This window comes from Flavobacterium sp. LK-23, from assembly GCF_058135255.1.
This window is the reverse complement of the sequence record NZ_JBYUVT010000025.1, coordinates 1-57,671: the sequence shown is the minus strand read 5'-3', so window position 1 is coordinate 57,671 and position 57,671 is coordinate 1. Positions and strand designations below refer to the sequence as shown.

Below are 57,671 nucleotides of genomic sequence, written 5' to 3'. Positions count from 1 at the left end.
GCAATCCTATTACTGTTTTAAAGGGAATTCAAAATAAATTGGAACCCAATGCAAAAGTTTTATATGCAAGAGGAACCGATTTAGCCAAAGGAGTTCCTGCTATGAAAATTATCCCATCCATTTATTTTCAAAATGAAAACGGAACACAAGGCTTAATTGGAGAATATTATGATAATCGTGAATGGAATGGAAAACCTCTTTTTACTCGCATAGATGACAATGTTGATTTTCATTGGGATGTTAATACGCCAGATCCTCGCTTAAAAATGGGAAATTATAGTGTAAAATGGACCGGTTATCTTACAGTATCTAAATCGGGAACTTATAACATTTCGGAATGGTCGAAACCATATATGACGGTTCAAATTGAAGGCGGAGAAACTTCAGGCGGCAAAAATACGCATCATCCACGTTTTCGTCCTCAGAAGATTGATTTAGAAGCAGGAAAGAAATATAAAATAGAAATTAAATACCAAAATTATTATGGTGATGCTATTGCGCAACTATTATGGGCAGAACCGCAAGAAAACTTAGTTCAAGAAGCGGTACAAACTGCCAATCAAGCCGATGCTGTAATTCTAGTTTTGGGGTTAAATGAACGCTTAGAAGGCGAAGAAATGAAAGTAGAAGCTGATGGTTTCAATGGCGGTGATCGAACAAGTCTGAATCTTCCTGCCAATCAAGAAGAACTTATGAAAGCGGTTCAAGCTACAGGAAAACCTGTAATATTGGTTTTAATTAACGGAAGTGCGCTTTCTATTAATTGGGCAAATGATAATCTGCCAGCAATTTTAACAGCAGGATATCCGGGACAGCAAGGTGGAAATGCTGTAGCAGATGTTTTGTTTGGAGATTATAATCCAGCAGGGAGACTTCCTGTTACGTATTATAAATCTGTAGATCAGCTTCCTGCATTTGAGAATTATGACATGGAAGGCAGAACCTACCGATATTTTCATAAAACACCTTTGTATCCTTTCGGATTTGGTTTGAGCTACACCCATTTCAAATATTCTAATCTACAGCTTCCAAAAGATTTAAATTCTGAATCCGATTTTAAAGTTTCTGTTGATATAACCAATACAGGAGATCGTGACGGAGATGAAGTAGCCGAATTGTACATCAAAGATGAAAAAGCTTCTACTCCTCGCCCAATCTTTCAACTAGAAGGTTTTGAGCGGCTTCATATTAAGAAAGGTGAAACAAAGACCGTTACTTTTACTATTACGCCAAGACAGCTTTCTATGATCGACAAGAAAAAACAACTCGTTGTAGAACCAGGCTGGTTTACTATTTTTGTTGGCGGAAAACAGCCTGACGGTTCTACTGACATTCAAACTGGAAGAATCAAATTTACAGGCAAGACTATTGTATTAGAAAAATAATCTTAGTCCAAATGATAGCATACTTCGCAAAAAAAACGAGCTTCAAAGAATTGAAGCTCGTTTTTTTTATCAAAATATAGTTTCGTTTGCATTAGGATCAAAACTTCCTTTATCTGGATATTTAATACTATCCTTTAATTCTTCGACCCGTTTTGGATCAAACTTAGGCAATTGTAGTTCGTTATTTTCTTTCCACTTTTTAACCGTTTCAGAGATTTCATCTGCTTCCCCTCCCTCGCGTAAGAAAATAGAATATTTAGAAAAATTTTTAAAAGGAAAATAATTTACTGAATATGCAAAATGAATAAAGACCTGAATAATCAGGGCTTTTTTTCTGTCTGAAAAATTGTATTTTTGTTAAGTCAGACAAAAAGGTGATTTGGTATTTTACAGCACCAAAATGTAGGATACATTTTCTATTTTTTTATTCTTAATTATTATCTTTGAGCTATGAGTACATTACTAAAACCAAATCATATCGGGCGAAAAATAAGCCGTATTCGTGAATTAAAAGACATGAAACAAGAAGCCCTTGCACAAGCTTTGGGAACAAATCAACAGGCAATCTCAGCTATGGAGAATAGTGAAAATGTTGATGAAGAAAAATTAATTCAAGTTGCAAAAGCACTTGGTGTAAGTGTGGAAGCTATTAAGAATTTTTCGGAAGAAGCAATTCTAAATATTATTGGAAATACAATCAATAATCATGATAATGCATCTTCATTTAATTACGGATGTACTTTTAATCCGCTTGATAAAGTTGTTGAGTTATATGAAAGGTTAGTACAAGCTGAAAAAGATAAAGTAGAATATTTGGAAAAATTATTGAAAGGAAAATAATTTATTGATATGTAAAAATAACAAAGCCCTGATTATACAGGGCTTTTTTTATGATTATGATAAATATAGTTAATACGACGATCATTTGAAAGTGTTGTTTTCCTCATTATTATAATTCTTAAATTCCTTTTAAATAATATTTATTTCCCTTATTGCTTTCTTCTTTTGCAAAAACCGAATAACTGTAATTTTTTACATTTAAATTTTTCTTTTTTCTTTCTTTAAGATAAGCTTCATAATAAGTTGTACTGTTTATATACATTATTAAATTGTCCAGTTGATTATTTAGCACAATTAAATTAACTTCATCAGTTTTTATATTTTGTATTATAGCATTATAACCAATATTAAAAACATAAATTTCATTTTCGTCCTCCCAAACAACATGACGATCAATTTTATCTTTATCATCATAATTAGGTAACCCCAATTTTTTATTAAGAGAATTGAATAATTTTTCACTTTCTTGTTTTGTATAGGTATGAAATTGATATCCTTCTATTTTTTTTGTCTTTTCATTGACTAATAGATTGAGGTAGTTTTTTCCGCTGTAAGTTGCTGAAACATCTTCGTCTATTGAGTTTGATAAATCATTATTATCGTAAGTTAACATTTCAGAATCTTTATACTCATAAGCAGTAAGATTAGGGTCATAGATAAATGGCTGTTTTTTTTGATCTATTTCATTATTGATTAAAGTACTTTTACTTGTTGGTAATTTAATTTGAGCTAAATCTTTTTTCTGTGAATTGCAACTTTGTATTAAAACACAGATAATCGTTAATTTGATTAAATTTTTCATTAGTAATTTTATTAACTAGTTTAAGTTTCCCATACTAAAACCTAAATAGCCAATAAATTTAGTCCATTCATTATGGTTCTTTTTATAAACAAATAAAACAGAGAAAAACGTGTCATCATCTTTTGTAAAATAATAATAACAAATGTCATTATTTACCCAGAGATAAGTATTTATTGACCCTAATTTGTAAGACTTATTTGGATTTCCAAATAAAACTTGAAGATTGTTGAATAATTTAATAGCTTCAGGTTTAGTATGTAAATTTATCTGATACATTCTTATGATATTATTTTGTTCATTTTCAAGTGCTCCAATTTCTGGATCGATTTTTCCATAATGAAACATTACATTGTTTATGTCAATATTGCGGCGATTACCTAGCTTTTCTTTATTAAAAATAAGTATGTTTTCAGAATCAAAGACAAGTCTTTCATTGCCTATTAATGTTAGCTCTTTATCTTTTATTGTATCTTTCTTTGAAAGATTAACTGATGATAAAACATCTGTTATATCTTCATTTAGAGTTAAATTTGCCAAATCAAATGGTTTTGTTATTGACGGCTTTTTCATTTCTTTCTCGGGTTTATTTTTAGTTTGAGAATTACATGATTGTAGTAGAATTAAAGCTAAAAAGATTGGTACTAGTTTTAAATTTTTCATTTTTTCAAATTCTATTTTCTGAAAATTTTTATTCATATCTATAATAGAATAGCTTAAAAAATCTCAAATTCATCTTTTCCAGGAAAACCACAAAAACGTATATCCAAAACAATTTCTTCATTTGTTTTTGAATTTTCCAGATACAAGGCAGGCATTCGATTTAATCTTTTTAATGTTGCTAATTTGTTATAGGCAGAGTATTCAACATACACATCATTTTTAACAGGTATAGCTTTAAAGCCATCTTCAATTTCATCTGTTATTTGTGAAATTCTTCTTTTAGATTCTGATGTATTTAAATACATCGCAATTGCTGCGTTTTTTTCTTTTTTTGATAGTTTGTCAATAAAGAGTTTGTAGTCTTTATTGTTCAGCATAGCAACGAGTTTGTTGCTTTCTGCGATTAAGGCTTCTTTTAAATCAAAATTAACATCTTTTAGATTTACACCGTTTTGCCACGCATCTAGTTTATAAGATATATTTGCTATAAAGGTGCTTTTATGCATGATAAAGGGAATATTTTCCTGGACAGGAGCTGTCTGAAAATTTTCAAATTGCTGTACAAATTGAAAATCGCCTGATCTTACATCATATTCTATAACTTTATATCTCACATAAGACTCTTTGTGAAGTTTTGTTCCTCCTGAAAGAGGTGATACTCTAATTTCTATATCTTGCTCCCCTTTTTCTAGAATCCCGCTGTTTATTGGGATATCCATTGATGCCTGTCCGTCTACATTTAAAGAAAAGACACAAACATCATTTATGCGTATTTCAAAATAACACATGAAAGCGCTACAATCTAATTCGTAATATATTTGGCTCATTTTTTATAGAATTTATTTACCATTGTTTTTTTTATTATGTGCTGAATTAAAGCTTTCTAAAATTGTAAACCATTTTGTGTTTGTTGTGTTTTCCACTCGGATTCCTTGTTTTACAATTGTAACATCAGTTTGTAAATACTTTTTATGATCTCTTGTGTTACCATTGTTTTGTACTAATAGAATCCATTGTTTAGGTTCTTTTACTTCCCAAACCAAAGCAATTCCATTTTCCAGACCTGTAGTTCTTTCTTCAGGCTTACCAAATTTCTTTTTTAGATAATTCAGCAAATCTTGACCTTCTTTATCATTTGTTATGCTAATGCTAAAACCTAAATAATTATTTTGCTCAAAATTGTCTACATGTATATAAATCTCACTGTATGCGTCATCGTAACCGTTAGGCACAGCGTATTTAGAGAAATTAACCTCGCCAAACTTAAAATTTTGCAATTCATTGGTTCTATAGGATAATAGTCCATATAATGCATCACTGTCTTCATTCACATTTTTTATTTTTTTAATGTCACTGGAAATTGGTTTGTCAAATTCTAATAATTCTAAATCTGTCTGCGAATTGCAAGAAACAAATGTTGTGCACATAAATAATAGGATAAATATTTTTTTCATTTTTTTAGTTGTTTTTAATTAATGGAATATTTGCACTCATATCGAATAATTCTTCTAATTCTTTTATAACATCAAACGGAGGAATAAATCCTACAAATTCTCCCTCTGCAAATGTGTGTTCCCCTTCTTTTTTTTCGTCAATTTTAACTCCTTCTTTTGCTATTTTTATTGCTAAACTAGCACTTACTTTAACAACATATGTGATGTCTAAACCATCAAAACCAAGTTTTGGTTGGTAATACAATCCTTTATCATCGTAAATTATTCCATGTCCAAAAGTAACAGAAGCAGTTCCTGCTCCTGAAGCTTCGAAATAGGCATTTACCTTAACAACTGCGATGACCGCTTCGCCTTTTATTTTTATTCCTACTTTTAGTTCTGCTTTTAATTTGGCTTCTGAAGCTAATTTAAAATCGGAATCTTTGGCTTTACCCGCAGTGTTAAATTCAAATTTTGAAGTTGTACTTATAGTGCCAGAAATTATTAAATCCATATAGATATCGACTGTGGTTTTTACTCCTACTTGGTCATTACCGAAATTGATACCTTTTTTTAATTGTGTTTGAATTTTTTTATATAATTCTAAGGCTTCGGCTGATGCTGTTCCTGCGCTTAAAATTCCTGCGGCCGTAAAAACTGCGGCACCGAGCAAGTCTATAGTAATTTCTAAACCAATTAAAGGAGATGCCTGGAGAGTTAGTTCAACATCAGTCCCTATAGTTAATTTGTTATCCTTTGGATGGCTCAAAAACCAATTTCCAGTAAAATTTAAATTAGGCGGTTTAACAACAAAACTTACAGGAAGTCCAGTAGGAGAAATAGATCGAACAGCTCCCTTCGTTTTATTTGTAATTCCATCAGATAAAGCTCCTAGAGAATTAAAGACATCGTATAATTTTTTGAATTTGGTTTCGTATTGTTGTTTTAACTCTTTTTTTTCTTTGTCATTATCCCATTTTGCTTGTAAACTAAAACCAATTGAAGCATCTTTTTGTTTCCACCTTCTTTCCGCTCCAATTTTCCCTGCCTTACTTTGCAATTCTTTTAATTTGTAATCAGATTGATTTGCCCATTTAACACTTAAATCATTAGTAAGATTTAAGAAAAACTCAAATGCCCATTTTATATCTGGGTAGGCTTTTATCTGAATAGTATGATTAGCATCATTTGAATAGTATCTACAAGAATGAACATCAATAAAATAGTTGTTAGCTGAATCCATACTTTTTTCAGCATTTAAAACATGCGTTATGTTATACCTTGGCCATATATATTGTAATGGAGCAGGATTCATCCATGATAAATTTGATTTTACAGAAAAATCTAATTTATCTGCAACCTGATCTATTGCTTTGCTATATTCGGGCGAGCTAATCTTGATGTTTTTTTTATGTTTTCCTTTTTCTCTAAAACAGGCTTTGTTTTGGTATCCGGTAACATCAATCGTAATGTTTTTTTCGTGACTTGGCGCAATGGTTTCGTAGATTATGGTTTGAGCATCATGACCAAAATAATCAAACGAAATATCTACACGTCGGTTTTCTTTGTATTCTTTTTCGTCCCTGTATCTTACATTATCTCGTCCCTGCTTATCGTCTGTTGGGTTTACTTCGCCACGACCAATTGAGATAATACGTTTAGAATCTAAGCCGCCATCGACAAATATTTTTTTAACAGCATCACTTCGTTGCTGTGATAATTTTTGGTTATAATTTTCTTTACCAATTACACAGGCATGACCATCAATTTTTATACTCGAAAACTGGTGTTCAAGTAAAAATTGTAAAGTATTATTAAGTGCCGTTTTGGCTTCGGCTGTTAAGTCATATTTATCAAACTCAAAAAGAATGGTTTTATTAAGGGGTTCTTTGTTTAGGGTTTGCCCTTTTAGATTATTTCCATTATTAAAAAGTAAGGTTTTTACTTTTGTCGTTTTGTCATCTTCAATAATAGTAATGGTTTCAAATTTGCAAGGTTCAAATCTTTCTGAATTTTTGGCTGGTTCACCAGTTTTTAAAGGCGATAAGTTTGTTGGCGGTTTTATCTGTTGTGAAACAACGTCCCTCTTCATGCGTAAAAAACGGGCATGTGCTGTGTCATTTTTGTCATCAACAATATATGTTTTTGAAACAGGATCATATACTTTTACATAAAATAGCTCTTTTGCTATTGGATTTTTTACATCAAAATACCATGAGTAAGTATTGCTAATTTCCAAATTGATTTCACCATCAATAACCTCTACACCAGCAATACTTCGCAACAACTTATCTGTTTTTAAATCAAGATGCCTGAAAATATCTATCCTAAGATTTTTGTGTCCGTTAAGTCCTTCAGTAACAAGGTTAAGATAAGTGATTTCTCCATAAGAAAAAATATGACTCTGTCTTATGTCATCACCGTCATTAGTTGTACACCATTTGCTGCTTTCTATTCTTGGAGGACAATAACCACTTATTTTTAGCCCAGTCTGATTTATTAAGTCACGTTTTCCGGAAAGGCTTGCTTCAAGATAATATTCATATTGCCCGCATAAGTTTTTAGGGAGCTTTATTCCATATGCCCTATTAATAGGCAATGTCTTTTGTAAAATGATGGTTCTAGCCTTATAATCCTGAAAAATCCAAGTTATGTTCTTCTTTTTATCTGTTTCAGGAGTTCCATCGTACCATTGATCTACTTCAAAAAATACATACTCACTTGGACTGATAGCTGCTTTTTTGTTAGGAACAGACAAATTACTGATCACTTTTCCCTGACCTGTCCATTTTATTCTTTTTATACCCTTTGCCATTTATAAAAATATTTTTTAATCAATTATGCATCGCTTATTCCCTCATGCTTCGCTTCCTTTGTATACATATCTCTCACATCCACCATTGGGTTTATAAGATTGTGTACCATAGGATCTGTATTTTTAAAATTCTGTTCGCTGGGTTCTGCGGTTTGTCCGTGATCTGTAATTTCGATACAATCGGGCGCTCCCATCGGGCAGGTTGCTTTGCTGTCTTCCAATAATATTTTGCCTTCATTGCTAAGGGTCACTTTTTCATAAAAACCACTCCATTTGGTGATTGTGGCTTGGCAGACCATAAAACTGTTTCCTACAGGTTGTTTTTTGCATTTGCCAAATGTGTTTTTTTCTAAAGTCTGACCAATTTCTTTCGAGGTAGCCAAAAGCTTTTCTGAACCTTCTTTATCATTTCCAAAATGTTTATTTTGCGATTTGACTTTAATTTTATCTGTTTTAGAAGGATCTTCGCTAAACTTGCATTTGCAAGTGGCGCCTTGTACTACAAAATGTTTTTCGCTCATAGTTTGATTTTTAAAATTGCCACCACTTCTTTTTAGGTTCGACTTCTTCAACAAATAATTGTGGTTCAGGTTTTGCGCTCATTTCTTTTTGATCGTCTTTGTTGGATATGGTGACCGAAAATTTTTGAGGTGTTTCGAATGCTAGATCACAGCTTATAAAAATCACTTCGGGCATATGCTTTTGTGGATTTAGAAAATATTTTGCTCTGTAATTTCCTGTAGCTTTTTCTTCGGAATATTCTTTTACGGGCAGGCCTAATTCTTTTTCAAGATCAGTCTTAGTACGCTGATCATTTAATTGTCCGTTAATGTCAATCACTAAAAAATTATCTATGTCTAAGTATTCATCTACTTTTTGCTCAACCTTAAAATTAAGATTGTCACTTTTAGCCATGAATGGAAATTCTTGCTCTTTTTGAATGCTCAAAGAGGCAGGATATTCAATATGAACTTCGTTGAAAAAGGCATTAAGAAACCAGTCTTTTGAAAGTGAAATATACAAGGAATCGCTGTCTTCTAAATTTCGGTCATAAATAGAGATATATTTTTCGACCAGCTCGCCTTTGTAATATTTTTTGATCTGTTTTTTGGCTTCGATCCAGCGTTCTTCAATTTGATTAAAGTTATTAATGTAAACCCATTTTCCAGATTGATCAACGACCACTAATAGGGGATATAAGGCCGCAGAAGCTTTTTCTGCAATTTCATCGGCCATTGTTGATGTTTGTGTGTCATTTATATAAAGATGTCCAATTCGGTCTACTTCAAAAAAAGAATAGCCATCTTCATTTCTAGCTCTCCATCTTACATTGAATTCTTGTTTTATATGATATACATTTTGTCCCTTTTCAATAGAGTAAAGAACGGAGTATGAATTGTTGATATGCGAATTGTCAAGAGAAAGTTTAAAGGAACCTGAAGTATTGATTTTTGTTCGGTTTTGTTCTTTTTCTTCATTACTAAGTACAACCTTTTGAGGTTCCAGAATAAGATATTCTAGATGATGAGGAAAATCTGCTTCGATTAAGTCTTTTGTAGATGGAACATATCGGTTATGATAACTTCTGAGAAGATAAGGTTCAACGCCCAAATCTTGAGCGACACTAAGTAGAGTATCTCCTTTTTTAATCTTGTAGGTTAAATAATCTTCATACGAAGATTCTGGAATATAAAGCATTAGGCTGGTAAAATAATTGAATCCAAATATATGTTTTTTCCTGCAAAATAAATATACTAATAAGAAAAAGTATGAAAATTCCCAATGCCTTGGCATAGAATGTATTATAGGAAAAAACCGATTTATTTTTTAATTTAAATATATTTTGAAGACAGAAAAGAGGCAGAAGAATAGTCTTTTTAATATCAATATTAGAAAAAAAAGCTGTCAATTTTGACAGCCCTTTCATTTTAAAACATAGTATTATCCCGATTAGGATCAAAACTTCCTTTATCTGGATATTTAATACTATCCTTTAATTCTTCTACTCGTTTTGGATCAAACTTAGGCAATTGCAATTCGTTATTTTCTTTCCACTTTTTAACGGTTTCGGAGATTTCATCTGCCTTTTCTTTTGAAAAAGGAGTATCACGCGCCATGTATAATGTTTGTGACGGATAAGCTAAAGAAGTACCGCTTTTTTCTATAATATCCATCATTCGCAATAAAAGATCTTCCTGAACCTCTTGTGATGTCTCCACATTTATAGCTTCAATATAAGCCGTAATTTCGACTTTTAAAGCATCGGCTGTAATTCCGGTAAAACGAACTATTGGCGGCGTATTTAAAACCGCTGGATGTGCGTAAAGCAAAGATCTTAATTCAACCAGCAGATAGCGCATCTGGTCTGGAGTAGTTTCCATTCTAAAACCAAAAATCGGATTAAATATAAAACGGTCGCGATGTGCATAATTTTCGATTTTACTAGCCGACAGTTGCCCATTTGGGATTGTTACAATAGTACGAGCTGCAGTACGAAGTGTAGTAGAACGCATTCCGATTGCTTCTACCGTTCCTTTTATATCGTCAACTCGGCAATAATCACCAACTCGCAATGGCTGATCGGCAATAAGGCTAACACTACCTACAAAATTTTCTATTGTTTTTTGCGCTCCTAAAGCTAATGCGATCCCCCCAATACCCAGTGCAGCAAGTCCGGCTGTAACATCGACTCCAATAATTCCTAAGATTGCAATAATTCCGATTACCACAATTGCAGCTTTCATGGTACGGCTTAAAAACAATACCGCAGATACCGCAGAAGCTCTACCACTACTGTTCATTCTGCTTCTGGTATACATACTCACGAAGTCGGTCATTCTCCAAAGCAGAATTAGAAAAGCTAAAATCCCGATTGTGATTATGATAATGCTAAACCGCTGGCGAACTATTATCGAAATTCCCATTCGTTGTGTTGATGCAATGAATAAAATCACCGTAAGATACATTTGAACTGGAAGCGTAAAGGCATCTATAATCGCAGTTCCTTTTTCACTATCTGCTTTTTTCCATATCTTTTGAATCAGAAAAATGAGTACGAAAATAAGAAGTCTCGACAATAAATAAGTAACCACTGCCATCACCACCACTACTCCCCAGTGACCAATTGGAACATTTCCTAATTTTCTTTCTTTCAGAAACTTGGGTAAAACCCTATCTAAAAAAGTTTTTTCTCCGCTAATATCTGCTGCAAGAATTGCTTCTATGGTCTCAGCAGAAAAAAGCCATAAAGCGGGCTCGCTATCATCTGCCTGATTTTCTAAGTAAAGCGGTATATTTATTTTATCTGTAGATATGTTTCCAACCAAATCTATACCCGTTGTCAAATTATCGTCTAGACGTCCTAATTCTTTATTGCTTAGAATTGATGACGGAGAGAAATTACCTCCCTGATCCAGCAGCTGCTGAAAAGTTTTGGCTATTCGTATTCTTTCGGCCGTTTTACGATAAGAACGTTTACTTAACACAAGATACTGGCTCGCACGCAGATAATTCTGATCGCCGATTGCTTTTATGAATCCGTTGACCGTTCCTTGAGGGGTTCTTCTTCCTAAAGAATCGTCAGGAGTTTTTACAGGTTCTTCAGTCGTAGTTTTTGCTCCGTCTAAAAGCTGTGCTTCTAGTTTACAAGGTGTTATTGTTAAGACTGAAATCAACAGTAAAAAATGAAATAAACGTTTAGCACCTAAAATCATATATTTTTGCTTTAGTAACTTAGACTATTAAAAATAAGAAATATAGTAGAAAAACAACTTGTTTATGTTGCTTTTTTTAAACTTCCACACAAAAACCTTCACTAGATTTCAAAAGGGCTATTCTAGAACTTATTACAAATTCAATTAATCCAAATCCTTTTAATTTTTCAGTCAATTGCTTCATTTCTTCATCTCTTCCCACAGTTTGAAGTATAACATACTCTCTTTCAATCTCAGAAACTTTGAGATCGCTTTCACGAAGCAAACTTTCCATATTCGCATTCGTCATCAATACTTCTGTTGCCATTTTAAACAATACCATCTGTTTAGAAACAATTTCATCATTTGAAGAATAATGACATTTAAAAACTTCAATAATCTTCTCTATCTGTGCCACTAAATTTATAACTGTATCTAAACTTTCATTTACTACAATGGTGTGTCTGTACATATGCTCTATTTCGCTAATAGAGATATTAAGACTCAAAATCTGTATTTGTTTTCTTAAAAATAGGCTAGATAATTTAGTGATTAATCGTATCTGATCTTCAGAGTAGATCGTTAGAGTAAATTCGTTTTTCATTTTAAATTTTTATTTGTACTTCTTTTTTTGAATGGGTTACTGAGAAATAAAAAAGCCTTTCACATTTGACTGAGAAAGGCTTTATGAATAGACAATAGAATCCTAACTCGTCATGGAATACGAATAATGATAATTGAAATAATAATGCTATTCTGAATTGAATTTTTCATAATTGCTGTAAACAAAAAAACCTCCCGTTGCGGGGAGGTTTTCTAAATTGTATCTTTTACTTATTTATATAACATCCCTGCACCACTATCTAATGATAATCGCGATAATTGTAGTAATGTTAATTGTGTTTTTCATTTGTTTGATTTGATGAGCAAATATATCGATATTTTTTAATCTGCAAACATTATTATCACAAACAAAAAATCCGTCTCTATTGTGACGGATTTTTGTTTTTAATTTAAGGTATTAAAACGGCTCTACCTTTTATTTTTCCTTGTCGCATTCTTTCGTATACCTCGTTGGCATCGTCTAGTTTATGCTTTTCAATTTCTATATGAATTTTCTTTTGCCTTGCCAAACCTACAACTTCCATCAGTTCTGTTCTTGATCCCCAATACGGATTAGTCATACTTACTCCAAATGGCAATCCGTTCATGCTGTACTGATAATGTCCGCCTCCAAGCCCCACAATGGTAAGATCTCCATCAAGGCTCACTATTTTTGTTCCTAAATCTATTGTAGAAGTTGCTCCAACAAAATCAAGCACTACTTTTGCTTTCTTGATTCCTGTAATTTTCTGAATCTGTTCTGCGGCATCAGCATCTTTAGAATTAATTGTAAAAGCTGCACCCAATTCTTTTGCGAAAGCCAATTTATCTTCGGTAACATCGCAAGCAATAATTTCTGCTCCGCTTATTTCTCTTAATATCTGTAACGCAACGTGGCCCAGTCCCCCAACTCCGATTACCACAACAAATTCGTCGGCCATTAATTTAGGAAGCGAACGTTTTATAGCAGAATAAGGCGTAAGTGCCGCATCTGTCAATGGAGCAGCAATAACAGGATCTAAGTCAAATATTGGTACTAAAAGTCTAGAAGAAGGCACCAGCATGTATTCTGACATTCCGCCGTCTAATCCTAATCCGCCGCCATATGCTTGCTCAGATTGATGATCACAATAATTTTCTTTTGATTGCTGACAAGGTTTGCAATGACCGCAACCCCACGGACCATAAACTAAAACGGCATCACCTTTTTTATATCCTTCTACATTTTCGCCAATTTCTTCGATCCATCCAGCATTTTCGTGTCCTAGAGTAAAAACTGTTCCCACAACAGTTCCCTCGTCTATAATATGCAGGTCTGAGTGACAAACACCAGCACCGCCAATTTTTAATAAAACTTCATCACCTTTAGGAACCGGTTTTTCAAGATCATTAACAACGCGGACATCTTTGTGTCCAAAAAAACGTACTGCTTTCATAAAATAAACTTTTGATTACTATTCTACTAATTTACAACTTGTATTTCCTATCTACTTTATTAAACGAGTTAAGTTTATCCTAATTTATTACTAATAATGGGAGTTTGAGAGAAAATGTCCCAGTTTTGGAACAAGGGAATAATTGATTAAATTTTAGATTAATGGCATAAAAAAAGAGAGCCAACGCTCTCTTTTTTATTTATATTATAATGTCTTTTATTTAGTAATAAACAGACAATAAGATTTTAGAATTTGTACTTTCTATATATTTTGAAAGTCTAGTTAAGAATTCTTGACTAACCATTGGGCAGCCGTGGCTATTGATGATATAGTATTCTTTTTCATCAGATGGAACTTCTTTGTAAGAATGCAATACAATAGCACGTTTCATGGCATTATTATTGGTTTCGTCTAATCCAGCAAGTCTGAAAGCTTTTCCGAATATTCCTTTATATGGTTTTTCTACTGAATATCTTCCTAGTGAAGTGCAGTTAGATTCTGGAGAATTGCTAAATTGTAAAATATCTCCTTTTATTCCAGTTTCAGAACCTTTTCCATGGGCTACTAAGCCTTGATCCAAAATTTGATTGTTTTCTAGATCGTAAACAAAGAAACGATTTCTTCCTGATTTGATTTTCATATCAACAAGGAAAGCAATTTTATTGCTATACTTATGATTTGACGCTGTAAAAGACTTAATCTCATTTACATGCTCATTGAGCCTTGCAAATTCGACTTCGTTTAAAATTTCATCTTCGTCCCACATACTTAATGAGGTAAACGAGCTTAAGGAAAATAGCAGTGCCAATAAAAATACTCTCATATCCGGCAAATGTTAAGTTAATAGTTATGACTTGGGGTCAATTGTTAATTTTCAGTTGCAAAATTATACACAAATCTTATACAATTCCCATATCATAAGTTAAAGATATTATAAATATCTGAAAACAACAACATTATATGTTAATTTTCGATTAAAATACCTGATTTAATGTTGAAACGCCACATCTAGTGTTAATATTATTTCTTTTCTGACTTTTATTTTTTTCTTTATTAATAATTGTCCAATAAAATAATTACTCCCAAGTAAAAAAACTCACTTGATAAAAATTATCAGAATCCTAAAAGCAATAATAACTTAAACTTATTTGCCCGCTTTATAATAGCTTTAGGATATAATTCAGTCAGCCTTTGTTGCAGATTTGTTGATGTTTCTTGAAGTTCTTGTGCAGTTGCTGCAAAATAATTCAAACCAAAAATAATAAAGGTTTTGAATTCATTTTAATCTTGTTATTTTGAGTTTTTAAAAGTAAGTGTACGAAGTATAAACTGATACTAGATTACCTCGAAAATATAATTTTTAACTAGTTTGCATCAACATAGGACTAAATCAAAATAATACTTTTAATTTTATTGAAAAATTGAACTTTGCTAGAGTTTAACCCATTTAAATAATAACTAAAAAATAAAAAAAATGACAATTGGAGTTGGCGGATCAACTATAGATATCGAATTAGGGAAAATACAAAATATGACACTAGATGTCGTGCCAATCGCTTTATCGGAGTACCAACAGCGTGTAAAAAAAGCAGCTGTTTTAATGAAAGAGCATAATTGTAAAGCATTATATGTGAATGCTGGAACTAATCTGTATTATTTTACAGGAACAAAATGGAATGCTTCTGAACGTATGGTTGGCGCAATCATTTTTGAAGACGAAAGTATTGAATATATTGTTCCGAAATTTGAAGAAGGCACTTTCAAGACTTTTATGAAAGTTGAAGGAAATCTAAATTTCTGGGAAGAACATGAAAGTCCGTACGAATTATTTGGAAATATCCTAAAAAGTAAAAACATCATTGAGGGCAATATTGCGCTAGACGAATCGGCTTCTTTTTTTCTTATTGATGGCGTTTCAAAAGCAAATTCAAACTTTAGTTTTGTAAATGCACAACCTATAACGGCAGGTTGCAGAATGCATAAATCGGCTAATGAAATTGCTATTATTCAAAAAGCAAAAAACATTACAATGACGGTTCAAAAAGCAGCAGCGAGTATTTTATATCCCGGAATTGAAGTAAGCACTGTTGTTGATTTTATACACAAAGCGCACATTAAGGCTGGTATTGCATCTGGCTCTTATTTTTGTATTGTTCTATTTGGAGAAGATTCGCAATATCCTCATGGTGTTACGGCTCCTCAGAATTTAGTGGACAATGATGTTGTGTTGATTGATACTGGATGCCGTTTAGAAGGTTATTTGTCTGACATTACTAGAACCTATGTTTACGGAACTCCAAATGAGGAACACAGAAAAATCTGGAACCTTGAAAAAGCAACTCAAAAAGCAGCTTTTGATGCGGCACAAATTGGAGCTACATGTGGTTCTGTTGATGATGCCGCGCGAAAAGTTTTAGCGCAAGCGGGATTAAGCGGTGATTATGAAATTCCAGGCTTGCCACATCGCGTTGGACACGGCACAGGATTAGACATTCATGAATATCCTTATTTAGTTAGAGGCAATCAAACCGTTTTAAAAGAAGGAATGGTAGTGAGTAACGAACCTATGATTTGTGTGCCTGGACAATTTGGTATTCGTCATGAAGATCATTTTTATATGACTGCTGATGGCCCAAAATGGTTTACTGAACCAATGCAGAGTATTGATAATCCTTTTGGATTATAGGTTTAAAATATTATCATATTTTAACTAAAAAAAATCAAATTTTAAGTTTCCAAATTCCAATATTTTCTACCTCACAAAAAAGGAGAATTTCAAATGAATGAAATTCTCCTTTTTCTATAAATGTATTCTTTTCTATTTTGCTCCTGGCGGACAATTTTTTTCTATGTATCGAATAAAAGTATCTGTTAAATGTTTCACTGTTCCTTCTCCTTCAGAAATATCATGAGAACGATTTGGATAAATCATTAAATCGAACATTTTATCATATTTCACTAATTCATTTATTAAAACCTCAGCATTTTTATAATGCACATTATCATCGCCTGTTCCATGAATATACAATAAATTCCCTTTTAGATTTTTTGCATGAGTAACTGGCGAAGCTTTACTGTAAGTGGCTTCATTTCCTTCTGGCAATCCCATGTAACGTTCTGTGTAGATGTTATCATAAAAATGTTGGTCTGTTACCGCTGCAATCGCGATTCCGGTTTTGTATATGTCTGGATATTGAAACATTAAATTTAAAGTTACAGCACCACCGCCACTCCATCCGTGAATGGCTACACGATTAGAATCAATAAAATTCCATTTTAAAACTTCTTTGGCAGCCATTGCCTGATCGCGAGTATTGATAATTCCAATATTTTTATAAATAGATTTTCTCCATTCTGTTCCCTTCATTACAGGAGTTCCTCTATTATCCATCGCAATTCCGATGTATCCTTTTGGAATTAATTTCGCAATAAAATAATTAAAATAAGGCTCATCGTTTGCTACTGAAGCCATCGGCTCACCATATACATAAAAGAACACAGGGTATTTTTTTGAAGGATCAAAATCTAATGGTTTTGCCATAATTCCATCAATATCAATACCGTCGCTAGTTTTTACTTTAAATTTTTCTAACGAATAATTAAGTTTCGGATTAGCAAAAACATCTGCTTCTTTTGGCAATATTTTTTTATGTCCTGAAAGCGCCACTAATCTTGTATTGTAATCTCTCTTAATGTTTGAATTAGTATGTTTGGCATATGATGCATCTGTTGAAAAAACGTAAGCATTTGTACCTTCAAAAGCTTCTGGAGTTACTCTTTTTGTTTTCTTTGAACTTAAATTCGTTTCATATAAATAGCGCTGTGTAGCATCTGTTGGACTTGCAATAAAATATATTGTTTTTGTCTTTTCATTGTAAGCTTTAAAATAAGCATCAAAATTAGTTTTGGTTATCAATTCTTTTGATTTTCCGTCAAGGCTTATTTTATAAATATGCATCCATCCGTCTGCATCAGAACTCCATAAAAAGGCTTTTCCATTATCTACAAACTGGCAAGGAAAAGTATCGTATTCTCCCGCAGAAATATCAAAAACATCGATCCACGAAGTCGATTCTTCTTTGTAAATAACTCTAGCAGATCCCGATTTTGTATTACAATCATACATGGTAACTTGGTTCTGATTTCGGTTTAACTGAATCACCATAACAGATTCGTTGTTAAGCCATTTCATACGAACTAAATAATTATTATCAGGTTCTCCTGGAATGTTTAGCCAATTGGTTTGCGCCGAATCAATATTTACAATTCCGATTTTTACCGAAGAAGGTTTTTCTCCTGCCTTTGGATATTCAACTGGAACAATAACTGGATAAAGCGAATCGGTATTATTGATCATGAAATGGAATTTAGTAGAAGTCGCATCTACTCTCCAAAAAGCAATACTTTTTCCGTCTGGGCTCCATCTGAATCCGTCACGGGCAGCCAACTCTTCTTCATAAACCCAATCAAAAGTTCCGTTGATGATTTTATCTGTACCGTCTGTTGTTAAAGGAGTTATTTTCCCAGTATTTAGATTTTCCACATAAATATTATGTTTGGAAACATAGGCAACATTCTCATTATCGCTCGAAAATTTAGCAAACATTAAGGAAGATGCATCAAGGTTTTTACCTAATTGTTTTCCTTTTCCTGTAGTCAAATCAAAAAACCAATAATCGCCTTTGGTATTTTCTCTCCATACTTTTTTTGAATTAGTATAGACCAAAACTTTTGTTTTTGAGTCATTCCAAACCAACTTCTCGATCTCTCCTGTAAATCCTGCCGCTGTCAATTGCGATTTAGACAAAATCGTACTTTGCTTATCTAATTTATCAACATTATAAACCACCACGCTATTATCTTTGTTTACCCAAAACGAATGAGAATTTGGCAGCCAATTTAGATCGTTAATATCAATATCCTGCTGTGCAAAAACAGATGTACATACAAACAGAAAAAACAACAAACACTTTTTCATCTTACTTTTTATTTTTAATTAAATTTTCAATTTCTGCAATTTCAATCGGCATGGCTTCACTCAAATTAATGTTTCCGTTTTCTGTTATCAGATAATCATTTTCTAAACGACAGCCTATTCCCTCCTCTCTAATGTAAATTCCAGGTTCACAAGTCAGCACCATTCCTTTTTCAAAAGGTCTAGAATACAATCCCACATCGTGAACATCCAAACCTAAATGATGTGCCGTTCCATGCATAAAATATTTCTTGTAAGCTGGTTTCTCTGGATCTTGATTTTTTATTTCGTCTTCTGTAATCAAACCTAATTTCACCAATTCGGTTTCAATTAATTTTGCCATTTGAAGTTCGTAATCTTTCGATAAAACTCCAGGTTTCAATAATTTCGAACCTTCTTTCAAACAATGTAAAACTGATTCGTAAACCTCTTTTTGTCTTGCACTAAAAGTTCCGTTAACCGGAATGCATCTTGTTGTATCTGAATTATAGTTGGCATAACAGCTTCCAAAATCAAGTAGTACCATGTGGTTTTCTTTACAAACATCATCATTGGAATTATAATGAAGTGAGCACGCATTTGCGCCAGATGCTATAATTGATTTGAATGCTTGTCTCGTTCCGCCATTTTTAACGGTAGCGTACAGCAATTCGGCTTCCAATTCGTATTCTTTTATATTTGGACGGATTGCATTTAAAACTCTATGAAAACCTTCAACACTTAGTGCCGTTGCTTTTTTGATTAAATCAATTTCTTCGTCTGATTTAATTGGACGCAATTCACGCGTTATTTTTGCCACACGTTCGTATTGATGTAATGGATATTTTTCTTTGCACCATTTTATCATACGATCTTGTCTGGTTTCCATTTCAGCAGTGACCCTTTTGATATGCTCGTTGTGCCCTAAATAAAAAGTATCGGCCTCAAAAGCAAAAAGCTGTAAAGTCTTTTCAAACTCATGAATCCATTTGATATTCTGTATTCCAGAAATTGCCGTAGCTTGTTCTTTGGTTAAAAAATTACCATCCCAAATCAGCGTATGTTCATTTGCTTCTTTTACAAAAAGTATGGCTTTGTTTTCTTCTTTAAAAGCATCTGGATAAAGCACCAAAATGGTTTCGTCCTGATCAATTCCAGACAGATAAAACAAATCATTGTTTTGTGAAAAGCCCATAACATCATCTGCGTTATTTGGCATTACGTCGTTTGAAGTTAAAATAGCCAAACTATTCGGCTTCATTTTTTCGGTAAATCTTTTTCGGTTTTCTACAAACAAAGAAACCGGAATTGCATTGTATCTCATATTTTATATTTGGAATCTGTCAATAGCTACAGAAGCAGGTTTACCAGAAATAATCTCTATCACGATTTTTCCTGTCGCTGGTGCCAGACTAAATCCCATCATGGCATGCCCTGTTGCTAAGGTCAAATTTACGATTTTTTTATCTCTGGCAATAATTGGCATACCTGTTGGCGTACACTTTTACCCAGCCTTGTATACTTGGAACAAAAGTTTAAAGAACTAAAACAGATTTGTCCTTTACAATAGAGAACGCTGAATTTGCAAAATTTATTCTCGTTGTTCCTACAGTTGTTTTTAGACCTTTTTTAATAAAATATCGAGAATATATATAGTTTTTTGGTAAAGAATTAAGCATCCCAATTCTAAAAGCATTTAACTTGTTATTATAAACCGGACTACTCAAAATATAAAAAGTGGTACATTTTGATGATACAGCAAAACAATACTTTTGGGTAAAAATCATAAAGCATCAAAAGAAAAAATGAACGGACAAATAAGAAACGACTGGAGCAAAGAAGAAATTCAAGCTATATACGATAAGCCTTTATTAGAATTAGTTTATGAGGCTGCAACTGTACACCGCAATTGGCATAAACCTTCAGAAATACAGGTTTGCACCTTACTTTCTGTAAAAACAGGTGGCTGTCCTGAAGATTGTTCTTATTGCGGACAAGCAGCACGTTACCATACCGATATTAAAGTTCAAGCTTTATTGCCAACCGAAAAAGTATTGGAGCACGCACAAAAAGCAAAAGATGGTGGTTCCTCTCGTTTTTGTATGGCTGCCGCTTGGCGTGAAGTTCGTGATAACAAAGATTTTGATCGTGTTATTGAAATGGTAAAAGGCGTTAACGATCTCGGACTCGAAGTTTGCTGTACGCTAGGAATGCTTACCGAAGAACAAGCTATACGTCTGCAAGAAGCGGGTTTGTATGCTTATAATCATAATTTGGACACTTCTGAAAGTTATTATGACGAAATCATCAGTACACGTAAGTTTGATCAGCGTCTTGATACTATTAATAATGTCAGAAAAGCAGGAATCACAGTTTGTTCTGGTGGAATAATCGGTTTAGGAGAAACTCCTGCAGATCGTGTTTCTATGCTGGCAACTTTGGCTACTATGCCCGTTCATCCAGAATCTGTTCCTGTAAATGCTTTGGCAAGAGTAAAAGGTACACCTTTAGAAAATAACCCAAAAGTGCCTCTTTGGGATATGGTTCGAATGATCGCCACTGCTCGTATCATTATGCCTGCTGCTGTTGTACGCTTAAGTGCCGGACGCATCGAAATGACCGAAGAAGAACAAGCTTGGTGTTTTATGGCTGGAGCCAATTCTATTTTTACAGGAGAACGCGAAACTTTATTGGTAACACCAAATCCAGGACTTTCTGAAGACATGCAAATGTTTCAAAATCTTGGACTTAAACCTTTGGTGAAAGAGAATAAAAGTGCTTGTTCTGTGGTTTAAAAAGCTGATATCTTTCTAATATAAAAAAATTGCGCAAAAGTCTTAAAAGAGACATTTGCGCATTTTTTAGGTGAACACTTGGGGAAGCAGGGTATATTTTACACCCATGTGAAATTTATTAATGCAATCACTTATCTCTGAAAAGCTATCAGAAAGATCATCAATGCTAATGTTTAAAACTCTTGCTTTCATTGCTGCTCTTTAATTACAATGTGAAACACGAATCAACATATTGTTAGCATAATAATAGCGATCTTGTTCTTTTACATATATGCAATATTTTGTCTGTTTCTCAGGATTGTCATTTTTCACAATTTCTTCCAATTCTTTTCTAGTGGTATTAATTTAAATTTTTTGGCTTTCTGGTATTGAAAAAGTATAAAAATCTACTTTTTTATTGTTTAATAATATCTCAAAATAATGAAGCATTGGTTTACCTTGAATTTCTTTATATATAATGTTATCTGTTTTTTTATTGAACTCGAATACATTTACAGCAAATCTGTTTGAGTTTTTTAACTTATTAGTATTTTCTTGAGCGTGGAGGTTTAAACCTTCTAAAGCGATAATTGTTAAAAGTATTGTTTTCATTGTTTTGCTTTAATTACAATATATTGCCCTAAAAACTATGTGATCCACTGGATAAAAGATACCTTTTCTCTTTGTATAGATGTAATAACTAGGCTGCTTGTTAATGTTATCATTCTTTACAATCTCTTCCAATTCTTTCCTAGTTGTATTAACTTTTAGTTTGACATTTTTATTAATTCGAAAAGAAATAAAAGTCACTTTTTCTTTGTTTAATAATATTTCAAAACCCACAATTGTATCTTTACCAGCGTATTTTTTATATAAGATCTCATCAATCTTTTTATCATACTTAAAAACATAAACAGGATTTTTAGTGTTTTTCAATTGACTAGAAGTTTGCTGTCCAAGCACTTTTAAACTTGTCAACATAATGATTGTTAAAACTATTGCTTTCATTTATAACATTTTTAATTGCAGTTATTTGGAGCACTTTTTCTCCATGCTTCATATGTATTTTCAATATCAGCTTTTTCATTCGGAGTCATTTTCTCCCACATACTTGTTTCTTCTAAACCAATCCAAACAATTGATTGATATTGCTTTTCTGTTAAGTTTTTATCAACTTCTTTTAAAAACGATACAAGAACATCTCTATATTTTAAAGCCATAAATTCATGTTGAGCTCCTCCTTTATATTTTAAATAATATTCTAGTAATTCATTTCTATTTGAAGAGTTCGCTATATTCGTCAATTCTTTCTTGTCTATAGCCCCATCAGTTCTGGCTAGATCAAAAAGCTGTCTAAGCATCTCAGCATGGATTATTTCATGCATAAAAGTTCTAGCAATATCTAACATAGGTCTATTCAGCTCTTTATCGTTAAATGCAATTACTATTTCAGAATTTACTGGGGGAAATCTTTTAGCATTGAAGCCTTCTAGTCCAACATTTCCAGCCGTTAATTTTAAATTGGCTACAGAAAATTGGCTATCAAATTTTTTTAAATAGGTTTGGAATGTAGGGGAACCTCCTAATTTTTCAAACACAGAAAACAAACAAGGATTATTTAAAAAAGAAGAATCAGTAATGATTGTTTCCAATAAATTACTTGTACCTGAATAGCTTTTGCCATCACTCGTATAATAATGAGCCGTGCGCTGTAATATTATAGCATCTCTATCTCCTGATCCATCGCAAGGATAAGGCAAGATTGTAGTCGTTCTTGTTACCTTAACCCCCATATACTCAACAGATAGAATTTTTGGACCTAGACTAACTATTCGCCAACGGTCTTGAGTTTGTTCTACGACTTGAGTATACGTACCGTCGCATAAAGGTATTTTACTTGTAATATCGGATGGAACATAAAACAAATTTATTGCTTCTGTCAAAATATCCAACTCTTCCTTTCCAGAAATATTTTTCGCCTTACCGTTTATAACTCCAATTGAACCCAAATTTTCCCCTTCAAACGAATACACATTCAATCCCCCAAAAAAGTCATTTAGCTTTGTAATAGTTTCAGGATATTGGGCACTTTTCTTAAAAGTCTATACCTCTAAAAAATACGAGTTCATTTTACCTTCATTTTCAATTGTAACACCATGATATTTCAATTGATTTTGCAGAAGATCAGACTCAAAATAATTTACAACTTTTTCTTTGGCTGAAAATTCAGAAATTTTAAAATTATCTTTTTCAATTTCGTTGGCATTTTCAAAATCGGCTTCAACATTTTGGGCAATACTGGGATTTGAAAATTTTGCTAATTCTAATTTGTACTTAACATCTTTTACTGTTTCTTGATTTGTTTCTAATTCATCATTGCTACACGACAATAAAAAAAGTGCAACAAAAAAACAGACGGAATACTTACTAATTTTTCTCATAATCATTTACATTGGTTGGTTAATAATTCATTTAAATATGGTAAAAATCCTACAATTAGGATTTACGAATATAAAAGAATTATTTACAATATTGAAATATAAATACTACAAAATATGTTAAATAAATATTTTACTACAAATAGAAAGTTTGAAAAAGCTCAGAAATAATTGAATTTTAAAGGATTTTTATCTTGTTTATACTTTATTAAATAATCGGTAATTTTGCAAAAAAAACAAACAAATGCTAAAAAAAGCCCTTCCTCCCTTAATTGACCATTCTACTGTTATTCTAATTATGGGAACTATGGCGGGCGAGCAATCTATTGCCAAGCAAGAATATTATGCAAATCGAGGAAATCTTTTCTGGAAAATTTTGTTTGCTATTTTTGAAGAAGAATTTAGCGCCTCTTATGAAGATCGAAAAGCGCTAGTAAAAAAGTATAACATTGGCCTTTGGAATGTTTTACAAAGCTGTAAAAGAGAAGGAAGTAGCGATGCCTCTATTACCGAAGAAACAATTAATGATTTTGAAGGTTTGCATAAACAGTATCCTAATATAAAATATGTCTTTTTTGAAAGCAAAGCCGCTGCAAAATATTTTTTAAAACATACAGCTCCGCAAGAAGGAATCACTTATATAACCCTGCCTTCAACTAGCGGATTAAATGCAGGTTTAACCAAAGAGGAAAAAATAGCACAATGGAAAACAGTATCCGAAATAGCACTTTCAAAATAGACTAAAAAATAGTTATCTGTTTCTCATGATATAGAACAGTATTTCTTCTTCCAATTCCCTAGAAAGATTTTCAAACTTCATCTTGCGACGATAGTTTTTCTCACTTCTATCCTTATAAAGCTCCGTTTTAGCGGTACTTGCACAGTAAGCATCACATATTACTTTAAATTTTTGATCGAGAATATACAATTCTTTCATCGAATCAAAATACGCTGCAAATTTAACATTGTACAATTCGTCAGGAATAGCGGCCATAGGTCTAGTTGTATTTAAATTAATACTTTATTTTACCTTATAAGTTCATTACATACTCAATTAAAATCAGCTCTATTTCTATCAGTTAGAAAATTGATTTGAAAGAATACTTAAAGTTAAAATGAAAAACTTTAATCTTTCTGTTTGAACCTCTTGAAATGGTTTCAGATTATAATCTGAAACCAGAAATAGTAAAATGAACCTTGAACCGTTAAAATGCAACAATGGTAAAATCAGGTGTTTTTTACATCATGCACCTCTATCCACACCTCATCAACATGGTTAGAAATTCTGCAGTTAGCGACGTATTGCTGCCAATATCAAAAAGGTGCTTGTCACCTTATCACAAATCAATATCATAATTCAGGTAGATCAAGAATGCTTCAGAGACTATTGAAAGACCTTTTTGTAGATTTTTTGAAGCTTAAAGTCATAAAATTGTTAATTAACACAAATAAATACAAAAACACGTAATAGTACTTATAGTAATATTCCTATATATTAAATAAATTTACATCCCTTTAATTTACAAGCCACAAATCATCAAAACATCTATTCTATTTTATTAAATCAAGTTATTAATGTTGGTGGGAGATTGGAGTTTATGTATTGTTTAAACTCGATCTGATGGTTAGAGCCGTTTATAACGACTAAAATGTTATTATCTATTTTTCATTTCATATACAGTATTAGAAATTAGTACTGCATAAAAAAGCAATAAACTACCCCAAAAATGCTCGAAAAAAAATCTATAGTAATTGGATGTGACGATGTCACGATACTGACTATGATATTAAATGCTATATCAATAGTATCTGCTTATACGTTTTCTACCGTTTCTGTATCGACAGGATTAGATTTGAAAAATGCCATAAACTCTTTAAATCCTGATTTAGTGATTTTAGGATTCAAACAAAACCAGCTCGTTTTAAATGATACCAATTTCAATTCTGATAAAAGAAATATTCCCATTTTATACTTGACCCAAAATTATGAATGCGAATCATTATGCTGGACAAAACAAAATATTGTTTTTACTTATCCATACAATCAGATTAAGAATACCGATTTTTTAATTTATCGAATTCAATCTATCTTTCTTCTTAAAAAAACAGAACCGCAAATTAAACCGGCAGCGACGTTTGCAGAAGCCGCTTTTCAGAAAAATAACTCCGATAAATTAAGCCATTATGTAATGGAATTGGATCAAAAGGTTGAAGTGCTTTTAAAAGTAAAAGAACGTATCTCTTATCTCTATCCAAACGTAGACGATGCCACCAGAATTGAACTAATGTCTATTGTAAATTCGATAAAGACAGTCGCGAACGACAATAAACTCTGGGACGATTTTAAAATCTATTTTGAACAATCAAATCCAAATTTTCTTCTGGCTCTTGCCAAAAAACATCCGTCTTTAAGTTCTCGAGATTTAAAATACTGCTGCTATATTAAAATGAATATGAGCAACAATGACATTACCAATCTTCTGGGCATTAATCAAGAAAGTGTTCGAACTCATAAATATCGTCTTAAAAAGAAACTAACGCTTAAAAAAGAAGATGATATTATTTCGTACTTAAGAACAGTTTCGTAAGTTATTTTTTCTCCTTATTTATATCTCTTACAATTGTAATGCTTATTCTATTCTAGCAGTACAAAAAATAGTTTTATGCTATCCATTTTATGATTTTCTTCTTTTGTATTACACTCTTTTAAATTTTCCATAAAACATTTTAATCCGTACTTTTTTTAAAGGTGCTTTCTCCATTTTGCTAAAACTTTTCTCTACATTTCAGCCGTTTATACCTCTATTTGAGACAAAGCGTAGACAAAGTTTTTTCTGTCTATATTTTGTCTACAAAAATGCTAAACATCTTTTGTCCCTGTCTATGAAAAGTATATTGCAAAATTCTCGTAGGAATCTAATTGTCAGTTACTTTTACAAATACAAATAGCCAATCGATGCGCTATTGCACTGAATTAATTTAAGAGTTAAATACGATGATACATCAATCGCTTCAATTTACGAATAAATTATTGGGACAGTTTTTAAAAAATCGTTTTGCTTTAACCGAAGACAAAACCGTTGTGAACTATCTTATTGAACCAAGTGGAACTTTACCTAAAGCAAACCAGAACAAAGTCGTTTTATCGCTAATAAATATTGAAAAAGAAACCAATCAGCCTTTTTATATTAGAAACCAGAAATTAGAAAGCGGAAACTATTCTAATTTCAATCCCACAGAAAGATACAACATAGACTTGTTGATTAGCAGCAACTTTGATGATTATTCCGAATCTTTAAAGTTTTTAGACGCCATAATCGCCTTCTTTCAGATTAATAATTATATCGATGCGTCGTCCTCTTCTTCTATTCCAGATGGCTTAAGCCGATTAGAATTTGAGTACGAAAAGATCTCTTACCATCAAATGCACAGTTTGTGGACAGCAATGGCAGCAAAATATCAGCCTTCTATTATTTATAAAATGAAACTGATAAAAGTTCAGAGTCATGAAATTATGGAGATCATACCTTCTGTAAAAAACACAAACAACACCATTTCCAAATGATACAGAGCAATTACATAAAAACCTTTGGTATTGCGGCCTATCATACTTTTTTTGATAGCGGAAAATGTAATTGTCTTCACTTTATTCCCAATCATAATACGGATAAGATTTTCAAAAAATTTAGTTTTAAAATAAATCACATTTCAAACGGATTCGATTTATATTCAAATACAAAATCATCATTATCAGACTTATTCAATTATATAGCACAAACCACACAGCAAAACTATTTTAAGTTTGATATAAAATGCACTAATCCTAATTTTATTCTCTTTACTACATTACCCATTAATTGGATTGGAGCAGTTACTTACTCCAGTCAAGATCCTAAAAATCTCAGCAACGAGGGTAAAATAGTCCTTAACCAAACTTTAGAAAATAAACCTGTATCGACTCATTTTGGTCATTTAAAAATTTATTTTGAAGATATAATAACAGCCAATACTCCTCTTTTCGAAATAAACTTTACTGCAAGAGCTACGCAATGGCAATATTATTTTATCAATAAGAATGCGGTGCAGTTAAACAATCCTTCGATTACAGAAAAAGAAAACATACAATTTGACGGACCGCAAAATGTAACGATCCAAACGGGAGAATCGGCATTACTGTTTACTTCAAACAAAACCTATATCACACTCAGCGAAAAGCCTAAATATAAATTTGATTTAATAAGCAATTTATCATCTGCAAATCAAAACAATACCAAGCCCAAAGTAATTATAAAAGGACTGCCTAATCCAGATGTCTCTAGAATAGGAATAATCGAGAATAGCGACCCAAATCATGTCGCATCGCCAATGTATATCTATTTATAAAAAACTATTAAAAATGAACATTAAAAACTAAAATCAATGAATTTATCTACCATTCAAACTCCTGGTGTTTACATTCAAGAACTAAATGCTTTTCCCAATTCTGTTGTTGGAGTAGCTACAGCTATACCAGCATTTATAGGGTACACACCACAGGCCTCTTACGAAGGAAAATCGTATACGAATGTGCCAGTAAAAATCACATCTTTTGCTGATTTTCAGGCTTTTTTCTGTTTGCCAGATCCACCTGCTCCAGCAAGTCCGTCTAAACAGTACAAACCTGAATACTACTTAGTAGCAGAAAAAAGTCAACCTTTAAAAGGAGACTACATGCTAATTGCAGGAACGTATTACTCGATAGTTCCAGATCCGAACACAGTTTATTATTTATACAATAGCGTAAGGCTTTTTTATGAGAATGGCGGTGGAGACGCTTATATTGTTTCTGTTGGCTCTTATGGACCTGCGTCGCAAAAACCAGGGACTCCGGGAATTCCAGTTGTAAACCCGAATGTGCAATTGAATGATTTGACTAAGGGTCTTTCTCTATTGCTAAACGAGCAGGAACCAACTATGTATATTTGTCCAGAAGCCACTTTATTGAGCGTAGAAAATAACGGGACACTAATGCAGGCTATGCTTCTTCAGGCTACACAAATGCAAACGGCAATGTGCTTATTTGACATTATTGGTGGTGATGCTCCAGATCCTATTTTGTATACGGAAGACATTACAAACTTCAGAATGAACACCGGTTCTGTTGGATTAAACTACGGAATGGCATATTATCCGTTTATAGGAACTACGATAATGCAAAATTCTGATATTGATTACACTAATTTATTTGGTGGAGATGTAAAACAACTAGAAGCCGTTCTTAATCCGCCTAGTGCTCCTAACCAAGCCGTTGCCACTATTATTGCCAACATTCAGAATCCATCGAGCACTTTGACTGTAACGCAAAATCACAATGCGCTGCTTATTGCAAGTCAGACGTATTCCTTAATGATAAAACACATTGTGGCAGATGCTAATATTCTTCCTCCAAGCGGTGCTATGGCAGGCGTTATTACAACGGTAGACAATGCTGTTGGTCCGTGGGAAGCTCCTGCTAATACTTCTATAGTAGGTGCGGCATCATTGCCAATTTCCATTTCTGAAAGTCAGCAAGCCAATTTAAACGTTGATGCTGTTTCGGGTAAATCGATCAATGCCATTAGAACATTTAATGGATTAGGAATTTTAATCTGGGGATCCAGAACATTGGACGGAAACAGTCAAGATTGGAGATATATTCCAGTACGCAGAACTATGATATTCTTGGAGCAATCTTGTAAACTGGCTGCTCAAGCTTATGTTTTCCAGCCTAACGACAAAAATACTTGGGAAGCTGTTATTTCTATGATCAGCAGTTTTCTTAGTTCGATCTGGAAACAAGGAGGTTTACAGGGAGCCAGTGCTTCTGATGCCTTTTCTGTAGCCTGCGGATTGGGTTCTACAATGACGGCAGATGATCTTTTAAATGGTTTCATGAATGTAACGGTAAAAGTTGCAGTTGTTCATCCTGCTGAATTCATTGTCTTGACATTTCAACAGCAAATGGCAACTTCTAGTTAATCAAATAAAAACTCACTTAAGTAAATTTTTAATTTAAATATAAAATAATATGGCAACAGATGACGGAAGCGCACAAGGCGCAACATGGCCCATGCCAAAGTTTAGATTCGAAGTAGATCTTGGAACAGAATTAACCAAAGTAGCTTTTCAGGAAGTTACCGGAATGGATGTCGAAAATCAAATTATAGAATATCGCAAAAGTAACAGTCCGCTTTTTTCTGTGGAGAAAATGCCTGGAATTACCAAATACGGAAACGTAACGATGAAGCGTGGCATTTTTGTAAATGATAATACATTTTGGGATTGGCATCAGCAAGTCGTAATGAACACGATTAAAAGAAGAACCGTTCTGATCAAATTATTGGATGAAAAAGGCGGCGTAACCATGCAATGGACGCTAAACAACGCATGGCCAACCAAAATTACCAGCACCGATTTGAAGTCTGACGGTAACGAAGTTGCCGTAGACACTATAGAAATTGCACACGAACAACTGATCATTAAAAATGGCGGTAAGTAGCGATTATCCCGTTAGCTTTTATTTTACACTTTCTTTTGCAGGTGTAGATGCGGCTTTCAAAGAGGTATCTGGAATTTCTAAAGAATTAAGCGTAGAAGAAATTGTTTGCGGAGGCGAAAATAGATTTAAATATCGCCTCCCAACCATTTCTAACAGTCAAAACTTAGTGCTTAAAAGAGCCATGGTGCCTGCAGGATCTCAGTTGGTCAATTGGTGTGCCAACTGCATCGATCAAGGATTATCAAACCCAATACAGCCCAAAAATGTGATCTTAAAACTGCTTAATGCTTCGGGCGTAGTCTGCATGCAATGGACGTTTAACAATGCCTATCCAGTAAAATATGCCGTTTCTGACTTAAACTCTCAGGAAAGCAATATTGCGATAGAATCTATTGAGCTGGCCTACACCTATTTTGACATTTCTAAGGATACCAAATTTGATAAACTTTTTACCTAAATCATTATGCCAATCGAAATAAGAGAACTTGTCATTAAAACAGAAATCGTAACAAACAATACTAAAAATTCGGCGATAACTAAAGAACGAGAAATGTCCATCTTGAGAAAACAGCTGCTGGAAGAATGTAAAAGATTAATTGCAGAAAAAAATCAGGAGAATAGCTATAAACGTTAAGCCACAGATTAGAGCATTAAAAAGATTAAACACAAGAAATCCGCAAAATCTGCTTAAATCCATTTTAAAATCTGCGTGAAATAATTCGAATCACAAATAAAAATGACTAAAAAAATCCGCACGATCTGCAAAATCTGCGAGAGAAAATATTTCAAAGACCAAACAGGATTTAAAAAAAATTAAACTTAAAATAATAAACAAATGGCAAGTTTAGAATTAATGAAAATTACGGGATATACAGACGAGGAATTTCAGAATAAATTCTCCGGAAATCCATATGCTTTCATGATTAATCCTGACAATATCAAAATACAGAAAAGCATCGAATACAACGAACAGCAGGCTCCGGCAACAAGTTCGGCTTCTCAAAAGTACAAAAGCACTCCAAGCGATAAACTGAGTTTTGAAATGGTAATAGACTGTACGGGAATCATAGATGCCAAACGTACCGATATGTCTAAAGAAATAACCGCTTTAGAAACGATTATTTATACTTATAACGGTAAAATACATCGTCCTAATTTTGTAAAAGTGCAATGGGGACAGAATATCACATTCAACGGAGTTCTCGATTCTATTGACATCTCTTACACTCTTTTTAAACCAGACGGAAGTCCGCTTAGAGCCAAGATATCATTATCGTTCAGCCGCTATATTTCTCCTAAAACGGTAACCAGAACAGATGCTCCAGAATCTCCAGACCTTACTCATATTGTAAGCGTTTCTGAAGGCATGTCTTTACCGCAATTGTGCCAGAAAATCTGGAATGACGATTCCTTTTATATACAAGTTGCAGAACATAATAAACTTAACAAATTCAGAAACCTCAACGGTGTCGACAAATTAATTTTTCCACCCATAATCCCTTCAAACTAATGAGTGCTTCAACCGAAATAAAAAGTGGCGGAATCGCAACATTCGCAGTTAAAGTTAACGGATCGGCAATAGCCGATGAACTTAGCATGCTTTCTATTCACATCGAAAAAAAAGTAAACCGAATTGCATCTGCAAAAATCATAATCCTAGACGGAGAACCTAATACGGGTAAATTTGATGCCAGTTCCTCTTCTACTTTTGTGCCTGGCGCAACAATTAGCATAGAAGCAGGATATGACAATAATAATGCTGTTGTTTTTTCTGGTTTAATCATGAGCCAAACCATTCGCATTGATAATTTGGTAGGATCTGCTTTAGAAATTGAATGTCGCGATAATGCCATAAAAATGATTGTAGGCAGAAAAAGTCTCACCTTTTCTAAACAGAAAGACAGCGATATTATATCTTCTATAATTGGAAGCTATTCCGGTTTAAGCTCAGATGTTACTGCCACAACTACCGTTTGGCCAGAACAAGTGCAATTTTATACTACCGATTGGGATTATATTTTGGCTCTTGCAGAAGCAAATGGTTTAATCGTAACCACTTTAAACGGAAAAGTTTCTGTTTTTCCTCCTGATAAAAGCACCAGCTCTGTGCTTACGGTAACTTATGGTGATAATCTGCTTGAGTTTAATGCCAAATTAAATGCTGTGACACAATTAGGAAACGTAGCTGCCAATAGCTGGGATTTTAAAACTCAAGCGGTTGTAAACGGTAATGCAGCGCCCAATGTTAGCGGAGCTGGAAATTTGACCACAAAAAAATTATCTGAAGCTATCGGACTCTCGACGTATCAATTACAGACTTCTGCCCCGCTAGAAAGTGCTGATTTAACCAATTGGTCTAAAGCGCAAATTATTAAAAGCGAATATGCTAAAATAATGGGCGAAGCAAAATTTCAAGGAACCAATTTAATTGATCCTGGAAAGTACATGACTTTTGCCGGTATTGGAGATCGTTTTAATGGCGACTACCTCATTGGCGGAGTTGTACATGATTTGTCTCAAGGAAATTGGGTTTCAGAAGTTACACTCGGACTTTCTCCATTTTGGTTTACCGAAGAACCAGATGTTATGGCACCACCTGCTTCCGGGCTTGTTCCTGGTGCAAAGGGTCTTTTTAACGCCACAGTAAAAAAGATGGATGAAGATCCCGATTCTCAATACCGAGTTTTAATCGATGTCCCTTTATTAGACCCAAAAGGCGAAGGAATCTGGGCAAGGCTAACCAATTTCTATTCTACAAGCGGAGCTGGAGCTTTCTTTATGCCCGAAGTTGGAGATGAAGTCATTTTGGGTTTTATAAACGAAGATCCGCGTTATCCCATAATTCTCGGAAGCGTGTATAGCAGTACAAGCATAAAACCTTTTAATGGTTTAGATCCCAATCAGAAAAATTCGGTAAAAGCCATTGTTTCCAAATCAGGAATTTCGGTACAGTTTGATGATGAAAACAAAGTCTGGACTGTTGCAACACCCAACAAAAACACCATCATTATTAGCGATAAAGACAAGAAAATTACGATTCAGGACGAAAACAATAATAGCATAGTAATGTCAAGCAGCGGTATTGATTTATCAAGTCAGAAAAACATCAATATCTCAGCCAATCAAAATGTGACCATCAAAGGAAATCAAGGCGTGAACATACAGTCAAGTGGCGGAGATGTCTCAATAAAAGGCCTCAACATCAAAGAAAATGCAGATATGCAATACAGCGCTCAAGGCGGTCAAATGGCACAAGTCTCCGGAGGAATGCAATTGACACTGAAAGGTGCAATGGTAATGATTAATTGATTTGTGAGATAATAGAGAATAGAAAATAGAGAATAGAGAATAGAAACAAGAAGCGCTAATCACGATTAAACGAATCAAGAATAAAACGATTAAACAAATAAACAATTAACCGATTAAACAAAAAGATATGCCACCAGCAGCAAGACTTACAGATTTTCATCAATGTCCGATGGTTACTCCGGGAGTACCGCCAATTCCGCATGTAGGAGGACCAATAGTTGGGCCGGGCGCGCCAACAGTTTTAATAGCAGGATTACCAGCTGCCAGAGTTGGCGACATGCTGGTTTGTGTAGGACCTCCAGATTCTATTGTAAAAGGATCTTCAACGGTTATGATATGCGGAATGCCAGCCGCGAGAATGGGAGATTCAACCGCTCATGGCGGATCAATTGTTCTTGGAGCATTTAATGTAATGATCGGTGGATAATTCAGCACATAATAATACCGCTTTTTTAGGTTCAGGATGGGCGTTTCCTGTTTCATTCTCTGCAGACAATCACCAGCTGAATTTATCTGCAAATGAAACCAACATTAATGAATCTATCAATGTCATTCTAAACACACGCAAAGGCGAGCGTACGCTTGAAGCCGAATTTGGTTCTGGAATACAGCAATTTATGTTTAAAAAAATTGATAGTACGCTTAAAGGCGAAATTATAGAAACGATCAAGTTTGCTTTATTAAGATATGAACCCAGAATATTGGTTCAAGACGTTAGAGTCGCATCAACAGATATCGTAAACGGAACAATCGAAATACTGATTACATATATCTATTCTAAAACCAATACAAGACACAATTATGTGTTCCCATTTTATTTAAAAGAAGGAACCAACTTAGATCGAAAAAAATGATTTTAATTGATCAAAATAGCGCTATAAATTCTCTCAACGAAGCACTCGTTCCGAATCCGTATTTAATAGACGGAAGAACCGAGCAGGATTGGCTGTACTTTTTGACAGAATTTAGCAAATTGATCAATTTCTATAATGACAGTAACACTATTGAAGGAAACTGGAGTCCATTTTTACTGAAAGATCCCGTTTTTCTAATGGCGTACATTTCGAAAACAAATTACAAGAAACTGTTCGCAGATTATAAAAATGGCTGTTCAGAAATTCAACGATTGCTTGAAAACAAAAACAGCATAATATCTAACACGCGAGCTTTAAATAACTTGTTTGATCGCATTACGGCTATTTATCAAATTATAGAACGCTGGACGCATCATACGCTAAACAACAGCGAGATATACGATCTCAAAACGTACATGCTGCAAGAAGTAAAAAACAGATTAAGCATTGATTTTTGGGCTATTCAATCTTATAGACAATATCTGTTAAAACTATCTGTGGAGAATATAATTCTCACTTCTGTTCCTTGGGACGAGTTTAAATCTTTTGATAAGAATATCTGGTTTATCAATAAAGATAAAATCCCATTTTGGCAGGTTTTTGGTTTTGAAAAAGAACATCCTATTTTGGATGAAATAAGAGCTGTGCTAAAGGTAAGCTTGGATATACTAAGCAAAATTGGCGATAAACTATTTCAGTTTTTAGAAACCATCATTCATCACGCTGCAAAAGAATACCACAAATTAAACCTCAAAAAAGGACATTTTCCTGATACTGTTTTGTTGCGCTCGTTTGTAAATATTCTAAAAATTCAGCAAGATCAATTAAACGGACTTTCTGAGAAACATCTTGATTTTTATTATAAAAATATCCTGAAACAAACCAAACTGCCAGCAGTTGCAGATCAGGCGTTTTTGTGTGCAACACTAACAAAACCAACCTCTGTTTATACTTTGCCTGCGGGGACTTTATTTAATGCGGGAGTCGATGCCCAGAAGAATCCTATTTTATTTGCTTCTAAAAAAAATGTAAATCTCAATCCAGCCACAATTGCAAGTGTTCACAAGCTTTCGTATCAGGACAAAAACAATGCGTCTTACAATTTGCAAACCATTGTAAAACCAACCGAAATTCAATTAGATCCAGAAAATAAAGCCATCAGTTGGGAGACTTTTGGCTCAGACGACGATTCTCTAAATCCGTCATTAATTGGAATTGCATTTGCTTCACCCATGTTACTATTGCGTGAAGGAACAAGAACCCTAACAGTAACATTAGAATTTGATTCTCAGATCGATTTAAAAATCCTTCAAGAAGCGAGTTATTTTTTGAGCACGCAAAATGATTGGCTACAACTGAATTTAGTTCCTTCCAATTTTACAATCGATGCTACGAAACAAAACGCAATTATAATTGCTATAATCCTTGATCCAAGTGTAGCTGCAATCGAGCCGTTTCTGATTAATCCAGACGGATTAAAAAGCGATTGGCCTATGATGAAAATTTTGTTTCGAAATGTTACTAATCCGCAGAATCCTCCTAAAGTTACTACGATCACTATTGACTTAAAAGTAGAAGGAGTAAAAACGTTTCAATTGTATAATGATTATGGGGAATTAAGCACCAAAAATCCTTTTCCTCCTTTTGGACCAATTCCGTTGGTTAATGCCAATTTTATCATCGGAAATAATGAAATCTTGAGCAAACCTTTGGACAGTTTCACGATACAAATAGATTGGGATAAAAGACCAGCCAATTTTGAAATTTATTACAAAGAATATAGTGATTATCTGCATCCACCAAAAAAGGGGGACAATTCGGTTGTAAAAGCATATCGAATCGCTTTTCCTCGCAAAAAGCAAAATATTGCGGTTGCTAGAGAATTCTCCAATGCCAATTTTATGGTATGCTTCAACATTATGCAAGACAAATCATGGCAAGGCATTAAAATGACTAAAATTGCGAGAACCAAAGATGATCAAGTTTTCATTCCAACTGATGAAGTTCCGCAACCAGTTAATTTATTCGACACTTTGTCTGTAGTTCCTGCTAATAATGTTCTTAGTACCTCTAACAGTGATTATATATATGCTAAATCTAGTTCAACTAAAACTGATGACAAAGCATGGAAGCCTAATCCAAACATTCAAAAAGAGCCTTTAAAATATTCTGAAGAAAGCACATCAGGATTTATAAAAATGACTTTAAACAGTCCGCAATATGGTTTTGGTTCCGAATTGTATGCCAATGTTGTAGCTAGCATTGCCTTGCAAAACGGGTATAAAGTTGCACACAAACAAGATGATTTTATTCCTGCAGCCAATGTTCCGTTTGCTCCAAAAATACAGACTTTTTCTGCTCAATATGATGCAAGCGTAACCTACAATCTTGATGGCACAGCGGGAGATTATCCGTTTCAATATTTTATTTATGCTCCATTTTCAAACTATACCGTTTTTGATAGTGAAACGGCAGACAAAACCGAAACAAATGTATTCAATACCGAAATCATTGGCAGTTCTGAAAGCGATGCCGTAAAAGGTTTCCCACTTTATCCGTCTTTTGATCATAACGGAGCCTTATTTATAGAACTCGATAATTTGATTTGCAACAGCACTTTAAACCTCTATTTTGAATTGGCTAGAAATTCAACCGCCCTTACCGATCAAAATGAGATTATGTATTACTATTTAAGCGATTCGGGCTGGAAAAATATTAAACCATTATCGGATCAAACCAGTCAATTTAGATGTTCTGGAATTGTAGAAATTCCGATTCCTGCAGATTGCACTAATAATAGCAGTATCATGCCTGGAAACAAAAACTGGATTTCTATTGCGGCTGTTGGTAACCTTAAATCATTTTCTAAAACCATTTTTATGCAGACCAACGGTTTTAGTGTGCAAAGAACTGGAACAACGTTTCTAACCGACACGCAAAGTCCGAAAATTGATGCCAATGTAATTACTAAACCAGAAATTAAGATTCCAGAAATAGGCACTATCATACAGCCTTTTGCTTCTTTTGGAGGAAAAGCTGCCGAAGACAAAATAGATCGAAATAAAAGAGTAAGCAATAGTATAAAAACCAAAAATAGAGCCAGCACAGCATCCGATTATTATACGCTCATTGCCGAAAAGTTTGATACCGTCTATTATTCAAAAATAGTGACTGACGAAAGCAATAACATCACCAATGTCTATTTGGTAAAAAAAATAGGATCAGATAGCGATTCAAATGCCTTTACACCTTTGGTAACAAATGCACTCGAAATTGAGGTGCAAAAGTTTTTAAGCGCCAATTCATCGCCATTTACCCAACTAAACGTTTCCAATTTTAATCTAGAATACGTTAGCATTAACATCAAAATTCAAGTCGATCCAAACTACCAGATCACCTTGGTAACAAAGAATGTAAATCTTGCTTTAAAAAAATATTTATCGCCTTGGATTATGAACTGTCCTTCTGAAATAGAAATTGGGAAACCGCTTATAGATGCCAAAGTGAAAACATTTGTGCAAAATATAAAAGGAGTTCTTACGGTAGAGAAAGTAACTTTTTCGAGCTACAACATCGATCCGGTTACGGGCTTGCAAACTGTCTTAAAAAGCGAACAGGAAAACTTAATGCCTAACGATTCAATGACACTTTTTGTTTCGGCACCCCATCATAATATTTCATAACCAAATAGAAATGGATACCAATAATCAAATAACAAAAATTCAGCTTCCGCCGCATCAGGACTTTAATTTCCTGAAAGACGAGGCTATTGATTATATCCAAAATCATATTGGTAATGAATGGACCAACTTTAACCCGAGCGATCCCGGAATGACAATTCTAGATCAGGTTTGTTATGCCATGACCGAATTAGGCTATTGCACCGATTTTTCGATTCCAGATATTTTAACCGATTCTACCGGAAAAATGGAAATCGAAAATCAGTTTTATATGCCTTATAAAATTCTGACTACGGCGCCATACACGATTAACGATTACAAAAAATACATTATAGATGGCATCGAAGAGGTTTACAATGTTGTAATCGCACCTTACAATCAGAATCTTTTGGCATTTAGCAGAGTCTATCAAATTTATCTTTATATCAATCCAGATATTACCGATGCTATTAAATGCAACAACATTTGCAAATCGGTTTATTATTACCTCAATCAGAGTCGAAACATTGGCGAACTTTTTAATATGCCCATTGCATTGCAACAGCAAAATTGCAGGATTGGCGGAAATATAGAACTCGAGAAAAGTGCAGATGAACATGCTGTTTTATTAGAACTTCAAAATAAAATTCGCAATTATATTTTTCCGAAAATAGATCAGGTGAATTATGATACGATGAAAGAAGACGGATATAATGCTGCGAAAATATATGATGGCCCATATCTTAAAAACGGTTGGATTTCTGATGATTCTTTAGCAGATAAAAAAGATGCCATAGAAGCTATTGATTTAATTCCCGTAATGGAGTCTGTAACTGGCGTTATTTCGGTTTCGGGAATCCAGCTTTATCAGGAAAAAGATAATGTTCAAACTTTACAAGCAACAGAAAATCAATTATTGTTTGTTGATATTATTAATTCTTATAAAGAGAAAAAACTAACACTCAACGCTAACGGAAAACAAATAATAGCAGATGCTTTTGGTCCGTTGCAAATTAATATTGGCCAATATCAGGAGAATGTTACAAGCTTAAACAATAAACCGACTATAAAGTTGCCCAAAAGCAGTTTTAGAGACATCAATAGTTATTACTCCATTCAAAATACATTTCCGCAGCAATACGGCATTGGCGACGATAAAATCGAAGACGATTCTTTACCCGTTCAAGTAGCACAATCGCGTCAGTTAAAAGGCTATTTGACTTTATTTGATCAGGTTTTGGCCAATCAGTTTTCGCAATTAGCCAATGTTCCCAAACTATTTTCTTTTACTAATTCGGTATGCGGAGCGCCGTCAGACAGCGAAACTTTTTATGCACTAAAAGATACATACGAGAAAAAGCATTTGGAATATCCTGTTCCGTACAAAATGTTTTCTCCTAGCTATTTCTATCAATCTTTGTATACGATTCCTCACATCAAACCTTTATTGAAAAATAATGCCATTTTTGAATACAGCAGTGGCGAGGAAACCAAAAAGGAACTGAAAGAAAAAAGCTGGCGAGAATATCAGCAAGATCCTTATAATGCTTACATCTTTGGAATGATGAAAATCATGGAAGAAGAAGATGTTAACTTCGAAAGACGAAATAAAATACTAGATCATTTACTTGCCAGACACGGTGAATCGCCAAAAATAATTGATGCCATCATTCATGATACCATCTATACCGGAAACAAGAAAAAAGATCAGATTATTATAAAGAGTTTGTATTTGCAAAATCTCGATTTATTGTCGTACAACCGCTTTAAAGGTTATAATATTCTAACGGCTTCAAAAATTAATCAAACCGCAGATGCCAATTTGCTAAACATTAAAAAGGAGCATTTTGAGCATATAAGTGAAAACACGTCTGATTTTGTTTTTCAATCTAATAAAATCAATAAAAAAGAAAAACTAAGCAAAACAGATTTCAATAATTTTTCTGGTTTAGAATTAAAACTGAATTTACTTTTCGGATTAAAAAACATATATACCAATTTTATTACAACGCAATTTGAGGCTTCGCAAAATTCTATTGAAGATCAATTGAACAGCCATAAAACCATACAAAAAATATTTTGGCTTAAAGAAAATAGAAAAGGTAGTTTTTTTATTGAAACCTCTATTCTCTTAAGTCAATTAAAATATAATCTTGAAATTGTAAAACAAAGTGATAATTCTTTTTACGAAATACAAAATACAGATTTTCAAACCATTGCTAACATAAATTATCTATTAAATACGGAAAGCCAAACCGTTTTGGATTCTCAGTTTTTAAAAGGTCAGTTGGAATTTTCTAATGAGAAATATGCTTTTATTACTGATAATTCTCAAACTGGAACATCTATAGATTACACCAAAAGTAAATTCTCTGATTATTCATTTCGTATCACCGTTTCTTCTGGAAACGGAACCATAACAATCAACGATGCACTTTTTAAGAAAAATGCGATTCTGTTATTTCCAGATTTTATTTCTGAATTGCAAACTCCTCAATTCGAAAGACGTTTAGAACAGTTTCTTGCGGTTAGTCTTCCGACGAATATACAATATGAATATCTGTTTGCTAAGCTTGAGGAACTTGAAAATTTTGCTTCGAATTACTATAGCTGGCATGAGAGTTTGCGCTTCAAAAATACGCTGGATTCAAATCATATCGAAACAGAAGCAAGTTCAACCTCAGAGCAGTACGCTGTCAATTTAATCCATAGTCTAACCTCAATTTTAGAAACAAAAAATGGAAGAAATAAATAGCCATATTGTATCGAGTCTAAAATGGGACACCACTTTTGACCAAAAGAAAGAAGGTTACAGACTTCAGGAGCGTTTAAGTGCTTGGAGCAAAATTTCGTTGCCTAGAGAAGTTACCTCTATTTTTGACGAATTATGCCCACAGGAACAAAGTTGGCGAATTGAATCGCTGGAACTTGATCTTGGCTCCTGCGATTATAACGATCTTGAGTTTGATCTTAGCCGAAAAATACGAAATCTATTAAGAGAGAAAATAGCCGAATTAATTTTGTATCAAAACAATCAGAAGCAAAACGGAATAGCGGTTTACAATAAAGAAAAATCAATTCTAGAAAATCTTTCGGTCTTTTTGCTAGAAGGCTATTTACCATGGAATTATCAAAATAAAGAAGGTTCTGTCAACCAGATTATGGCAGAATTGCTTCAGAATAATCTCGCTGAGGTTATTGCGATTATTAAAGAAACAGGAATGTCTCACGAGGAAGTGAGAAAACGAATTGCATGGCAGTTTGACGAAAAAAACATCACTAAAATAATCGCCGCGCTGGAACCTAACAATAGTAGTTCTATTATTGAATTTAGCGCAACAATGGTTAATATTCAGGTTAAAGAAACGATTATCCAGACAAGTACGGCAAGTTTCAAAAAGAATCTATGGTTCTTTATTCTGAACTTTTTGCTGCTCGAACGCGGAACGCTTTTTAATAAACTGGCTTTCATGAAAAGCAGTATTCTGCAAATGGCCAATCATTACAATATTGCTTACGCCGAACTTATTATTCTAATCGAAAATACGATTGTAAAACTGTCTGATAAAACATCGCAGAACAACGATTTTATTGCTTGTCTTAAAATACTAACGCAGGAATATGAAACGCAAAAAAGCGAGAATTATAAGTTTGAAACTGCTACAAATTATTGGAGCCTATTAGAGCAATTATTAAAAAATAAAAACAATAGAAGATTTAAAGCCGACAAAGACAATTTAAACGAATTGATAATCGTATTGAACAGCGAGAATAAAACAAAATTTAATACGCTGCTTCAGCCCATTTTTAAAGATGAGAGTTGGCTTGTTTCGCTGCTTCTGGATTTAAATGAAACTTCGATAAAAATACTGTATTCAAAACTGGATACTACTCCATCACAGCTTCATACAGAATCGATCATTTATCTAAACCAATTAAGCCAGACTTTTAAACTAAAAACAAACCGAAAGGCTTTATGGCAAATTGGAATTCTATTTCTCATTCAAAATAAAAATACCGACAATACTGCTTTTCTCCTATTTTGCATTAAAGAATTAAGCAAAAAAAATAATCTGAGCCATGAGCATTTATTGGCTCTGTTTACCAATGCTAAAATTCCTGCGGCGATAAAAAGCAATAATGCTGCGGTTATTTTTACGAATCTAAATGCTATTTATTGCAAGGAAATAAGCCGTAATAATTCTAATTATCCCGCTGTTCATTTCAAAAATCTTGTCGCAAAACTAGAACTCGAATTACAAAAAAACAGTACCAAAAGTGTCTTTTTTATTGATTTACAAAGATCGCTGACTAGAACTATTTTATTGCATCCTAAAATGGCTTTTGAAGCCATGCTTTCATACGGAAATAAAGAGATTCTTAAGAAAATACTTCCATTGGTTTTGAATCGAGAAATGCTTCAATTATTGGTCAAAACAGCCAATTACAAAAAAACAAAACTTGTACAAACGATACAGGTTGTCTACGAGATTTTAAATGAAAAAGATCAATATGATTTTCCTGAAGAATTAATTACTGATGATTTATTGCTTCTCGGAATGCAGGAAATATTGTTACACCCGGAGCATAACTCCTCTTTGTTTCTGGAAACTATTATTGTGCAGTTATCCAAAAAAGTAACCGAGACGAGACGCGATGATTATTTTCAGTTTATCGCAAAACTGATTCAGTCCAAACGAATTAAATCTTTTGGAGTGGCTATTAAAAAGACCTTTTTAAACCAATTAAAAAACACAAAATCTATTGATACCGTTGCGCTTGCGTTGCTCATTCAAAATACATCAAAGCAAGATCAGCAGGAATTAGCGCAATTATTGAGTGCTAATTTTAATGATGCAGGATTTGTTTTACTCCGAAAACAAGACAAAAAAGAAAGCGAAAACATATTGCTTTATTTCTTGACAAATGCAGTTGCGCTGAAAAAGAACTGGATTCAGAAAACGGCTTCTGTCCTAATTCGAAATATAAAATCGGTTTCGGAAACTAAAATTAGCGCAACATTAAATGAACTTTTCTGGAACACGATTTTAAAGTATTCTGCTTACAAAGGCAATGAAGTTTTATTTGACAAACTGCTTCAGAAAGAACTCAAATTGTATTTAAAAAAGAATGTGGCGAAGGAAAAAATACAGCTTCAAAACGAAACAAAATCTTTTGAATATGCCAATTCGGCACCCGATTTTATGTCTTTTTTAGAAAACAATATCATTTCTGATTCTATACTTTCTAATGAAACTGGAGAATCAATTAGCACAGATTTGCTATTTGAAATCGAGAGTTTATCTGAGAAAGAGAAATACAAATGGATTTCATCAATGTTGATAGAAAGGCAAATTCCACCCGCCTTCAGCATTTCTAAAACCATTGAGGCAAAAGATCTTCTAAACGCCATAATGGTAAAAGAGCCAAAGATTTTCTTTAGAATAATAAAAAAAGAATTTATTCCTGAAGCCCAAATAGATTGGCTTTGTCGCAATATAAACTTTCATCATTTATGCAATGCGGTTAGTCAATTGGATAAAAACAAGGAATTGTCTTTACGGATTTTGGAAAAATTCAATCATGTATTGGGCAATGTCAAAATAAAAGGATTGACGGCTAAAGAAATGCAACATCTTTTATTGCGAAAGCTCTTAAAGGCTGTAACCAACGACAATTGGAGACTTATTGCAATTGACAAAATCTGGAATGAATTAATCTGGGAAATTGTAACCAAAAAAGGAATTTCGAAAAAAAACTTTTTGGCCGATATGGAAAAATATATCTATCAATTTCCTCCCGCTTTACAGCTCGGTTTCAAAGAAATTCTAAGAGCCGAAAAGCAAACCCCAACTGTCTTAAAACAAACTGAAATAATTTTGAAAATGGAACATAACAAAACTAAAGAAAACCCAAAAAACAGCCCTAAACAAGGAATTCCTGTTAGAAACGCCGGAATTGTTCTCTTAAACGATTATATCGCGATGCTGTTTGAACGATTGAGTCTAACTTCTGAAAGAAAATTTAGAAGCAACGAACATCAAGTTAGAGCTGTACAATACTTGCAATATCTAATTACAGGAATGCAGGAAACGGAAGAGGTTTATTTGCCGCTAAACAAAGTTTTGTGCGGTTTGCCTTTAACCGATACTGTGCCTGATTTTATTGATATCTCTGATCAAGAAAAACAATTAATAAACGGTTTGATACAAGCGGCGATTTCGCATTGGCCAGAAATTGGAGATTGCTCCATAAACGGTTTTCGCGGAAACTGGCTTGTGCGCGATGGAATTCTGGTAGAACTGGAAGATAAATGGGAACTCACGGTAGAGAGAAGAGCTTATGATATATTGATTAACAGATCCCCTTTTGCTTTTTCGATTATGAAATACCATTGGATGGATAAACCTTTGCATGTCATTTGGCCTTATTAAAATAGTATTCTAAAAACCAATTATCAAAAGAAGAACCTTGAATACAATATTGAAATATAAATTAATCAACTAAAAGAACTATTATGAACAGTTACAATGAAAATCTGCATTCTAGTGTATTGTCTTCATTAGAAAGTCAGGAAATGACCAAAAAACAATTGAGTTCACAATTGAGCACTTCAATGTTTACTCTTTATTATGCTGAAGGAGCTGAGATTGTTGCGCAGGAAAAACTCGACGCAACAGCAAAATTGTACAAAGAACAGCAACATATAAACAATGTTGTAGTTACGAATAAGAATATGGCAGACAACTTATTACTATCTGCCAATCAGCAAAAAACGTATGTAACACAAGCCGTTACCAATATGGCGGTTTGCGCTTCGAATATACAAATTGCTTCAAATTCTATTGTGCGTTTGGCTAGCGATATTGGAAGTATTTACAGTATTGTAAATGCTGCCGATTATGGAACTCAAATTTATCAGCAAACGCTTGAGGCTTATAATCTGATTAATAAAACGGCTTATATTGCAGAGCTCACTTCGCAATATGCTATGGAAGCTACAGCATCTATTTCTGAAGTTTCAACTTCTGTTGTGGCAGATGGAGCTAAACTGACTAACTCTTCTGTAAACAATTTATTGCAGGTAACCACTTCAGATTTAACAGCAACTACCGCAGTACTAACCGTAGATAACGATACGAGAGCAAAAGCAAGTATTGCTACAAGAGCTGCAGAAGGAGCCATAAAATGTTCTGAGGTAGAATATAATGCTTCAAAGAAAGCCTATACGTATAACAACGAACAATTTAATCAGGCCTTGATTGTTGAGGTTCCTACAACTTTTGATCCTTCAGCAGGCAGTTTTAGTGTTTCATTTGATGCTTACAAAAGTCCTTTTACTCCCGAAGATAGAGATCCTGCAACTCAAAATAAAGGATTAGCAAATCCAGTCTTAAGCTACAATATCATTTTGGTAAAAGACAGTAAGAAATCATTCTTTAATGCTTCTACAGCAGAAGATTTAGTGGGAAATCCCGAGCAATGCAAAAGTATTCCTGCGACGCAAAAACCAGATGACAAAGGAAAATACAGCACCTCTATCGCTTATAAATCTTTGAGAGATGCAGATAATGAGCCTCTAGTGCTTGGCGAAAATTATGTTGCTTTTCTTTTAATAATGTTTACTGAATCTTACAAGAAAGAAATCAATACGTTTGATGAATATCTATCTGCTCCTTCTGAAATATTTTCGTTAGTCTATACTTTAAAAACTGCGAAAGATATTGGCACTTCTAGAAAACATTCTGAAGATTTATCTAAAATCACTTTTAATGTTGAGAAAGAAGAATTAAAAGCAAGTGAAATTGATTACAGATGTTTCTTCTTGCCTTACACCGATACTGATAATCTTTCTACAAATGAGGATTTGCAGACTTTGGAATCCAAAATTGAAACCATGGAGCTAGATGAAGAAATTAAAACTGTCGAGGCTGAGGTTAAAGCGCTTACCGAAGAGATAGAAATCTTAAATAGTTCTGCTCAAGCAAATGCCGAAACCGCTAAAAACAGTAAAGATCCTGATCAAGACAAACAGAAAAACAATAGTCTGAAAAGCGCATTGGCTGAAGCTAAAGAGAAATTACGTATTGCAAAAGGGCAATTGGCAGATTTGAACGCTAAACTGAAAGAAGTTAAAGACAAATCTCCTAAACCAGTTAAAAACACCAACGCCTTTTTCTTCAATTTAAATTTAGCAGAAAACATTCCGGCAGGAAACTTTACAAGTGCCAAACATAAAACAACTTCAAGTCCAGAATTTGAAGTGCATATTGATGGCACCACTACAGATAATTTTGGAAATCCGCTAATTGAAGATAAAAATTACATTCCTGTTATTTTGTCTTATTACAAAGGCAGTGAGATTTTAAAAACCAGATATAAAAATAGTCTTTCTGATTGGCAGAACACGCCGCCAATACCTTATTCTACAAAACCAAAATCTGAAATCATAAACTAATTAATACCGCAACTATATGGATACTATATCATTAACTCCGTTAAGACCAAGTTTACAGAAATACGGAATTACAGAAAAGAAAAAAGCTGAATTAGACTTGCTAAAAAATCAAGTAGTTGATGCAACAGCGATTGTGCAGCAACAGCAAACAATTGTAAATTCGCTGAATGAAAAAGCAACCCGATATCAAGGTTATTTATTAGTTTCTGAAAGCAATCGTACGCATGCATTAAGCAACAAAAACTTGATCGATCAAGTTATTCAAAATGCTTACGACCTAGCTCTCAATTCGAGAGTTGCATTTTCAAAAACAGCCTATGCAACAGAAGATTCAACAACAGTTAGCAAAAGCATCAGTGATTTGATCAGCAAATTAATTTATTCAGTAGAAATAATTAACAAACTATCTATTTTAGTTATTCGCAAAAAAGCACTTAATCCGTTAATTTCTGATGATTTAATCGCAAGAATAAATAGCGCGGGTACAGACGCCAACAATGCGGTTGCTCTTACGCTAGTTGCCTTAAAATCTACATTGGCAGCAGAAGCTTCTGTTCTGGAATCTGAAGCATCAATTACTTTAGAAAGCAAACAAGCAACAAAATTATATCTGACTTTAACAGATGAAAAATCTTTAGACGCGCCTTTATCAGTGCAGCCTACAGACAAGACTTCTATAAGAGCCTTAATATACAATGCGTATAAAAACGCTCAGATTTCTTATGATAAAGCCAATACTGCAAATGACGAAACGGGAAGACAATTGAGCATTGCAACTGCCAATTTAAACAAAGCGCAAATCAAGCTGCAATCGCTTCAATCTAGCTTAGCTGCGGCAACTGCAGCGGCTTATGCATCTTAAGATCAATTAAAATGTCCGCTGTTTGCTTACTGCATTCAGTGGACTTTAATCAATAATTTTTAAGGTTATGGATCATACTAATAAGAATTTTTACAGGCATTTTTATCTCAAAACTGGAGGATTTCTGCCTACCAAACCGTTAAATAAAAGTCTTTTTCCTGGCGATTATTTTCAGATTAAAAACGGCGAAATTATTCTTCTTGGAAACATTTATCGCAATGGCATTATATCGCGTCATGATGCTGATATAAGCGGAGTAATTGCCTTAAATGATGCCAATTGGAATTTTAGTGATGGTATTTCAAAACCTTATTCAGGACGATCACACGCACATGGTTCTATTGAAGGCAATTTTGAATTTAGCAAACAAATATTGGCTTTTGCCAATAAAGGAAGCTTCATTTTTAAAGCCGAAGAACCTGAATCTTTAAAAATTAATAATTGGAATGAAATCCAGCAGCAATTAATTATAAAGCTAACACAAACCTTATATTCATTTAGGGAACTTTATGTTATAACAGAAAGTGCAACTGCAAAAAACACAACTCTAGCCATAGCTGGCGAAGCAAATGCCGAACTAGAACTGGCTTGTGAGGCCGAAAATTTTGGATTGTCTGATATTTTCGGACATCCAAACACCAAAACAATTCAGTCGAAAGATATCGAATATTACCACCGAGAAACCAAAAGAAAACCTGCTTATTTCAAAGCTAAAAAATTAGTCGTGCAAGACGAAAAATTGGCTTATTTCATCACTGATTTTATCTCCAAAGAGAATAATACAAGCGAATGGGCAGATTCTTTTTTTGATTCGAATTTTCATAATGATGCAGATTATAACACGCAAATGATTATGCAAAATGCTCAAGGCTTTTATTTGGATATGCTGCAATGCAATGAGTTAAATCCTAATACGGCTTTACTTTATTTTAAATGGGCTGACGCAAATCTGGACGATGTAGAAAAATTATTTGGAGCTTATGGAAACTAATCCCAATATAGTCTCTTTGTACAATGAAATGGATTGGCTGCAAAAGGTAATCGATCAGGTTATTTGCAGTTATCTGCTTCAGGAAGGCCATGAAAACCGCTGGCAGGACATTCCGCTACCAGAAACTGATGCAGAAACTGAAAATAGTGTTTATTACAAAAAAATAACCGAATGGGATTTGAATCTTTACGAAAGACTTTGTCTTGCCTTAATTCTCGCACCTCAGATTAAACCCGAAGTTCTGGATATTTTCTTTAGTAAAAATGCGATGTACGATCGCGGATTTACTGAATTTGGCGGAGTTATCAATAAAAATCATAGCGGTTTTTTGCCTACAGGTCAAACCTTATCTTTTTTAATTACCGCTGTAAATCCTGAATTAAGAATAGAAGTGCTTCAAATTCTGAATACTACAAATATATTTTCGAAAGAACAGGTTTTGATTTTAGAAAATAACGAATCTAATGTTCCTATTTTGAATCAAGTCCTTTCGATTAACGAGCGTTGGCTGAACTTTTTTATTACAGGCACTTTACCTAAATTGGAACATAGCGTTTCGTTTCCTGCACAACAAATTTCGACCAAATTAAACTGGGACGATTTGGTTCTTGAAGAACATGTCATGAATCAAGTTATGGAAATTAATGCCTGGCTAAATCATGGTGAAACTCTAATGAGAGAATGGGGCCTAGAAAATAAAATAAAACCCGGATATCGAACCCTTTTCTACGGACCTCCAGGCACTGGTAAAACACTTACTGCAACTTTACTTGGAAAAAGCACCAATAGAGAAGTTTTTAGGGTTGATCTTTCTATGATTGTTTCTAAATATATTGGTGAAACAGAAAAAAATCTGTCCAAAATATTTGATGTTGCACAACATAAGGATTGGATTTTATTTTTTGATGAAGCTGATGCGCTTTTTGGAAAAAGAACAACTGCGTCTTCTTCAAACGATCGGCACGCCAATCAGCAAACGGGATACTTACTGCAAAGAATTGAAGATTTTCCAGGAGTGGTTATTCTAGCATCCAATTTAAAAGAAAATATGGATGAAGCTTTCTCCAGAAGATTTCAGTCCATGATTCATTTTACGATGCCAACCGCAGAAGAAAGGATTCTTTTATGGGAAAAAGCATTTTCAGGAAAATGCAAACTAAGTCCAGATATTGATATAGAAAGCATTGCCGAAGAGTATGAACTTGCTGGTGGAGCAATTATTAATGTATTGCGATTTTGTGCTTTAGCAGCCATTCAGAGAAATGAAACAGTTGTTAGTCAGCACGATTTATTAGAAGGGATTAGACGTGAATTTAAAAAAGAGAACAAAACACTTGTGGTTACTCAAATGAATTGACGTGATGAAAAGGAATGAAAACATAAAAAAAGTTGCCATTGCTGCGCCTCAATTACACCGTCATAAAGTGAAACTTAAAATTGGGAACTGGAAAAAACATTTTGATTTGAATTATGTGAATACCATAATTGCATTGGCGTTGAATGATTTTGACGACAAGATTTTCTTTTATATAAACGGATATCTTATTACAAGCCAAAATCTTTATTTGGTTGTACAAACTACCGAAAAAAGTGTAGAAGAAATGGTTACTAAAATTGAAAATCAGATCGTTAACTTATTAAAAACGAATCCTCAAAAACTAAAAGAAAACCGTAGCGGGGTTTCTATTATAGCTGATGACGAAAATCTTTTCTACGCCGCAAGAAAACCGTTATTTAAAATTTATCCTTTAGAAAATGATCATCTGATGAAACTGATTACCGGAGAAAAAGTGGATCTACCCTATTTTGATCGAGATTTAGAGCATTTAAAAAATAGGATTCACAATCATCCTTTTTGTTCGGCGATAAACTATTTGGGCGGAATTGGCCCAGTTGAAGTTACGCCTTTTCGAGGTTAGAAATTTTGCTTTTTTGCGAAAGATTATAAAGGCTATTTAATAGAAAGCATAAACGTATAAAAAAAGAATCATGAATACTTATAGCAAAGTTTCGACAGAAAATGATTTTCAGGATGCAGCAAGCCATCTGACAAATAGCAACAGTACCAAAAATACTTATCAGCTAATTGATAATCGCGTTTCAACTTCAACTTTAAGAAATAATAATATTCCAGTTAGACAATTAAAATCTAATCAGGCTATTGCTAATTTCAATTCTAATACAGTACAGCTAATAAAATTTGACAAAAAGCAAAGAGCAAAAAAATTAGCTGCAAATAAAAAGAAAAATGACGGATTTCATACTTGTGATTACTGCGGATTTCAGCATTCACAGGTACATTATGCAACATTTCAAGGCAGAAGAATGGGCGATGGACAGTTTCACATTGATCATATACAACCCGCTTCAAAAGGAGGAAGAAACAACATGAGAAATGGCAGGGTATTTTGTGGAACCTGTAATACTTCTCGAGGAAACCGAGCACATGTTGGTGCAACTGGTTTTAAAAAATATCATGCTCTGCATAGAAAAACACTTCCAAAAAACTATATGCGCAGACCAAGTAAAAAAAGAAAGTAAAACATTTAGATCTAAAAATAACTAATAATATTTAAAATTAGTTTTTATGGAATACTCAACTGATAAAATGAAAACGCAATTTGCGGCAAATAGCTCCGACGAAAAAATTGTTCAAAATAAGGCAAGAGAACTTACGGACAATCGCCCTGTTTCTGTTTTACAAAGAAAAGCAAACAATACCGGTTTGCCTGAAAATTTAAAATCAGGAATAGAAAACCTTTCTGGTCATTCTATGGATGATGTAAAAGTTCATTATAACTCAGACAAACCTGCACAGCTTAATGCACATGCTTATGCACAAGGAGCAGATATTCATATCGCGTCAGGGCAAGAAAAACATTTGCCACATGAAGCTTGGCATGTTGTACAGCAAAAACAAGGACGTGTAAAACCTACTTTACAAATGAAAGGCAAGGTAAATGTAAATGATGATAAAGGTTTGGAGAACGAAGCTGATGTCATGGGAATGAAAGCAATTCAGTTTGTAAAATACAGTTCTCAAACTCAAATTAAACCTCTTAATACTTCAAACCCCCAAAAGGTATATCAACGTGTTAGTATTAAACTGGACAACGGAACTTATTATCCAAATAACCATCCAACTGGAGAAACTGTGGAAAGTGATGATTTGACAATTAAAGAACGTACAAAAGCCAGTAATGATTTAAAGGAAAATGCCGACTTAATTCTTCAGATTCAAGAAGGCTGGACACATTTGACACAAAATGTAGACCCAATCATTGACCCACTTTTAGCAGCCGCAAACATTACTGACGAAACTATAAAAATTGAGGCTAGACAATTATATCAAGCATCACAAAATACAGGAGGCGGATTAATTAGTTTACTTAACGCTCAAAAAGAATGGCAAGATTTTTTACATTATAACGAAGTACCTATGGCAGCCATACTTTCTGTACACCGCAGTTTTGGCTTTGAATATGAATTTGCAACATGGGAACTGTTAAATCCTAAGGGACCTGATGTTGCTTCACATACAGAAGTCGGGAAATCTGCTCCTTTAAGTCCGTTATTTAATACCTCTTTTATATTAGAGACAGACGCTCAAAAAGAATTGGAATTAGTCGCTCCTCCACTTTTAGCAGGTGGTGCAAATGGATTAATAAATAAAACATTCATATCACAGGTTCATACTTTATTCATTAATGAATTAGTCACATTTAGAACTACTCATTCATCCACAAATACACGCGTAAATGCGTTACCATTTAATAACTACATAGGAACTGCTTGGAACTGGAGTGCATCTGGTGCCTTAATTAGAGTTGCAAGAGCAAGGAATAAATGGGCAGAGAAAACAAACCAAATCGGATATCAATTAAATATTGCCCTTACTCCTCATGAAATAGCTGCACAGTTTCAGGAAAATTCTCCAGGGTCGGATACCGAACATGAGAACCTTTACAATAAGATTCTTAAACGTTTTCATGATAATGCTACATACAAATCGTTAACATCTATAAGACGAACTGCAATAGATCCTGCAATATTATTGCTATTAAAAGGTATTTCCAATGCTATCGCTATTCCGACATTGACTTTAGTTGCAAAAATAAGAAAGCCATGGGTAAGTGGCGATTTACATTCTCATGTTAAAGATTTGCATGGCATCTGGGTTAAAGATAATGTGCCGAATATTACGTTGGCGGCAGTAAAAGGCGATAATCAAGCACAAGATGATTTAAGAAGTATAATATTAACTGAAAAAGATAAGATCGCAAGAGACATTTTAACCAGCATACCAGCATACAACCCACCAAAAAAAGCTAAAGGTGAAAATGAAGGTATTACAGCTATGAGAGACGCACATACAGAACTCGATACTAAGATAAAAGATACTACTAGTCTTAAAAAAGCTGCAGAAGAAGAAGCTATTGCATGTCTAACAAAAGTTGCCCAACGCTTAGAAAACCATGATGAAACACCGACAACAAATACAAAAACAGATTTCCTTGCCGAAAAGTTTGGTACTGGAGATGGTGTTCGTAAGGATACTTATGCCAATATACCAGTTTCTGGCAATAATACTTTACATTTAGCAGAATTAAGAACAAATACAACAACCGATGCTTTTTTAACCTAGTAAATCTGTTCTATAGACCAACAAAAAATTGATTTATCTACATACAGTTTGTACTTTTGCTGTATGAATGATAATTTTATAAATGAATACTTTGGTATCGGAATCCAGAATGGTAAAACACCCGAAAACTTAGGTGTTTTGTGGAGATCTGCTCAGAACTTAGGTGCCACCTTTATATTTACCATTGGTAATCGATATGCTAAACAAGCTTGCGATACACACGATGCGGTAAAAGCAATTCCGTATTTTCATTACGATACTTTCGAAGCTTTTTTTGAAAACTTACCAAAAGGAGCGCGATTGGTTGGTGTTGAGCTATCTGAAAAAGCTGCCGACCTGGAAACCTTCGAACACCCAAGACGTTGTGTTTACATATTGGGTGCAGAAGATCATGGTTTATCTAAAAAAGTAATGGAAAAATGCCATCATTTAGTGAAATTCAAATCAGAAAAAAGTTTGAATGTCGCCGTTGCTGGAACTATTGTGATGTACGATCGAAATTTGTCTAAGCCACGTTCTTAAAAACATATAAAAAAAGACGCCGTAATTGGCGTCTTTTTTTTGCTATAAGCGAGTATTATTTTCTTAAATCAAACCTGTCTAGATTCATTGCTTTAGTCCATACGGCAATAAAATCTTTTACAAATTTTTCGTGCGCATCACCAGCTGCATAAACTTCTGCAATTGCTCTTAATTCTGAATTTGATCCAAAAACAAGATCTGCACGTGTTCCTATCCATTTAGGCTGTCCAGTACTTCTGTCATTTCCAGTATAAAGTTCTTTGTCATTTGAAACAGACTTCCATTCTGTATTCATGTTCAGTAAGTTTACAAAGAAATCATTTGTTAGCTGGCCAGGTCTCGTTGTAAAAACACCATTTTTACTTCCGTCTGCATTAATATCCAAAACACGAAGCCCGCCTAAAAGAACCGTTAATTCTGGTGCAGTAAGAGTTAGCAAATTCGCTTTATCTATAAGAAGTTCTTCTGTTAAAACAGTCGATTTTGTTTTTCTATAATTTCTAAAACCATCAGATTTTGGTTCTAAATATCCAAACGATTCAACATCTGTCTGTTCTGCAGATGCATCCATACGTCCAGGTGAAAAAGGTACTTTCGCTGATGTTCCTGCATCTTTAGCCGCTTTTTCTACAGCTGCAGATCCTCCTAAAACGATTAAATCGGCCAATGAGACTTTTTTATCTCCATTTGCAGCATTAAATTCTTTTTGAATACCTTCTAATTTATCTAAAACAACTTTAAGCGCAGCTGGATTATTTATTTCCCAATCTTTCTGTGGTGCAAGTCTTATGCGTCCACCGTTTGCGCCTCCACGCTTATCTGAACCTCTAAAAGTAGAAGCTGAAGCCCAAGCTGTAGCAACCAATTGAGATACGCTTAATCCTGAATTTAATACTTTCTCTTTAAGCTGTTCGATATCTTGGTCATTTATTAAAGTATGATTTACTTCTGGAATAGGATCCTGCCAAAGCAGTTCTTCTGTAGGCACTTCAGATCCAAGATAAAGAGCACGAGGTCCCATATCACGATGCGTCAATTTAAACCATGCACGAGCAAAAGCATCTGCAAACTCATCTGGATTTTCTAGAAAACGACGTGATATTTTCTCATAAGCAGGATCTAATCTTAAAGATAAATCTGTAGTCAGCATCGTTGGCAAGTGTTTTTTACTAGCATCAAAAGCATCTGGAATAATGGCTTCCGCATTTTTTGCTACCCATTGATGTGCTCCTGCCGGACTTTTAGAAAGTTCCCATTCAAAGCCAAATAAATTCTCAAAAAAGTTATTGCTCCATTGTGTTGGTGTTTTTGTCCAAGTAACTTCAAGTCCGCTTGTAATAGCATCTCCACCTTTTCCAGAGCCAAAACTGTTTTGCCATCCTAACCCTTGCAGTTCTAGACCTGCTGCTTCTGGTTCATCTCCCACATGATCAGATGAGGCAGCACCGTGCGTTTTACCAAAAGTGTGTCCGCCTGCTATTAAGGCTACAGTTTCTTCATCATTCATAGCCATACGGCCGAAAGTGTCTCTAATATCTCGAGCTGCCGCAATCGGATCCGGATTTCCATCTGGCCCTTCAGGATTTACATATATAAGCCCCATTTGCACTGCTGCAAGCGGTTTTTCAAGATTTCTGCTATGGATATTTCCGTCGGCATTATCATCAGATGATACCACTCCATGATCTTTTGGAACACCTTCAGAACCGTCTTTATAACGTTCGTCACCACCTAACCATGTCGTTTCAGAACCCCAATAAACAGATTCGTCTGCTTCCCAAACATCTGCACGTCCTCCTGCAAAACCAAATGTTTTAAAGCCCATTGATTCTAAAGCCACATTTCCTGTTAAGATCAATAAATCTGCCCATGAAATCTTTTGTCCATATTTTTGTTTTATGGGCCAGAGCAATCTTCTCGCTTTATCAAGACTTACGTTATCTGGCCAACTGTTAAGAGGTGCAAATCGCTGTTGTCCTGCTCCTGCTCCGCCTCTTCCGTCATGCACTCTATAAGTACCTGCACTATGCCAAGCCATTCTTATGAAAAGACCTCCATAATGTCCAAAATCTGCAGGCCACCAATCTTGTGAATCAGTCATAAGGGCATGCAAATCTTTCTTTAATGCCTCAATATCGAGACTTTTAAAAGCTTCTGCGTAATTAAAATCCTTATCCAGCGGATTTGATAACGACGAATTCTGTCTTAGGATATTTACCTTTAACTGTTTGGGCCACCAGTCAAGATTTTTAGTTCCCGATGCTGCCTGTTTATCCATGCTCCCATTATGAAAAGGGCATTTACTGATGTCATTTGATTGATTGTCCATAGTTGAAAAATTTTATTTTTGACTAAATTACAAACTAATAAAAGAGAAAATTCCGACTGTGAATCATAAATAATTCTTAGAGAATAGACAAAATCTATACAGAACTATTTTAAAGATTCTAATTCCTTATAACACTTCTTTATACATAAAAAACATTGTTTTGAAAGAATCGACAATCTTATAATTTTGAATTTTGCTTCTATAAATTTAGCAAAAAGAATCTTTTTATCGTCATAAACATTTAATTTGCTTCTCTGTTACATCTATATTTCCTGCTAATTTTCAAACTTATATCCGAAAAACACATAAACAAAATACTATAAAAGTTCTTTAAAAAGAAAAAGCTCCCAAATAGAGAGCTTTCAATTCTGTAGTCACATATTATTTGATGGCCTTATTATCTGTATCTTTAATAAACTTAATCAAACCTTTCATGTAAATATCCTGATCATCGTACATACTCATATGACTTCCGTTAGGACAATACAAATAGGTGCCATTTTTCACCTGAGAAGCAATCCATTTCATATGATTAGGATCCATGGTGTCATATTCTGCCCCTATCGACAATGTTGGCACGACAAGTTTTGGAAGTTCTTTTTTAATATCCCACTTCTCAAGTTCTCCCGACAATCCAAATTCACTTGGCCCCTGCATAGTCACATACAAAGACTGATTTATTTTACTAAAGGATCTGTTTACAGGCTCTGGCCACTTATCAGCATCTAATCGCAAGATATGTTTAGTATAAAAATTAGGAAGTAATAACTGCATGTATTCAGGATTTTCAAAATCCTTATTTTTCTCTATTTCCCTAATTCTCGCCAAAACTTTAGGATCCATCTGCTTTGCTAACACTGTATCCGCATATTTATCATAGTCAATAGCGCTCATCATCATATTTGAAATAATAAGTCCTTTAAGATTTTGTTGATACTTCAATGCATACTGCGAAGCTAAAATCCCACCCCATGAATGACCTAATAAATAAAAATTACTCTTATCTAAACCAAGAGCTATACGCACCTGTTCCACTTCTTCCACATAACGATCCAAATCCCAAAATACTGGATCATTTGGATTATCAGAGTTGCCTGTTCCTAACTGGTCGTAATAAATAAACTCTATCCCTTCCTGAGGCAAAAAGCTTTCCATACACTCAAAATATTCGTGGGTTGCTCCTGGTCCTCCATTCAAAAGCAATAGCTTCATTTTTGGATTATTACCTACGCGCTTAGTCCAAACCTTAAACTTTCCCTTCGGAGTACTGATTTCAATCATCTTTATCCCTCCTGTCTTTATACCTGCAGATCCATCTTTTAAATAAGAACTTAAATCCAAATTTCCTTCTTTAGCAGTATTTTTATCACTACATGCCGAGAAAAACAGCACACTTACAATTGACAGAAAGATATTAGTATAGACATTCATAGGTTCGTTTGATTTAAATTAATAGCATCTCGTTTTATAGTTCTAATATACTAAATTTCATTAATCATCAATTCAATAAATAGTATAGAAAGAGAACTAAATAACAGAAAAGTTTCTAATGCCAATGGCGTTTCCCTCCGGGCCGTGCTGTCCGCTGTATCTTTTGCGGGAGAATGTTTATGGGAAAAAAGAAGCCCTGCGTTCCCCGCAAAAGGATGCCGCTCCCATCACTAACGCGGCACGTGGTTAATCTGAAGCCATT

48 protein-coding genes (1 of these 48 running past the window's edge) are annotated in these 57,671 nt (G+C 34.0%); 27 read left to right on the top strand and 21 right to left on the bottom strand.

Features of this window, described 5'->3' with window-relative positions; translation table 11 throughout:
* Both AC3Y25_RS22765 and AC3Y25_RS22760 read left to right on the top strand, forming a co-directional pair.
* Nucleotides 1–1,385: the 3' portion of a beta-glucosidase gene (locus AC3Y25_RS22765; RefSeq protein WP_489904333.1), read on the top strand. Its footprint begins 1,228 nt before the window's first position; only the last 1,385 of its 2,613 coding nucleotides appear in the window; its start codon lies off the left edge, out of view; it ends in the stop codon at nt 1,383–1,385.
* Nucleotides 1,386–1,835: 450 nt separating this feature from the next.
* Nucleotides 1,836–2,225 carry a helix-turn-helix domain-containing protein gene (locus AC3Y25_RS22760; RefSeq protein WP_489904332.1) on the top strand — a complete coding sequence of 130 codons (390 nt, stop codon included), beginning with the start codon at nt 1,836–1,838 and terminating at the stop codon, nt 2,223–2,225.
* 118 nt (nt 2,226–2,343) lie between these two features.
* Here the strand turns inward: AC3Y25_RS22760 and AC3Y25_RS22755 are convergent, their stop codons facing one another.
* The 11 genes from AC3Y25_RS22755 to AC3Y25_RS22705 form a co-directional block, all read right to left on the bottom strand.
* Nucleotides 2,344–3,027: a hypothetical protein gene (locus AC3Y25_RS22755; protein ID WP_489904331.1), complete on the bottom strand. Its 684-nt coding sequence runs from the start codon at nt 3,025–3,027 to the stop codon at nt 2,344–2,346.
* A gap of 15 nt (nt 3,028–3,042) precedes the next feature.
* Complete coding sequence (locus AC3Y25_RS22750) at nt 3,043–3,687, bottom strand: hypothetical protein (protein WP_489904330.1); 645 nt, start codon at nt 3,685–3,687, stop codon at nt 3,043–3,045.
* A gap of 53 nt (nt 3,688–3,740) precedes the next feature.
* Complete coding sequence (locus AC3Y25_RS22745; protein WP_489904329.1) at nt 3,741–4,406, bottom strand: hypothetical protein; 666 nt, start codon at nt 4,404–4,406, stop codon at nt 3,741–3,743.
* Between the two features lie 120 nt (nt 4,407–4,526).
* The gene (locus AC3Y25_RS22740) at nt 4,527–5,141 is read right to left on the bottom strand and encodes a hypothetical protein (RefSeq protein ID WP_489904328.1); all 615 of its coding nucleotides are present in this window, start codon (nt 5,139–5,141) and stop codon (nt 4,527–4,529) included.
* Between the two features lie 4 nt (nt 5,142–5,145).
* A complete protein-coding gene (locus AC3Y25_RS22735) occupies nt 5,146–7,935 on the bottom strand; it encodes an OmpA family protein (protein WP_489904327.1) in 2,790 nt (929 codons plus the stop codon).
* A 23-nt stretch (nt 7,936–7,958) separates the two neighbouring features.
* Nucleotides 7,959–8,456, bottom strand: a complete 498-nt coding sequence (locus AC3Y25_RS22730; protein ID WP_379800780.1) for a DUF4280 domain-containing protein — start codon at nt 8,454–8,456, stop codon at nt 7,959–7,961.
* Nucleotides 8,457–8,466: 10 nt separating this feature from the next.
* Nucleotides 8,467–9,633, bottom strand: coding sequence for a hypothetical protein (locus tag AC3Y25_RS22725; protein WP_489904326.1), 1,167 nt, complete (start codon nt 9,631–9,633; stop codon nt 8,467–8,469).
* Between the two features lie 230 nt (nt 9,634–9,863).
* Nucleotides 9,864–11,648 (bottom strand): mechanosensitive ion channel family protein, encoded by a 1,785-nt coding sequence (locus tag AC3Y25_RS22720; RefSeq protein WP_489904325.1) that lies wholly within the window; start codon nt 11,646–11,648, stop codon nt 9,864–9,866.
* A 76-nt stretch (nt 11,649–11,724) separates the two neighbouring features.
* Entirely contained in the window at nt 11,725–12,231 is a 507-nt protein-coding gene (locus AC3Y25_RS22715) for an acetolactate synthase small subunit (RefSeq protein ID WP_489904324.1), read from the bottom strand.
* 409 nt (nt 12,232–12,640) lie between these two features.
* Nucleotides 12,641–13,666, bottom strand: coding sequence for an NAD(P)-dependent alcohol dehydrogenase (locus tag AC3Y25_RS22710; protein WP_250837606.1), 1,026 nt, complete (start codon nt 13,664–13,666; stop codon nt 12,641–12,643).
* Between the two features lie 220 nt (nt 13,667–13,886).
* Nucleotides 13,887–14,489: a murein L,D-transpeptidase catalytic domain-containing protein gene (locus AC3Y25_RS22705; RefSeq protein ID WP_250837607.1), complete on the bottom strand. Its 603-nt coding sequence runs from the start codon at nt 14,487–14,489 to the stop codon at nt 13,887–13,889.
* A gap of 651 nt (nt 14,490–15,140) precedes the next feature.
* Here AC3Y25_RS22705 and AC3Y25_RS22700 point away from each other — a divergent pair.
* Nucleotides 15,141–16,352, top strand: a complete 1,212-nt coding sequence (locus tag AC3Y25_RS22700) for a M24 family metallopeptidase (RefSeq protein WP_489904323.1) — start codon at nt 15,141–15,143, stop codon at nt 16,350–16,352.
* A 132-nt stretch (nt 16,353–16,484) separates the two neighbouring features.
* Here AC3Y25_RS22700 and AC3Y25_RS22695 read toward each other — a convergent pair whose 3' ends face one another.
* The 3 genes from AC3Y25_RS22695 to AC3Y25_RS22685 are packed head-to-tail and all read right to left on the bottom strand — an operon-like array spanning nt 16,485 to nt 20,106.
* Nucleotides 16,485–18,644: a S9 family peptidase gene (locus AC3Y25_RS22695; protein ID WP_489904322.1), complete on the bottom strand. Its 2,160-nt coding sequence runs from the start codon at nt 18,642–18,644 to the stop codon at nt 16,485–16,487.
* A 1-nt stretch (nt 18,645) separates the two neighbouring features.
* Nucleotides 18,646–19,944, bottom strand: coding sequence for an aminopeptidase P N-terminal domain-containing protein (locus AC3Y25_RS22690; protein WP_489904321.1), 1,299 nt, complete (start codon nt 19,942–19,944; stop codon nt 18,646–18,648).
* 3 nt (nt 19,945–19,947) lie between these two features.
* Nucleotides 19,948–20,106, bottom strand: coding sequence for a hypothetical protein (locus AC3Y25_RS22685; RefSeq protein WP_489904320.1), 159 nt, complete (start codon nt 20,104–20,106; stop codon nt 19,948–19,950).
* Nucleotides 20,107–20,425: 319 nt separating this feature from the next.
* On the opposite strand from AC3Y25_RS22685, the gene bioB reads away from it, so the two are divergent.
* Complete coding sequence (gene bioB, locus AC3Y25_RS22680; protein ID WP_489904319.1) at nt 20,426–21,415, top strand: biotin synthase BioB; 990 nt, start codon at nt 20,426–20,428, stop codon at nt 21,413–21,415.
* A gap of 345 nt (nt 21,416–21,760) precedes the next feature.
* On the opposite strand, the gene AC3Y25_RS22675 is transcribed toward bioB, so the two are convergent.
* The 4 genes from AC3Y25_RS22675 to AC3Y25_RS22660 form a co-directional block, all read right to left on the bottom strand.
* Nucleotides 21,761–22,006, bottom strand: coding sequence for a hypothetical protein (locus AC3Y25_RS22675; protein ID WP_489904318.1), 246 nt, complete (start codon nt 22,004–22,006; stop codon nt 21,761–21,763).
* 9 nt (nt 22,007–22,015) lie between these two features.
* Nucleotides 22,016–22,402, bottom strand: coding sequence for a hypothetical protein (locus AC3Y25_RS22670; RefSeq protein ID WP_427873968.1), 387 nt, complete (start codon nt 22,400–22,402; stop codon nt 22,016–22,018).
* 11 nt (nt 22,403–22,413) lie between these two features.
* On the bottom strand, nt 22,414–23,403 hold the full coding sequence (locus tag AC3Y25_RS22665; protein WP_489904317.1) for a hypothetical protein: 990 nt from the start codon (nt 23,401–23,403) through the stop codon (nt 22,414–22,416).
* A gap of 93 nt (nt 23,404–23,496) precedes the next feature.
* Nucleotides 23,497–23,835 (bottom strand): hypothetical protein, encoded by a 339-nt coding sequence (locus AC3Y25_RS22660; RefSeq protein WP_489904316.1) that lies wholly within the window; start codon nt 23,833–23,835, stop codon nt 23,497–23,499.
* A 241-nt stretch (nt 23,836–24,076) separates the two neighbouring features.
* Between AC3Y25_RS22660 and AC3Y25_RS22655 the strand changes: the two genes are divergently transcribed.
* The gene (locus tag AC3Y25_RS22655) at nt 24,077–24,571 is read left to right on the top strand and encodes a DNA-deoxyinosine glycosylase (protein ID WP_489904315.1); all 495 of its coding nucleotides are present in this window, start codon (nt 24,077–24,079) and stop codon (nt 24,569–24,571) included.
* Nucleotides 24,572–24,583: 12 nt separating this feature from the next.
* Here AC3Y25_RS22655 and AC3Y25_RS22650 read toward each other — a convergent pair whose 3' ends face one another.
* Nucleotides 24,584–24,826 carry a hypothetical protein gene (locus tag AC3Y25_RS22650; protein WP_095930117.1) on the bottom strand — a complete coding sequence of 81 codons (243 nt, stop codon included), beginning with the start codon at nt 24,824–24,826 and terminating at the stop codon, nt 24,584–24,586.
* A 733-nt stretch (nt 24,827–25,559) separates the two neighbouring features.
* On the opposite strand from AC3Y25_RS22650, the gene AC3Y25_RS22645 reads away from it, so the two are divergent.
* From AC3Y25_RS22645 to AC3Y25_RS22540, 22 genes are all read left to right on the top strand, one after another.
* Entirely contained in the window at nt 25,560–26,420 is an 861-nt protein-coding gene (locus AC3Y25_RS22645; RefSeq protein WP_250837614.1) for a helix-turn-helix transcriptional regulator, read from the top strand.
* Nucleotides 26,421–26,827: 407 nt separating this feature from the next.
* Nucleotides 26,828–27,397: a Pvc16 family protein gene (locus tag AC3Y25_RS22640; RefSeq protein WP_095930119.1), complete on the top strand. Its 570-nt coding sequence runs from the start codon at nt 26,828–26,830 to the stop codon at nt 27,395–27,397.
* Nucleotides 27,394–28,215, top strand: a complete 822-nt coding sequence (locus AC3Y25_RS22635) for a hypothetical protein (RefSeq protein ID WP_489904314.1) — start codon at nt 27,394–27,396, stop codon at nt 28,213–28,215. Before AC3Y25_RS22640 ends, AC3Y25_RS22635 begins: the two co-directional genes overlap by 4 nt.
* Nucleotides 28,216–28,251: 36 nt before the next feature.
* Entirely contained in the window at nt 28,252–29,829 is a 1,578-nt protein-coding gene (locus tag AC3Y25_RS22630; protein WP_489904313.1) for a phage tail sheath family protein, read from the top strand.
* A 49-nt stretch (nt 29,830–29,878) separates the two neighbouring features.
* Complete coding sequence (locus AC3Y25_RS22625) at nt 29,879–30,349, top strand: phage tail protein (protein ID WP_095930122.1); 471 nt, start codon at nt 29,879–29,881, stop codon at nt 30,347–30,349.
* Nucleotides 30,336–30,806: a phage tail protein gene (locus AC3Y25_RS22620; RefSeq protein WP_379800797.1), complete on the top strand. Its 471-nt coding sequence runs from the start codon at nt 30,336–30,338 to the stop codon at nt 30,804–30,806. Before AC3Y25_RS22625 ends, AC3Y25_RS22620 begins: the two co-directional genes overlap by 14 nt.
* Before the next feature lie 6 nt (nt 30,807–30,812).
* On the top strand, nt 30,813–30,983 hold the full coding sequence (locus tag AC3Y25_RS22615; protein WP_489904312.1) for a DUF5908 family protein: 171 nt from the start codon (nt 30,813–30,815) through the stop codon (nt 30,981–30,983).
* 201 nt (nt 30,984–31,184) lie between these two features.
* Entirely contained in the window at nt 31,185–31,859 is a 675-nt protein-coding gene (locus AC3Y25_RS22610) for a CIS tube protein (RefSeq protein ID WP_250837620.1), read from the top strand.
* Nucleotides 31,859–33,658 (top strand): type VI secretion system tip protein VgrG, encoded by a 1,800-nt coding sequence (gene vgrG, locus AC3Y25_RS22605; protein ID WP_489904311.1) that lies wholly within the window; start codon nt 31,859–31,861, stop codon nt 33,656–33,658. The genes AC3Y25_RS22610 and vgrG overlap by 1 nt, the downstream gene beginning before the upstream one ends.
* Before the next feature lie 127 nt (nt 33,659–33,785).
* Nucleotides 33,786–34,085, top strand: a complete 300-nt coding sequence (locus AC3Y25_RS22600) for a PAAR domain-containing protein (RefSeq protein ID WP_250837622.1) — start codon at nt 33,786–33,788, stop codon at nt 34,083–34,085.
* Nucleotides 34,078–34,512 carry a GPW/gp25 family protein gene (locus AC3Y25_RS22595; RefSeq protein ID WP_489904310.1) on the top strand — a complete coding sequence of 145 codons (435 nt, stop codon included), beginning with the start codon at nt 34,078–34,080 and terminating at the stop codon, nt 34,510–34,512. Before AC3Y25_RS22600 ends, AC3Y25_RS22595 begins: the two co-directional genes overlap by 8 nt.
* The gene (locus tag AC3Y25_RS22590) at nt 34,509–38,195 is read left to right on the top strand and encodes a hypothetical protein (RefSeq protein WP_489904309.1); all 3,687 of its coding nucleotides are present in this window, start codon (nt 34,509–34,511) and stop codon (nt 38,193–38,195) included. Before AC3Y25_RS22595 ends, AC3Y25_RS22590 begins: the two co-directional genes overlap by 4 nt.
* Before the next feature lie 10 nt (nt 38,196–38,205).
* The gene (locus AC3Y25_RS22585) at nt 38,206–40,926 is read left to right on the top strand and encodes a hypothetical protein (protein WP_489904308.1); all 2,721 of its coding nucleotides are present in this window, start codon (nt 38,206–38,208) and stop codon (nt 40,924–40,926) included.
* A complete protein-coding gene (locus AC3Y25_RS22580; protein ID WP_489904307.1) occupies nt 40,910–44,605 on the top strand; it encodes a contractile injection system tape measure protein in 3,696 nt (1,231 codons plus the stop codon). The genes AC3Y25_RS22585 and AC3Y25_RS22580 overlap by 17 nt, the downstream gene beginning before the upstream one ends.
* An 83-nt stretch (nt 44,606–44,688) precedes the next feature.
* On the top strand, nt 44,689–46,629 hold the full coding sequence (locus AC3Y25_RS22575; protein ID WP_489904306.1) for a hypothetical protein: 1,941 nt from the start codon (nt 44,689–44,691) through the stop codon (nt 46,627–46,629).
* 16 nt (nt 46,630–46,645) lie between these two features.
* Entirely contained in the window at nt 46,646–47,491 is an 846-nt protein-coding gene (locus AC3Y25_RS22570) for a hypothetical protein (RefSeq protein ID WP_427873986.1), read from the top strand.
* A 67-nt stretch (nt 47,492–47,558) separates the two neighbouring features.
* The gene (locus tag AC3Y25_RS22565; RefSeq protein ID WP_489904305.1) at nt 47,559–48,482 is read left to right on the top strand and encodes a hypothetical protein; all 924 of its coding nucleotides are present in this window, start codon (nt 47,559–47,561) and stop codon (nt 48,480–48,482) included.
* Nucleotides 48,472–49,839: an ATP-binding protein gene (locus AC3Y25_RS22560; protein WP_489904304.1), complete on the top strand. Its 1,368-nt coding sequence runs from the start codon at nt 48,472–48,474 to the stop codon at nt 49,837–49,839. The genes AC3Y25_RS22565 and AC3Y25_RS22560 overlap by 11 nt, the downstream gene beginning before the upstream one ends.
* 4 nt (nt 49,840–49,843) lie before the next feature.
* The gene (locus AC3Y25_RS22555; RefSeq protein ID WP_489904303.1) at nt 49,844–50,401 is read left to right on the top strand and encodes a hypothetical protein; all 558 of its coding nucleotides are present in this window, start codon (nt 49,844–49,846) and stop codon (nt 50,399–50,401) included.
* 70 nt (nt 50,402–50,471) lie between these two features.
* On the top strand, nt 50,472–51,023 hold the full coding sequence (locus tag AC3Y25_RS22550) for an HNH endonuclease (RefSeq protein WP_095930136.1): 552 nt from the start codon (nt 50,472–50,474) through the stop codon (nt 51,021–51,023).
* 46 nt (nt 51,024–51,069) lie between these two features.
* On the top strand, nt 51,070–53,127 hold the full coding sequence (locus AC3Y25_RS22545) for an eCIS core domain-containing protein (RefSeq protein WP_489904302.1): 2,058 nt from the start codon (nt 51,070–51,072) through the stop codon (nt 53,125–53,127).
* A gap of 63 nt (nt 53,128–53,190) precedes the next feature.
* Nucleotides 53,191–53,649: an RNA methyltransferase gene (locus AC3Y25_RS22540; protein WP_091134234.1), complete on the top strand. Its 459-nt coding sequence runs from the start codon at nt 53,191–53,193 to the stop codon at nt 53,647–53,649.
* A 55-nt stretch (nt 53,650–53,704) separates the two neighbouring features.
* On the opposite strand, the gene katG is transcribed toward AC3Y25_RS22540, so the two are convergent.
* Both katG and AC3Y25_RS22530 read right to left on the bottom strand, forming a co-directional pair.
* On the bottom strand, nt 53,705–55,978 hold the full coding sequence (katG, locus tag AC3Y25_RS22535; protein ID WP_489904301.1) for a catalase/peroxidase HPI: 2,274 nt from the start codon (nt 55,976–55,978) through the stop codon (nt 53,705–53,707).
* A 381-nt stretch (nt 55,979–56,359) separates the two neighbouring features.
* Nucleotides 56,360–57,409, bottom strand: coding sequence for a proline iminopeptidase-family hydrolase (locus AC3Y25_RS22530; protein WP_489904300.1), 1,050 nt, complete (start codon nt 57,407–57,409; stop codon nt 56,360–56,362).
* Nucleotides 57,410–57,671 lie beyond the last annotated feature (262 nt).

What these genes read in the sequence shown, in the direction of transcription:
- AC3Y25_RS22555 (WP_489904303.1), top strand. Translation starts at nt 49,844, where the DNA reads ATGAAAAGGAATGAAAACATAAAAAAAGTTGCCATTGCTGCGCCTCAA.
- AC3Y25_RS22625 (WP_095930122.1), top strand. Translation starts at nt 29,879, where the DNA reads ATGGCAACAGATGACGGAAGCGCACAAGGCGCAACATGGCCCATGCCA.
- AC3Y25_RS22725 (WP_489904326.1), bottom strand. Translation starts at nt 9,633, where the DNA reads ATGCTTTATATTCCAGAATCTTCGTATGAAGATTATTTAACCTACAAG.
- AC3Y25_RS22695 (WP_489904322.1), bottom strand. Translation starts at nt 18,644, where the DNA reads ATGAAAAAGTGTTTGTTGTTTTTTCTGTTTGTATGTACATCTGTTTTT.
- AC3Y25_RS22585 (WP_489904308.1), top strand. Translation starts at nt 38,206, where the DNA reads ATGGATACCAATAATCAAATAACAAAAATTCAGCTTCCGCCGCATCAG.
- AC3Y25_RS22580 (WP_489904307.1), top strand. Translation starts at nt 40,910, where the DNA reads ATGGAAGAAATAAATAGCCATATTGTATCGAGTCTAAAATGGGACACC.
- AC3Y25_RS22750 (WP_489904330.1), bottom strand. Translation starts at nt 3,687, where the DNA reads ATGAAAAATTTAAAACTAGTACCAATCTTTTTAGCTTTAATTCTACTA.
- katG (WP_489904301.1), bottom strand. Translation starts at nt 55,978, where the DNA reads ATGGACAATCAATCAAATGACATCAGTAAATGCCCTTTTCATAATGGG.
- vgrG (WP_489904311.1), top strand. Translation starts at nt 31,859, where the DNA reads ATGAGTGCTTCAACCGAAATAAAAAGTGGCGGAATCGCAACATTCGCA.
- AC3Y25_RS22740 (WP_489904328.1), bottom strand. Translation starts at nt 5,141, where the DNA reads ATGAAAAAAATATTTATCCTATTATTTATGTGCACAACATTTGTTTCT.
- AC3Y25_RS22610 (WP_250837620.1), top strand. Translation starts at nt 31,185, where the DNA reads ATGGCAAGTTTAGAATTAATGAAAATTACGGGATATACAGACGAGGAA.
- AC3Y25_RS22735 (WP_489904327.1), bottom strand. Translation starts at nt 7,935, where the DNA reads ATGGCAAAGGGTATAAAAAGAATAAAATGGACAGGTCAGGGAAAAGTG.
- AC3Y25_RS22720 (WP_489904325.1), bottom strand. Translation starts at nt 11,648, where the DNA reads ATGATTTTAGGTGCTAAACGTTTATTTCATTTTTTACTGTTGATTTCA.
- AC3Y25_RS22640 (WP_095930119.1), top strand. Translation starts at nt 26,828, where the DNA reads ATGATACATCAATCGCTTCAATTTACGAATAAATTATTGGGACAGTTT.
- AC3Y25_RS22715 (WP_489904324.1), bottom strand. Translation starts at nt 12,231, where the DNA reads ATGAAAAACGAATTTACTCTAACGATCTACTCTGAAGATCAGATACGA.
- AC3Y25_RS22730 (WP_379800780.1), bottom strand. Translation starts at nt 8,456, where the DNA reads ATGAGCGAAAAACATTTTGTAGTACAAGGCGCCACTTGCAAATGCAAG.
- AC3Y25_RS22685 (WP_489904320.1), bottom strand. Translation starts at nt 20,106, where the DNA reads ATGCCAATTATTGCCAGAGATAAAAAAATCGTAAATTTGACCTTAGCA.
- AC3Y25_RS22630 (WP_489904313.1), top strand. Translation starts at nt 28,252, where the DNA reads ATGAATTTATCTACCATTCAAACTCCTGGTGTTTACATTCAAGAACTA.
- AC3Y25_RS22755 (WP_489904331.1), bottom strand. Translation starts at nt 3,027, where the DNA reads ATGAAAAATTTAATCAAATTAACGATTATCTGTGTTTTAATACAAAGT.
- AC3Y25_RS22590 (WP_489904309.1), top strand. Translation starts at nt 34,509, where the DNA reads ATGATTTTAATTGATCAAAATAGCGCTATAAATTCTCTCAACGAAGCA.
- AC3Y25_RS22670 (WP_427873968.1), bottom strand. Translation starts at nt 22,402, where the DNA reads ATGAAAGCAATAGTTTTAACAATCATTATGTTGACAAGTTTAAAAGTG.
- AC3Y25_RS22650 (WP_095930117.1), bottom strand. Translation starts at nt 24,826, where the DNA reads ATGGCCGCTATTCCTGACGAATTGTACAATGTTAAATTTGCAGCGTAT.
- AC3Y25_RS22675 (WP_489904318.1), bottom strand. Translation starts at nt 22,006, where the DNA reads ATGAAAACAATACTTTTAACAATTATCGCTTTAGAAGGTTTAAACCTC.
- AC3Y25_RS22560 (WP_489904304.1), top strand. Translation starts at nt 48,472, where the DNA reads ATGGAAACTAATCCCAATATAGTCTCTTTGTACAATGAAATGGATTGG.
- AC3Y25_RS22620 (WP_379800797.1), top strand. Translation starts at nt 30,336, where the DNA reads ATGGCGGTAAGTAGCGATTATCCCGTTAGCTTTTATTTTACACTTTCT.
- AC3Y25_RS22660 (WP_489904316.1), bottom strand. Translation starts at nt 23,835, where the DNA reads ATGAGAAAAATTAGTAAGTATTCCGTCTGTTTTTTTGTTGCACTTTTT.
- bioB (WP_489904319.1), top strand. Translation starts at nt 20,426, where the DNA reads ATGAACGGACAAATAAGAAACGACTGGAGCAAAGAAGAAATTCAAGCT.
- AC3Y25_RS22565 (WP_489904305.1), top strand. Translation starts at nt 47,559, where the DNA reads ATGGATCATACTAATAAGAATTTTTACAGGCATTTTTATCTCAAAACT.
- AC3Y25_RS22575 (WP_489904306.1), top strand. Translation starts at nt 44,689, where the DNA reads ATGAACAGTTACAATGAAAATCTGCATTCTAGTGTATTGTCTTCATTA.
- AC3Y25_RS22545 (WP_489904302.1), top strand. Translation starts at nt 51,070, where the DNA reads ATGGAATACTCAACTGATAAAATGAAAACGCAATTTGCGGCAAATAGC.
- AC3Y25_RS22530 (WP_489904300.1), bottom strand. Translation starts at nt 57,409, where the DNA reads ATGAATGTCTATACTAATATCTTTCTGTCAATTGTAAGTGTGCTGTTT.
- AC3Y25_RS22705 (WP_250837607.1), bottom strand. Translation starts at nt 14,489, where the DNA reads ATGAGAGTATTTTTATTGGCACTGCTATTTTCCTTAAGCTCGTTTACC.
- AC3Y25_RS22655 (WP_489904315.1), top strand. Translation starts at nt 24,077, where the DNA reads ATGCTAAAAAAAGCCCTTCCTCCCTTAATTGACCATTCTACTGTTATT.
- AC3Y25_RS22710 (WP_250837606.1), bottom strand. Translation starts at nt 13,666, where the DNA reads ATGAAAGCAGTACGTTTTTTTGGACACAAAGATGTCCGCGTTGTTAAT.
- AC3Y25_RS22645 (WP_250837614.1), top strand. Translation starts at nt 25,560, where the DNA reads ATGCTCGAAAAAAAATCTATAGTAATTGGATGTGACGATGTCACGATA.
- AC3Y25_RS22570 (WP_427873986.1), top strand. Translation starts at nt 46,646, where the DNA reads ATGGATACTATATCATTAACTCCGTTAAGACCAAGTTTACAGAAATAC.
- AC3Y25_RS22550 (WP_095930136.1), top strand. Translation starts at nt 50,472, where the DNA reads ATGAATACTTATAGCAAAGTTTCGACAGAAAATGATTTTCAGGATGCA.
- AC3Y25_RS22540 (WP_091134234.1), top strand. Translation starts at nt 53,191, where the DNA reads ATGAATGATAATTTTATAAATGAATACTTTGGTATCGGAATCCAGAAT.
- AC3Y25_RS22600 (WP_250837622.1), top strand. Translation starts at nt 33,786, where the DNA reads ATGCCACCAGCAGCAAGACTTACAGATTTTCATCAATGTCCGATGGTT.
- AC3Y25_RS22700 (WP_489904323.1), top strand. Translation starts at nt 15,141, where the DNA reads ATGACAATTGGAGTTGGCGGATCAACTATAGATATCGAATTAGGGAAA.
- AC3Y25_RS22745 (WP_489904329.1), bottom strand. Translation starts at nt 4,406, where the DNA reads ATGGATATCCCAATAAACAGCGGGATTCTAGAAAAAGGGGAGCAAGAT.
- AC3Y25_RS22615 (WP_489904312.1), top strand. Translation starts at nt 30,813, where the DNA reads ATGCCAATCGAAATAAGAGAACTTGTCATTAAAACAGAAATCGTAACA.
- AC3Y25_RS22690 (WP_489904321.1), bottom strand. Translation starts at nt 19,944, where the DNA reads ATGAGATACAATGCAATTCCGGTTTCTTTGTTTGTAGAAAACCGAAAA.
- AC3Y25_RS22760 (WP_489904332.1), top strand. Translation starts at nt 1,836, where the DNA reads ATGAGTACATTACTAAAACCAAATCATATCGGGCGAAAAATAAGCCGT.
- AC3Y25_RS22635 (WP_489904314.1), top strand. Translation starts at nt 27,394, where the DNA reads ATGATACAGAGCAATTACATAAAAACCTTTGGTATTGCGGCCTATCAT.